This window comes from Chryseobacterium sp. KLBC 52 (assembly GCF_003347605.1).
Taxonomy (GTDB): domain Bacteria; phylum Bacteroidota; class Bacteroidia; order Flavobacteriales; family Weeksellaceae; genus Chryseobacterium.
In genome coordinates, this window is the sequence record NZ_QDFZ01000012.1 from 1 (window position 1) to 57,671 (window position 57,671).

General features: G+C 36.1%; 55 protein-coding genes (1 of these 55 running past the window's edge). 30 read left to right on the forward strand and 25 right to left on the reverse strand.

Annotation, left to right across the window (positions count from 1 at the left end):
* Positions 1 to 251 precede the first annotated feature (251 nt).
* Positions 252 to 491, reverse strand: coding sequence for an Ada metal-binding domain-containing protein (locus DDF69_RS13520; RefSeq protein ID WP_114821253.1), 240 nt, complete (start codon positions 489 to 491; stop codon positions 252 to 254).
* 18 nt (positions 492 to 509) lie between these two features.
* Positions 510 to 1,223 carry a 2OG-Fe(II) oxygenase gene (locus DDF69_RS13525; protein WP_114821254.1) on the reverse strand — a complete coding sequence of 238 codons (714 nt, stop codon included), beginning with the start codon at positions 1,221 to 1,223 and terminating at the stop codon, positions 510 to 512.
* A gap of 192 nt (positions 1,224 to 1,415) precedes the next feature.
* On the opposite strand from DDF69_RS13525, the gene DDF69_RS13530 reads away from it, so the two are divergent.
* Positions 1,416 to 1,862, forward strand: a complete 447-nt coding sequence (locus DDF69_RS13530; protein WP_114821255.1) for a GNAT family N-acetyltransferase — start codon at positions 1,416 to 1,418, stop codon at positions 1,860 to 1,862.
* 336 nt (positions 1,863 to 2,198) lie between these two features.
* Here DDF69_RS13530 and DDF69_RS13535 read toward each other — a convergent pair whose 3' ends face one another.
* Entirely contained in the window at positions 2,199 to 2,780 is a 582-nt protein-coding gene (locus DDF69_RS13535) for a hypothetical protein (RefSeq protein WP_034695632.1), read from the reverse strand.
* A gap of 335 nt (positions 2,781 to 3,115) precedes the next feature.
* On the opposite strand from DDF69_RS13535, the gene DDF69_RS13540 reads away from it, so the two are divergent.
* The 5 genes from DDF69_RS13540 (at position 3,116) to DDF69_RS13565 (ending at position 8,036) form a co-directional block, all read left to right on the forward strand.
* Positions 3,116 to 3,481 carry a BlaI/MecI/CopY family transcriptional regulator gene (locus tag DDF69_RS13540; protein WP_114821256.1) on the forward strand — a complete coding sequence of 122 codons (366 nt, stop codon included), beginning with the start codon at positions 3,116 to 3,118 and terminating at the stop codon, positions 3,479 to 3,481.
* Between the two features lie 5 nt (positions 3,482 to 3,486).
* Complete coding sequence (locus DDF69_RS13545) at positions 3,487 to 5,394, forward strand: M56 family metallopeptidase (protein WP_114821257.1); 1,908 nt, start codon at positions 3,487 to 3,489, stop codon at positions 5,392 to 5,394.
* Positions 5,395 to 5,450: 56 nt separating this feature from the next.
* Entirely contained in the window at positions 5,451 to 6,353 is a 903-nt protein-coding gene (locus DDF69_RS13550; RefSeq protein WP_114821258.1) for a GLPGLI family protein, read from the forward strand.
* A 236-nt stretch (positions 6,354 to 6,589) separates the two neighbouring features.
* The gene (locus DDF69_RS13560; protein WP_114821260.1) at positions 6,590 to 7,156 is read left to right on the forward strand and encodes a sugar O-acetyltransferase; all 567 of its coding nucleotides are present in this window, start codon (positions 6,590 to 6,592) and stop codon (positions 7,154 to 7,156) included.
* 19 nt (positions 7,157 to 7,175) lie between these two features.
* On the forward strand, positions 7,176 to 8,036 hold the full coding sequence (locus DDF69_RS13565) for a GLPGLI family protein (protein ID WP_114821261.1): 861 nt from the start codon (positions 7,176 to 7,178) through the stop codon (positions 8,034 to 8,036).
* Between the two features lie 72 nt (positions 8,037 to 8,108).
* Here DDF69_RS13565 and fsa read toward each other — a convergent pair whose 3' ends face one another.
* The gene (gene fsa / locus DDF69_RS13570; RefSeq protein ID WP_047094862.1) at positions 8,109 to 8,762 is read right to left on the reverse strand and encodes a fructose-6-phosphate aldolase; all 654 of its coding nucleotides are present in this window, start codon (positions 8,760 to 8,762) and stop codon (positions 8,109 to 8,111) included.
* 267 nt (positions 8,763 to 9,029) lie between these two features.
* Between fsa and DDF69_RS13575 the strand changes: the two genes are divergently transcribed.
* The gene (locus tag DDF69_RS13575) at positions 9,030 to 9,518 is read left to right on the forward strand and encodes a YdeI/OmpD-associated family protein (RefSeq protein ID WP_114821262.1); all 489 of its coding nucleotides are present in this window, start codon (positions 9,030 to 9,032) and stop codon (positions 9,516 to 9,518) included.
* A 224-nt stretch (positions 9,519 to 9,742) separates the two neighbouring features.
* On the opposite strand, the gene DDF69_RS13580 is transcribed toward DDF69_RS13575, so the two are convergent.
* The gene (locus tag DDF69_RS13580; protein ID WP_228411995.1) at positions 9,743 to 10,279 is read right to left on the reverse strand and encodes a tetratricopeptide repeat protein; all 537 of its coding nucleotides are present in this window, start codon (positions 10,277 to 10,279) and stop codon (positions 9,743 to 9,745) included.
* Positions 10,280 to 10,474: 195 nt separating this feature from the next.
* On the opposite strand from DDF69_RS13580, the gene pepE reads away from it, so the two are divergent.
* The 4 genes from pepE to DDF69_RS13600 all read left to right on the forward strand — a co-directional run bounded on the left by pepE (position 10,475) and on the right by DDF69_RS13600 (position 14,689).
* Positions 10,475 to 11,167: a dipeptidase PepE gene (gene pepE, locus DDF69_RS13585; protein WP_114821264.1), complete on the forward strand. Its 693-nt coding sequence runs from the start codon at positions 10,475 to 10,477 to the stop codon at positions 11,165 to 11,167.
* Positions 11,167 to 12,027, forward strand: a complete 861-nt coding sequence (locus DDF69_RS13590) for a hypothetical protein (protein WP_114821265.1) — start codon at positions 11,167 to 11,169, stop codon at positions 12,025 to 12,027. Before pepE ends, DDF69_RS13590 begins: the two co-directional genes overlap by 1 nt.
* 109 nt (positions 12,028 to 12,136) lie before the next feature.
* Positions 12,137 to 13,510, forward strand: coding sequence for a D-alanyl-D-alanine carboxypeptidase/D-alanyl-D-alanine-endopeptidase (gene dacB / locus DDF69_RS13595; protein ID WP_114821266.1), 1,374 nt, complete (start codon positions 12,137 to 12,139; stop codon positions 13,508 to 13,510).
* Positions 13,511 to 13,516: 6 nt separating this feature from the next.
* Complete coding sequence (locus DDF69_RS13600) at positions 13,517 to 14,689, forward strand: sensor histidine kinase (protein ID WP_114821267.1); 1,173 nt, start codon at positions 13,517 to 13,519, stop codon at positions 14,687 to 14,689.
* On the opposite strand, the gene DDF69_RS13605 is transcribed toward DDF69_RS13600, so the two are convergent.
* The 6 genes from DDF69_RS13605 to DDF69_RS13630 form a co-directional block, all read right to left on the reverse strand.
* Positions 14,681 to 14,893, reverse strand: coding sequence for a hypothetical protein (locus DDF69_RS13605; protein ID WP_114821268.1), 213 nt, complete (start codon positions 14,891 to 14,893; stop codon positions 14,681 to 14,683). The genes DDF69_RS13600 and DDF69_RS13605 overlap by 9 nt on opposite strands.
* 363 nt (positions 14,894 to 15,256) lie before the next feature.
* Entirely contained in the window at positions 15,257 to 17,113 is a 1,857-nt protein-coding gene (locus DDF69_RS13610; protein ID WP_114821269.1) for a PDZ domain-containing protein, read from the reverse strand.
* 134 nt (positions 17,114 to 17,247) lie between these two features.
* The gene (locus DDF69_RS13615) at positions 17,248 to 18,879 is read right to left on the reverse strand and encodes a M1 family metallopeptidase (protein WP_114821270.1); all 1,632 of its coding nucleotides are present in this window, start codon (positions 18,877 to 18,879) and stop codon (positions 17,248 to 17,250) included.
* A gap of 134 nt (positions 18,880 to 19,013) precedes the next feature.
* Positions 19,014 to 21,974, reverse strand: a complete 2,961-nt coding sequence (locus DDF69_RS13620; RefSeq protein WP_114821271.1) for a reprolysin-like metallopeptidase — start codon at positions 21,972 to 21,974, stop codon at positions 19,014 to 19,016.
* 228 nt (positions 21,975 to 22,202) lie between these two features.
* Positions 22,203 to 23,030 carry a twin-arginine translocase subunit TatC gene (tatC, locus tag DDF69_RS13625; protein WP_183037386.1) on the reverse strand — a complete coding sequence of 276 codons (828 nt, stop codon included), beginning with the start codon at positions 23,028 to 23,030 and terminating at the stop codon, positions 22,203 to 22,205.
* A gap of 135 nt (positions 23,031 to 23,165) precedes the next feature.
* Positions 23,166 to 24,125 carry an SIS domain-containing protein gene (locus DDF69_RS13630; RefSeq protein WP_114821272.1) on the reverse strand — a complete coding sequence of 320 codons (960 nt, stop codon included), beginning with the start codon at positions 24,123 to 24,125 and terminating at the stop codon, positions 23,166 to 23,168.
* Positions 24,126 to 24,283: 158 nt separating this feature from the next.
* On the opposite strand from DDF69_RS13630, the gene recQ reads away from it, so the two are divergent.
* From recQ to DDF69_RS13665, 7 genes are all read left to right on the forward strand, one after another.
* A complete protein-coding gene (gene recQ / locus DDF69_RS13635; RefSeq protein WP_114821273.1) occupies positions 24,284 to 26,488 on the forward strand; it encodes a DNA helicase RecQ in 2,205 nt (734 codons plus the stop codon).
* A 206-nt stretch (positions 26,489 to 26,694) separates the two neighbouring features.
* A complete protein-coding gene (locus DDF69_RS13640) occupies positions 26,695 to 27,777 on the forward strand; it encodes a glycosyltransferase (RefSeq protein ID WP_114821274.1) in 1,083 nt (360 codons plus the stop codon).
* A 78-nt stretch (positions 27,778 to 27,855) separates the two neighbouring features.
* Positions 27,856 to 28,200, forward strand: a complete 345-nt coding sequence (locus DDF69_RS13645; RefSeq protein WP_162800931.1) for a hypothetical protein — start codon at positions 27,856 to 27,858, stop codon at positions 28,198 to 28,200.
* 28 nt (positions 28,201 to 28,228) lie between these two features.
* Positions 28,229 to 28,615 (forward strand): cupin domain-containing protein, encoded by a 387-nt coding sequence (locus DDF69_RS13650; protein WP_114821276.1) that lies wholly within the window; start codon positions 28,229 to 28,231, stop codon positions 28,613 to 28,615.
* Positions 28,616 to 28,745: 130 nt separating this feature from the next.
* A complete protein-coding gene (gene lpdA, locus DDF69_RS13655) occupies positions 28,746 to 30,149 on the forward strand; it encodes a dihydrolipoyl dehydrogenase (protein WP_114821277.1) in 1,404 nt (467 codons plus the stop codon).
* 122 nt (positions 30,150 to 30,271) lie between these two features.
* Positions 30,272 to 31,138, forward strand: a complete 867-nt coding sequence (locus tag DDF69_RS13660; protein ID WP_114821278.1) for a DUF4476 domain-containing protein — start codon at positions 30,272 to 30,274, stop codon at positions 31,136 to 31,138.
* Positions 31,139 to 31,333: 195 nt separating this feature from the next.
* On the forward strand, positions 31,334 to 32,158 hold the full coding sequence (locus tag DDF69_RS13665) for a S1 RNA-binding domain-containing protein (RefSeq protein ID WP_114821279.1): 825 nt from the start codon (positions 31,334 to 31,336) through the stop codon (positions 32,156 to 32,158).
* Positions 32,159 to 32,194: 36 nt separating this feature from the next.
* Here DDF69_RS13665 and DDF69_RS13670 read toward each other — a convergent pair whose 3' ends face one another.
* Positions 32,195 to 35,395 (reverse strand): T9SS type B sorting domain-containing protein, encoded by a 3,201-nt coding sequence (locus tag DDF69_RS13670; protein ID WP_114821280.1) that lies wholly within the window; start codon positions 35,393 to 35,395, stop codon positions 32,195 to 32,197.
* Positions 35,396 to 35,603: 208 nt separating this feature from the next.
* On the opposite strand from DDF69_RS13670, the gene DDF69_RS13675 reads away from it, so the two are divergent.
* From DDF69_RS13675 to DDF69_RS13690, 4 genes are all read left to right on the forward strand, one after another.
* On the forward strand, positions 35,604 to 36,197 hold the full coding sequence (locus DDF69_RS13675) for a TetR/AcrR family transcriptional regulator (protein WP_114821281.1): 594 nt from the start codon (positions 35,604 to 35,606) through the stop codon (positions 36,195 to 36,197).
* Positions 36,198 to 36,285: 88 nt separating this feature from the next.
* Positions 36,286 to 37,638: a TolC family protein gene (locus tag DDF69_RS13680; RefSeq protein ID WP_114821282.1), complete on the forward strand. Its 1,353-nt coding sequence runs from the start codon at positions 36,286 to 36,288 to the stop codon at positions 37,636 to 37,638.
* 9 nt (positions 37,639 to 37,647) lie between these two features.
* A complete protein-coding gene (locus tag DDF69_RS13685) occupies positions 37,648 to 38,709 on the forward strand; it encodes an efflux RND transporter periplasmic adaptor subunit (protein ID WP_062675100.1) in 1,062 nt (353 codons plus the stop codon).
* 7 nt (positions 38,710 to 38,716) lie between these two features.
* The gene (locus tag DDF69_RS13690; RefSeq protein WP_114821283.1) at positions 38,717 to 41,905 is read left to right on the forward strand and encodes an efflux RND transporter permease subunit; all 3,189 of its coding nucleotides are present in this window, start codon (positions 38,717 to 38,719) and stop codon (positions 41,903 to 41,905) included.
* A gap of 311 nt (positions 41,906 to 42,216) precedes the next feature.
* On the opposite strand, the gene DDF69_RS13695 is transcribed toward DDF69_RS13690, so the two are convergent.
* The 12 genes from DDF69_RS13695 to DDF69_RS13750 form a co-directional block, all read right to left on the reverse strand.
* Complete coding sequence (locus DDF69_RS13695) at positions 42,217 to 42,663, reverse strand: KTSC domain-containing protein (RefSeq protein WP_047429652.1); 447 nt, start codon at positions 42,661 to 42,663, stop codon at positions 42,217 to 42,219.
* 149 nt (positions 42,664 to 42,812) lie between these two features.
* Complete coding sequence (locus tag DDF69_RS13700; protein WP_114821284.1) at positions 42,813 to 43,709, reverse strand: retropepsin-like aspartic protease; 897 nt, start codon at positions 43,707 to 43,709, stop codon at positions 42,813 to 42,815.
* A gap of 183 nt (positions 43,710 to 43,892) precedes the next feature.
* Complete coding sequence (locus tag DDF69_RS13705; RefSeq protein WP_228411996.1) at positions 43,893 to 44,663, reverse strand: hypothetical protein; 771 nt, start codon at positions 44,661 to 44,663, stop codon at positions 43,893 to 43,895.
* A gap of 203 nt (positions 44,664 to 44,866) precedes the next feature.
* Positions 44,867 to 45,247 carry a VOC family protein gene (locus DDF69_RS13710; RefSeq protein ID WP_114821286.1) on the reverse strand — a complete coding sequence of 127 codons (381 nt, stop codon included), beginning with the start codon at positions 45,245 to 45,247 and terminating at the stop codon, positions 44,867 to 44,869.
* Between the two features lie 269 nt (positions 45,248 to 45,516).
* Positions 45,517 to 46,260: a DUF2306 domain-containing protein gene (locus tag DDF69_RS13715; RefSeq protein ID WP_162800932.1), complete on the reverse strand. Its 744-nt coding sequence runs from the start codon at positions 46,258 to 46,260 to the stop codon at positions 45,517 to 45,519.
* Positions 46,208 to 46,666 carry a DUF2750 domain-containing protein gene (locus tag DDF69_RS13720; protein ID WP_114821288.1) on the reverse strand — a complete coding sequence of 153 codons (459 nt, stop codon included), beginning with the start codon at positions 46,664 to 46,666 and terminating at the stop codon, positions 46,208 to 46,210. The genes DDF69_RS13715 and DDF69_RS13720 overlap by 53 nt, the downstream gene beginning before the upstream one ends.
* Before the next feature lie 39 nt (positions 46,667 to 46,705).
* Positions 46,706 to 47,080 carry a hypothetical protein gene (locus DDF69_RS13725; protein ID WP_228411997.1) on the reverse strand — a complete coding sequence of 125 codons (375 nt, stop codon included), beginning with the start codon at positions 47,078 to 47,080 and terminating at the stop codon, positions 46,706 to 46,708.
* Between the two features lie 81 nt (positions 47,081 to 47,161).
* Positions 47,162 to 47,743 (reverse strand): GDP-mannose pyrophosphatase NudK, encoded by a 582-nt coding sequence (gene nudK / locus DDF69_RS13730; RefSeq protein WP_114821289.1) that lies wholly within the window; start codon positions 47,741 to 47,743, stop codon positions 47,162 to 47,164.
* Positions 47,744 to 47,804: 61 nt separating this feature from the next.
* The gene (locus DDF69_RS13735) at positions 47,805 to 48,710 is read right to left on the reverse strand and encodes a TIGR01777 family oxidoreductase (protein WP_114821290.1); all 906 of its coding nucleotides are present in this window, start codon (positions 48,708 to 48,710) and stop codon (positions 47,805 to 47,807) included.
* 23 nt (positions 48,711 to 48,733) lie between these two features.
* On the reverse strand, positions 48,734 to 49,078 hold the full coding sequence (locus DDF69_RS13740; protein WP_034695532.1) for a hypothetical protein: 345 nt from the start codon (positions 49,076 to 49,078) through the stop codon (positions 48,734 to 48,736).
* Positions 49,079 to 49,083: 5 nt separating this feature from the next.
* A complete protein-coding gene (locus DDF69_RS13745; RefSeq protein ID WP_114821291.1) occupies positions 49,084 to 49,677 on the reverse strand; it encodes an HPP family protein in 594 nt (197 codons plus the stop codon).
* Positions 49,678 to 50,583, reverse strand: a complete 906-nt coding sequence (locus DDF69_RS13750) for an arginase family protein (RefSeq protein WP_114821292.1) — start codon at positions 50,581 to 50,583, stop codon at positions 49,678 to 49,680.
* Between the two features lie 315 nt (positions 50,584 to 50,898).
* Between DDF69_RS13750 and DDF69_RS13755 the strand changes: the two genes are divergently transcribed.
* The 4 genes from DDF69_RS13755 to DDF69_RS13770 all read left to right on the forward strand — a co-directional run bounded on the left by DDF69_RS13755 (position 50,899) and on the right by DDF69_RS13770 (position 54,199).
* Complete coding sequence (locus DDF69_RS13755) at positions 50,899 to 51,690, forward strand: hypothetical protein (RefSeq protein WP_114821293.1); 792 nt, start codon at positions 50,899 to 50,901, stop codon at positions 51,688 to 51,690.
* A 118-nt stretch (positions 51,691 to 51,808) separates the two neighbouring features.
* Positions 51,809 to 52,834, forward strand: coding sequence for a methyltransferase (locus DDF69_RS13760; protein WP_162800933.1), 1,026 nt, complete (start codon positions 51,809 to 51,811; stop codon positions 52,832 to 52,834).
* Between the two features lie 587 nt (positions 52,835 to 53,421).
* Positions 53,422 to 53,913 carry a hypothetical protein gene (locus DDF69_RS13765; RefSeq protein WP_114821295.1) on the forward strand — a complete coding sequence of 164 codons (492 nt, stop codon included), beginning with the start codon at positions 53,422 to 53,424 and terminating at the stop codon, positions 53,911 to 53,913.
* On the forward strand, positions 53,858 to 54,199 hold the full coding sequence (locus DDF69_RS13770; protein ID WP_114821296.1) for a GLPGLI family protein: 342 nt from the start codon (positions 53,858 to 53,860) through the stop codon (positions 54,197 to 54,199). Before DDF69_RS13765 ends, DDF69_RS13770 begins: the two co-directional genes overlap by 56 nt.
* 59 nt (positions 54,200 to 54,258) lie before the next feature.
* On the opposite strand, the gene DDF69_RS13775 is transcribed toward DDF69_RS13770, so the two are convergent.
* Complete coding sequence (locus DDF69_RS13775; protein ID WP_228411998.1) at positions 54,259 to 54,633, reverse strand: helix-turn-helix domain-containing protein; 375 nt, start codon at positions 54,631 to 54,633, stop codon at positions 54,259 to 54,261.
* 350 nt (positions 54,634 to 54,983) lie between these two features.
* On the opposite strand from DDF69_RS13775, the gene DDF69_RS13780 reads away from it, so the two are divergent.
* The 4 genes from DDF69_RS13780 to DDF69_RS13795 form a co-directional block, all read left to right on the forward strand.
* A complete protein-coding gene (locus tag DDF69_RS13780) occupies positions 54,984 to 55,316 on the forward strand; it encodes a single-stranded DNA-binding protein (RefSeq protein WP_062675086.1) in 333 nt (110 codons plus the stop codon).
* Positions 55,317 to 55,332: 16 nt separating this feature from the next.
* Positions 55,333 to 55,788 carry an HRDC domain-containing protein gene (locus DDF69_RS13785; protein ID WP_228411999.1) on the forward strand — a complete coding sequence of 152 codons (456 nt, stop codon included), beginning with the start codon at positions 55,333 to 55,335 and terminating at the stop codon, positions 55,786 to 55,788.
* A gap of 123 nt (positions 55,789 to 55,911) precedes the next feature.
* Positions 55,912 to 57,282: a histidine--tRNA ligase gene (hisS, locus tag DDF69_RS13790; RefSeq protein ID WP_114821297.1), complete on the forward strand. Its 1,371-nt coding sequence runs from the start codon at positions 55,912 to 55,914 to the stop codon at positions 57,280 to 57,282.
* A gap of 99 nt (positions 57,283 to 57,381) precedes the next feature.
* A protein-coding gene (locus tag DDF69_RS13795; RefSeq protein ID WP_114821298.1) for a PH domain-containing protein crosses the window boundary here: on the forward strand, positions 57,382 to 57,671 show its start. The gene runs 559 nt beyond the window's last position; only the first 290 of its 849 coding nucleotides appear in the window; its start codon is at positions 57,382 to 57,384; its stop codon lies off the right edge, out of view.

Here is a 57,671-nt window from a genome sequence, read left to right on the forward strand (position 1 = left end):
GTAGGTAGCTCGTCGGGCTCATAACCCGAAGGTCATCGGTTCGAGTCCGGTTCCCGCTACTAAACGAAAGAGAAGCAATATGTATTGCTTCTCTTTTTTATTTATTATCCAGTCATTGCGAACAAAGTGAAGCAATCTTAGCTCGGAATACTGCGAAGAGACAAATTTTTATAACTGAATTTACATTTTGAGTAAGACCCAAAGATTTTATCTTCGGTAAAATAAATAGGGAAAAGGTTATATGGTAATTATTATTGGTTTTTCCACAGCTTATATGCCTCTTTCATACAATTCCCGCAGGGACGATAGCCATTTTTTAAAGCTTCTTTTTCGTCTGCAAAGAAGATCCTGTTTTCTTTCTTCATTCTTTTTCCTGAGTGGCAGCTGAGCAATCCATAGATTTTCAGTTTTTTATTCCCTCCAAAAGAAATGTCTCGGTGGTGGATTTTACTTCTAAGACTTTCGGCTGTGATCTGAGAATGCTGAATCATAGTTCATTTATTTAATAATTAGGTGGTTGCATCGTGGAAAATAATACCTAGCGCATAGCGGTTTCCTTCTCTCACTTCACTTACTCCATGTTTCATATTGACTCTGTAGTATCCTTTGGTTCCTTTTTCCGGTTTAAACTGAGTCGTAAAAATAAGGACATCTCCTTTTTTAGGTTTTAAAACAATGGCTTTTGACTGCGCTCTCGGAATCTGTTGGGTAAGGACAAACTCACCGCCTGTAAAATCTTTGTCGGGTTCGCTGAGCATAACAACAATTTGAATGGGAAAATAGATATCTCCATATAAATCCTGATGCAGCGTATTAAACCCACCTTTTCCATATTTCAAAATTAAAACCGTAGCTTTTTGCTGGCTGTTAAGATGGCACAGGTTCAGGAACTCCTGGTGCTCTAAAGGAAAATGAATGTCAATATCTAAAGCTTTAAACCACGTATTGGCAATAGAAGCCAGATAGGGATACATTGTTGTTCGTATAGTTTGAATGATTTCTGGTAATGGATAGGTAAAGTATTTATACTCACCCAATCCAAAACGGTGTCTGGCCATGACAACTGTTTTGCGGTAAAGAGAAGAATGATCGTAATCTGCTTTTAATAGTTCACCTTCTTCCCCAGACAACAGATCAGGAATGATGGCATACCCGTTTTGATGCATTTTTTCTGTAACGTTCTGCCAGTCTGTATTTTTGATTGTACGGACAATATCTTTCATTGGTTTGATTTTATTCTGCAAAAATCTATAGTTCCTCAGAACAATACAATCCGAAACATGTGGTATTCATTGCGTAGTTTAATAAAAGATCAGAGTAAGTCTGTCTGGACTATTGTTTTAATATGATTCTGGATGATATCACTGGTCCTGTTTAAAGCTATTTTTGCTCTGTTAATAAAAATAGATATAACGATGAATTACATGATTAAAAAGGCAAGTCTTGAGGATCTTGATGAAACGGCTGAATTGTTCAATCTTTACCGTATTTTTTACAGGCAGGAATCAGATGTAGAAAAAGGGAAGGCTTTTCTCAAAGAACGGTTTTTAAACAGTGAATCCGATATTTTTCTGGCAGTAGTGGACGGAAAAGCCGTAGGATTCGTGCAGCTTTACAAATTATTTCATTATACCAGATTACAAAAACAATGGCTGTTAAGTGATCTTTTTGTTCATCCTGATTATAGAGGAAAAGGACTTTCTGTGGCATTAATTGACCGTAGTAAACAATGGTGTGAAGAAACAGGAGCATGCGGGCTGATGCTTGAAACCGAAAAGACGAATGATATAGGAAACCAATTATATCCACGCTGTGGGTTTGAATATGACGGATTGCATAATTATTACCATTGGTGGAAATAGAATAAAGCCGCTAGAAGATGATCTTTTTTTGTGGTATTTTACTTCTATAATGATAAGTAGTATTAGTTCTACAGTTCTTAACACTTAATTCTACAGGTATTTTCAACCTGCAGAAGGGTATAATCCTATTTTTGTAAAGCTCTTACAGATCATGGGTAGGACAGTTGATCTGTAGAGCGTATGCAAAAAAATCTCTGCCTAATTTTCTACTTTTTCCCCACGGTTTTATGATTAGTACCACAAAACTGCTTTTTCCGGCGGAGATTTTTTGCTTTTGAATAAAAAAGAGAACGACGATGGTCATTCTCTTTTTTTATTCTTAAATATATTTAAATATTATTGAGCCAGTTGAGCGTAAGGAGTAAGCTTGTTGTCATCAGACATTGTCTGTCCTAAAAAGTCTCTTTTCTGATCCGCTTTCATTCTGCCGGCTGCATCATTTGCATTGAAATAAGCTTCGCTTAGTTTTGTAGCAATATCAGCAGGTTTGAATTCAAATTTTGTATCTCCCTCAACTCCTAAATATCCGTTCTTTCTTGTAAGGTTGGTAATATAATTGTTGTAATTGATCATTGTACCTCTCAACATATTGTTGTGATATTCCATACATTTCTTAGCTTTTTTGGAAGAATTGTTCAGGATACAGTTTTTCATATTGTTTCTGTATAAAAACCATTCAGATTCTAAAATACCATATTCTCTACCCAGAGCAATCTTCCCGTTATTCACAATATTATTATCTCCTTCTTTGGTAGAGATCGTCTGAAGATGCTGAATAACCAAAGGAACGGTAGCTTCAATTTTTGATTTTGTATCTTTTAATATGCTAAGATCGGCAGCAGGAGAACCCTTCTTTTGTGCTGTAGTAACGTTAAAAATAAGCAGTAATAGTACAATCAGTAAATTATATCTTTTCATGAGAAATTTTTAAAGCACTAAAATAAATATAATTTCCCGGTTAAAACAAATTCATTTTAATTTTATTTAATAAAAATTAACAAGTTTTAAGAATTTACCTCTGAAAAGCTTCTTTTTCTATCGATTAAGCAGGCTGTATTTTCACTCTCTTAAAAATTTAATATATTTTAACTATTTTTATTTCATTGATTATCAGATAATTAATATTACGTAGGTGTTTATCACTAAAAAAATAGTTGTTTGATTCGATTTTATTTCTACATTTGTATAACTAATTTCTTAGTGATAGTAATATCGAAAGGTTTATATCACTATAACTGATAAATGAACAGGATATGAAAATTCAGACTTTAACAAAAGCAGAAGAACAGGTAATGCAGTATTTATGGAAAATAGAAAAAGGATTTCTAAAGGATGTTCTTGATCTTTTTCCGGATCCCAAGCCCCATACCAATACAGTCTCTACCATTCTAAAAGTATTGAAGGACAAAGAATTTGTAGACTATCGTGTCCATGGAAGACAACATGAGTATTTTCCACTTGTTTCAAAAGAACAATACTCAGGGAAGACCATAAAAAGTCTTGTGAAGAACTATTTCAAAGGTTCTTACAAAAGTGCCGTTTCATTTTTGGTAGAAAAAAATGAAATGACAGTAGAAGATCTTGAGATGTTATTAGATGAACTCAAAAAGAAAGACTAAGACCTATGGAAGCCATACTTTTATACTTTGGGAAAACTATTTTATGTTCAGGTGTAACATTTTTGTATTATCAGTTGTCATTAAAAGACAAGACATTCCATCATTATAACAGATTTTATCTGCTGGGTGCGATTGTGATATCACTTTTGTTACCACTCATCAGAATAGATGATTTTACGATAGAGGTAAATAATGATATGTATATGCTTCTTGACAAGATTCAGAATTTTAACACAGAAAAAAACATAGACAATGGTAACCTTTATTTTAACATTATTTTTTCAGCTCTGGGACTGGTTTCTCTCTATTTTTTAGGGAAGCTGTTGTATGGGATTTTCAAAATCCAGCAGTTTAAAAACCAATTTCAGAAAGAAAGTTTTGACGGGATCAATTTTTACCGTACAGACCTTACCGAAGCTCCATTTTCTTATTTTAAAAACCTGTTCTGGAAGAATACAATTACCCTGCATTCTGATATCGGAAAACAGATTTTAAAGCATGAAATGGTACATATTGAGCAGAAACATTCCTTTGATAAGATCTTTATCGAGATGGTAACTTCTGTTTTCTGGTTCAATCCTTTCTTTCATCTCATTAAAAGAGAAATTAATTTAATCCATGAATATCTGGCTGATAAAAAAGCCGTAAAACAATCGGACACCAAAGCATTTGCGCAGATGCTTTTAGCAAGCCACTTTTCCGGAACACAGTTGCCTGTTACCAGTCCGTTTCTAAGTTCAAACCTTAAAAAAAGACTTAAGATGTTACAAAAACCAAAAACCAAGTTCGGATATGCGCGAAGAATTTTTGCCTTACCGGTAGTATTCTCTGTTGCTTTTGCTTATCTGGTAAATGCCAAAAACAGAGAAATTGAAGAAACAAACCTTTCTATTAAAAAAGCAGTTTCAGAAATAAAAAAAGATACCATCAGGCCTGAAAAATCGGCTCAGGGAAAAATTGCGGAACTGAAAACCGTATCGCCTGAAGACCAGACAAAAATTGCAGGGCTTGAAAAGAAAATAAAAGAAAAAGAGAAAGAGCTGAAAGGATTGGATCCCGAAAGTGATCTCTTCAGCGATAAAATAGAAGAAATAAGCAATCTGGCTTCAGAGATAGGAGAAATTGCTTCAAAAGTTGAAGTTGATAAATATTTCAATTCTGCTGAATGGAAAAATCAAATGAAGGAACTTGAAAATATGGATCCTCTTGATAAGAAAGAACTTCGCAAAATAAAAAGAGCAGCTAAAAAAGCGGGAAGAGAGGCTGCAAGAGCAGTAAAACACATCATTCCGCCCACACCGCCTAGTGCACCGGATGCACCTCTGGCGCCAATTGCTCCAGAAGCTCCACTAGCCCCAAAGGCTCCCAAAGTAGTTTACTTTAAAAATAATAACACCGTTTATTATAAGGATCTGAGTGCTAAAGAAAAAGAAGAAGTACGAAAAGCAATGGCAGAAGCCAGAGATGCGATGAAAGAAGCGGTAAAAGCCAGAGTGGAAGGTGAAACATCAAGAGCTGAAGGAGACAGAATCAGAGTGAAGGCTGAAAGAATCAGAATTGATGGGGAAAAAATCCGAAAACAAGTTGAAAAAGCCCGTGCAGAAGCAGAGAAAAGATCTGTCAGTTTTAGAAACGGAGCATTTATTAAATTTGACGGTAAACCTGATGTTATTGTAATGAATGCTGATTTTATCAAAAAGGATGGCAACGGAAATATTGCCATGAATGGGGTGAAAAATTTCAGAATAAGCGGTAATGATGATGTACAATACAAGTATTATATTGACGGAAGAGAAGTTTCTAAGGATGATGTAAACTCATTGGATACAGGCAATATATCGAAAGTTAATGTCAATACTCAGAAAAAAGGAGATGTTAAGCAGGGGGAAATAAGAATCGAAACAAAGAAATAAAGTTCCATCAGGCTTTGTCAGTTTCAGATTGGCAAAGTCTTTTTTAAACATACATTATGAAAAGTAAAATTCTATTTTTTTTATTTCTGGGTGTGCTTGCCAGTGCACAGGTTAACAGGTTTTTTTATGAATATAAGTTTATTCCGGATTCCAATAATAAGGAAGATGTAAAGACCGAAATGATGTTGCTCGATATCGATAAAGGCGGATCAAGCTATTACAGCCGAGATAAATTTGTATCAGATTCTATTGGAAAGGCAGAACTTGAAAAACAGTTAAAAGCCGGAGGCGGAAATATCAGTGTTAACAGACGGGAAAAGCCCGGGCAGGTTTCTTATAAAGTGACCAAACAATATCCTGATTTCAAAACCTATCTTTTCAGAAGCGTTTCCACTGATAAATATAAAATAAAAGAAGACCAGAAACCGGAATGGAAAATATTACCTGAGAAACAGAAAATAGAAGAGTATCAGACTCAGAAAGCCACTGCCAGCTTTGGAGGCAGGGAATGGATAGCCTGGTTTACGACAGATCTTCCTTTTCAGGATGGACCCTATGTTTTTTACGGACTTCCCGGCCTTATCGTAAAAATTGAGGACACTACCGGATCTCATATCATGACAATGAAAGGTAATAAAACGATTAATACTCCGGCCGGTGAATCGGAAATGCAGATGCCTGATCATGTAAAAGTATTGGGAATAGGCGGAAAAGAGCTGGAAGTAACGAAAGATCAATTTAAAAAAGTATGGAAGTCGTATGTAAATGATCCTGCTAAAAATATGAGAGAAATGATGATGAAAAATGGCGATGGCAATACCAAATTTAGTTTCAAGGTGAGAACAGGAGATGGCAAAGAAATCTCAGATCCCAATCAGGTACTTAGGGAAATAGAAAAAAATACTAAAGAAGCCCTAAAAAAAGATAACAATCCCATTGAACCGGATCTGGTAAATTAAAATTATATTTTCTAATATTTACAGGATGGCAAACGTGTCATCCTGTTTTTGTTTGACAAAAGTAGTCAAACAAAATGTGACAAATATCAATTCATGATGTTATATTATATTTTTTATCTTTCAATAAGCAATAAGCAATAAGCAATAAGCAATAAGCAATAAGCAATAAGCAATAAGCAATAAGCAATAAGCAATAAGCAATAAGCAATAAGCAATAATAATCAACGTTATATCTTATGACAGAAAAGGAAAAATGTGCAGCCGGGCTTTTATACAATGCCAATTATGATAAAGAACTGATTCAGGAACGTATTGCCTGCAAAGATCTTTGCCAGGAATATAACGGTCTGAAAAACTCAGATACAGAAAACAGAGACAGACTGCTCAGAAAGATTATTGGCAGTAGTAAAGAAAATATCTGTATAGAACCCAATTTCTGGTGCGATTACGGATATAATATAAAAGCAGGAGAGAATTTCTATGCCAATCATAACCTTGTTATTCTGGATTGCGCTACAGTAGAATTTGGTGATAATGTCTTTATTGGTCCCAACTGCAGCTTTTATACAGCGGGTCATCCGCTTGATGTACAGCAAAGGAATGAGGGACTGGAATATGCACATCCGATCAGAGTAGGTGATAATGTATGGCTGGGGGGAAATGTGGTGGTACTTCCGGGTGTTTCTATCGGAAATAATTCGGTGATTGGAGCGGGAAGTATTGTTACAAAGGATATTCCGGATAATGCAGTAGCCGTGGGCAATCCATGTAAGGTTGTTAAACTTATAACAGAAAAAAACTAAAAACTATAGTAAACTAACCATGAAAAAAATGATCACTCTATTCAGCCTTATACTGGCTGTAATGACTAGTGCACAGAATCAAAGATTTATCTACGAGTACAAATTTATCACTGACTCTACCGCGAGAGATAAAGAGCTAAGTGAAACCATGTACCTGGAAGTAGCCTCCAAAGGATCCAAATTTTACAGCAAAGATTACTTCCAGTCCGACTCCACGATGAGGGCTATTACTGAAAAAGATACTGAAAGCTTACATATTAACCTCGGAAATTTTAAGTTTAAAGGCAAAATACGCTACAACATTGAAAAAATGTATCCTGAATATTCCACCAACTTCTTTACTACTCTGGGTTCTGATGAATACCAGGTAGAGGAAAAGAGAAAGCAGAACTGGACAATTCTTCCCGAAAAAGAAAAAATAGGAGAATTTAGTGCACAGAAAGCTGTTTGTGATTTTGCCGGCAGAAAATGGACGGCATGGTTCACTACAGATCTTCCCATTCAGGACGGACCGTACAAGTTTTATGGACTTCCGGGATTGATTGTAAAAGTGGAAGATAATACCCATTCTCATTCATTCGAATTAAAAGGCAGCCAGAAACTTCCGGCTGGATATGAATGGAAGAGTACCAAAGATAAACAGCGTTATCATACCCTTATCACACTCAACGAAGCTAAATTTAAAAAAGCGTTTAATGATTACCGCCAGGATCCTATGAAGAGTCAAAAACAAATGCTGGCACAGGGCACCATCATTGAGATGAGAGACAGTACAGGAAAGATACTGGACCCGGTACAGGCAAGCAGAGATCAGGAAGCTGTGGCGAAAGCCAATATTAAAAAACAGAATAATATTCTTGAACTGGATCTGCTGAAATAAACTTACAATATAGAAAAATAAAATCCCGGAACAGCGTTCCGGGATTTTTTATATCTGAATAAGATCAGTGATTTATGCTAATTTCTGAGAATCTGCAATAAACTGAGCCAGTCCGCTGTCTGTTAATGGGTGCTTCAATAAGCTCAAGATCGGAGGAAGTGGAGATGTGATAACATCTGCTCCGATTTTAGCACAGTCGATGATGTGCATAGAGTGACGGATAGAAGCTGCTAAGATTTCAGTTTCGAACATATAGTTATCGAAAATCAATCTGATTTCCTGAATAAGGTTCAAGCCGTCTGTAGAAATATCATCTAATCTTCCTAAGAAAGGAGAAACATAAGTTGCTCCCGCTTTAGCCGCCAAAAGAGCCTGTCCTGGAGAGAAGATCAATGTACAGTTTGTTTTGATACCTTTATCAGAAAAATATTTTAAAGCTTTGATTCCGTCTTTGATCATCGGAATTTTAACAACGATATTCGGGTGAATAGCAGCCAATTCGTCTCCTTCCTTAATCATTTCTTCATACGTTGTAGAAAGAACTTCTGCAGAAATATCTCCGTCTACAAGTTCGCAGATCGTTTTATAATGGTTTTTGATCGCTTCAGCTCCCTGAATTCCTTCTTTTGCCATTAATGAAGGATTGGTAGTTACCCCATCTAAGATCCCAAGATCTCTTGCTTCCTTGATTTGCTCTAAATTAGCTGTGTCAATAAAAAATTTCATTTTGATAAATAGATTTATTGATACAAAGATAGGGAATTAATTGGGTTCTGAGGTATGAATTTTGAGTTACAGAGTTAAGAGTAAGAGAGTTTGAGTTACAGAGTTAAGAGTAAGAGAGTTTGAGTGTAGGAGAGTTTGAGAGTGAGAGAGTTTGAGTAATTGAAAAAAATAATTGTATGTTGATCTTAAATCAAATAGTTATTTTTGCTTCTGGCTTCTGGCTTCTAGCTTCCAGCTTCCAGCCTGACTAGTTTAAATTTATCATCCATGAAAAACAACAGTTTTACCGCTACATTGGAAATTATAGGAATTAATCCTTTTGTTTTTATTCCTGAAGAAATTCTGGAAGAGATTTTTAATGAATCAGGGAGAAATAAAAGTCCCATCGCTGTAAAAGGGACGGTAAATGGAAAAGAATTTAAGCAGAACCTGATGAAATATCTGGGAGAATGGAGGCTGTATGTGAATCTGACAATGCTGAAAAACTCTCCGAAAAGAATCGGAGAAACTATTGAGGTTGTTCTGGAGTTTGATGATTCTGACAGAAGTATTTCTATCCACCCGCAATTGGAAAAAGCAATTAAAGAAAGTACTCTGGCAACAGCAAATTTTGAAAACCTGATTCCTTCAAGAAGACATGAGCTGATCCGGTATATCAATAATTTAAAAACAGAAGCCAGTATTCAGAGAAATATTGAGAAAATTATCAGACATCTGCATGGGGAAACAGATTTTTTCGGAAAGATGATTGAGTAGGATCATAGCAAGACAAAATTTCAAATAATACAATGTCGCTGATGAAGCTTTATGATATCCATGCGCTTAGAAAGAATCAATTTCATTGATTCCATCCTTTGCTTCCTCAAAAATTTAACAACATTTACTCGATCTTTGCGTTAAATTTAGATCATGATTTTTGATATTAAAACATATATAACTAAACAAAAAGACCGGAAAATTTTTCCGGTCTTTTTTATTTACTAAGAATTTAATGTTTTGCTAAGCTTTACAGCATCCTCATTGGTTGGGTCATACTGTATCGATTTTGCAATGTGTTCTTTTGCTTTATTAGGATCAGTTTGCTGTTCTGTAAAGGCAAGATAGAAATAAGCGTATGCAAGATTTTTCTTATTTTGCTCTACTTCTTCAGGTTTTACTGTTGCAATATACTTTTCGTAAGCAATTTTTGCATTGGCATCATCTTTTGCAGACTGATAGGCGTAGGCCTGGCTGTAATAAGATGGGGCCCAGTCTGGTAATAAAACAGACACTTTCTTCCAGGTATCAATGGCATTGGGCCAGTCTGAAGCTTCCTGGTAGGCATTAGCCAGTTTTGCTAATGACTCTGCATCTTTTGGATTGGCTGCGATCTGTTTTTTAAGACCTTCAATAGTTGGGTTTGCTGATTGGCTTGTGGAAGCCGACGTTTCCGGCTGCGTTGTTTGTGCGTTTACAAAACTTACACTTCCCGCTAGTATTAAACCTAAAAATAGACTTCTACTATTAATTTTACTCATTTTCATAATCTTATATTTTAAATTCAAAATCTAAAATTCAATAATAATTCCACAAAATCTTAAATTTTAGAGGCTTTAAGTTTTTTTAGAAAATATTAACGGGAAATAGTATTTTTTTAGTTTAATTTTTGATTCGTTCATCTTTGAACCTATCTTTGTGATTCATTTTTTTATTAATATTTATAATTTCGCCATATGAACATTATATTAGCCTCGACATCCACACTTTTTGGTGGAGAATATCTGGAATACTTAAGAGAAGAATTAATCCAATTATACAAGGGAATTGACGAAATTGTATTTATCCCTTTCGCAAGACCAGGCGGGATTTCCCACGATGATTATACTGCCAAAGCACGTTCTTTCTTTGAAACCATCCATATAAAAGTAAAAGGACTTCATGAATTTGAAGATAAAAAAGAAGCCATTCATCAGGCAAAAGGGTTCTTTACCGGAGGCGGAAACACTTTTTTATTGGTTAAAACATTACACGAGGAAGGACTGATGTCTGTCCTGAAAGAAAATGTATCAGGAGGAAAAGCTTATCTTGGATGCAGTGCAGGCAGCAATATCGGAGGTCAGAATATGAAAACGACAAATGATATGCCCATTGTATATCCGCCAAGTTTCGACTGTATGGGATTGGTTCCTTTCAATATCAATCCGCACTATCTTGATCCTAATCCGGATTTGAAACATAATGGAGAAACCAGAGAAACCCGTATTCAGGAATTCCTTACCCAAAATGATATCAAAGTGGTAGGACTTAGAGAAGGGAACTGGATCAGAAGAACAAATGATTCTATTACTGTGGAAGGAAGTGAGCTGACAAGGATTTTTGAAAAAGGGAAAGAGCCTTACGAAATAGAAGCAGGAAGCAGACTTTAATGAACAAAGAAGAAATTGACCTTTTTATAGAACGTAATCTGACTAATTTTTCAGTAAACAGTACAGGGTGGAATGACCTGATCCGCAACTTGCTGCATGAATTTGCTGTTGCAGGCTGGAATAGGGATCATCGTGTCTTTGGAAAAGAAAAGTTTGGTGAATTGAGGTGCTATACCTATTCTGAAGATGAAACGCTCAATGACAAACTTAAAAAAATCAAAAGTAAATATTCGGAACTGTCTGTCAGGACGTGTGAGATCTGTGGAGAAGAAAGTAAGATGAGAACAATCGGTTCATGGCAGACCACATTGTGCCTGAATCACTTTCTGGAACAGCAGCCCGTTATTGAAATTGATGACAACCAGAATGTCAAAAGAGGCAATGAGACTGTTCTGAATATTCAGAATATTGTTAAAGCTGAGGTAGAATATGATCTTCAGAGATTGTGTCTTTACACGGGACAGATTGATTGGGAAGGAAAGAAATATTTTTCATGGCAGGAGCCTAACTACTATCTGCTTTTAAAAACAATTCCTTTATCATTATTTCCAAAAGACAGACAGCAGGAAATTTCTACCTTGTTTCAAAGCTTGAATGGTTGTGAAATATGCGGTTATAAAGCTGTGCACCAAAGAAATTGTCTGCGCTGTCATCATGAACCCTGGAATGATTCCGGATATTTTGTTCAGGATTATGGTGATAAATCAAATTATATCAAAGAATGCCAGATGGATATTTTCATAGATGAAGACGATTATGAGAAATATTTTAAACATGATCGTTCATTTGAAAAATCTCCTGACCATCAGATTCTTTTCACTTCCGATGATCTCACTGAGTATAAAAAGCTTTTATTTTAACTATATTTGATTAGAATTAAATAGTGCAAAAGGTTCAGTTACCGACCAGCATCAATAGTCTTGCGAACTGTATCTGATACCTGCTTGCTTAGATCCAAACAACAATGCAATGAAAAAAACACTTGCTGTTCTTGTGCTTTCTGTACAGATAGTTGCTGCACAGAATATAGCCCAAAAATTAGATAAAGTAACAAAGGATCTTATGGATTCTTCAGGAGCAGTATCCTCCGGTTTATCTTTTTATGTTTCCGATGAAAATGGCAATTTTATATATGAATATCAAGGAAATAAGGGGCTTTCTACTGCTTCTACACAAAAGATTTTCACGGCAGGAGCAGCACTTGAAACATTAGGAAAAAACTATACTTTCACCACCACTTCAAGCTATTCCGGAAATATCTCCGGAGGAACGCTGAACGGTAATCTTTTCATCAGCTCCAATGGTGATCCTACATTAGGAAGCTGGAGGTATGATGGCTATAAACCCGAAAATTTTAAAAAGAAACTGATTGACGCTATTAAAAATTCAGGAATCTCAAAAATATCCGGTGATCTGGTGATTGACGATTCTTATTTTGACCATCAGACGATTCCGGGAGGCTGGCCATGGGACGATCTTGGCAATTACTACGGAGCTGGAGTTTGGGGAGTCAACTGGAAAGAAAACCAGTTTGATATCAATATCAACGGAACCGATTTTAAAAGCTTTTCTTATCCGCTGGAAGGTGTGAAGTGGCTCAATGATCTTAAAACAGGCGGAAGCTCCGATCAAAGTCTGATTTTTACCGCTCCTCATTCTGATGTTGCTTTGATTAATGGAATGCTTCCGGCGGGAAAAACAGTAACCGTTTCCGGTTCTACTCCTAATCCGCCCCTCCAATTAGCCACAGAAGTAAAACAATGGCTGAAAGAATCCGGAATTGAATTGTCAGGAAAAGCAGTCACGAATTCTCAACTTGAAATAGAAGGAAAACAGGCTTTAGCAGCTCCGAAAAATAATATAATCCTCACTTATCAGTCTCCAACGCTGGATAAAATTGTCTATTGGTTTTTAAGAAAAAGTATCAATCTTTACGGAGAAACGCTGATTAAAACTTTAGGAAAAGAGAAAAAAGGAAATTCAGGTTTCAAAAGCGGCGTTTCTTATCTGAAAGAATTCTGGAAATCAAAGGGAATTAATTCTAATATGATCAATTTTGCTGACGGAAGCGGGCTTTCTCCACAGAATTATGTGTCCGCAAAAGCTGAAGTTCAGGCTCTTTTATATGCTAAAAAACAATCGTGGTTTGAAGCGTACTATGATGGATTTCCGGTTCAGGATAATGGAATGAAGATGAAAAGCGGAACGATGAGAGACACCAAATCTTTCGCAGGATACCACACCGCAAAAGATGGGAAAAAATATGTATTTTCGATTATCATCAACAATTATCAGGGAAGTGGAAATACAGAGCTGCAGAAAATCCTGAATGTTTTAAAATAAAATTTAATGAAAAATCGTCCGCTTCTGTCAAGAATCAATAATTTTTTCGTTTTTGCATTGCTTACATTGGTGGTTGTAGCATTAATTGTTTCATCTAATTTTCTTATTAAAAACTTAAGAGAAAAAGAGGCTGAAAGAATAAAAGTTTTTGCTACAGCAATAAGAATTCTACAGGATAATCAACAAAAAAGTTCAGAAACTCAGGAGCTTCTCTTTGCAATTCTTACGGAGAATGATCAGATTCCGTCAATACTTACAGACGAAAATAAACAACCATTTTTGTTTGAGGGAAGCTCACGAAATATTGCTAAGGAGATTTTGGCTGATCCTAATGAACTGAACAATCTGATTACTAAAATGGAAAGTCATTATAATCCTTTTGAAATTGAAGTTGCAAATGGAGATAAACAACTTGTTTTCTATGATAACTCAGAACTGCTTAATAATTTAAGATATTACCCCTATTTTTTAGGATTATTCATATTAGCTTATCTGTTATTTTCATTTTGGTTTTTAAGAACGATAAAGAAAACAGATGAAGGGTATCTTTGGGCAGGTTTGGCTAAGGAAACGGCTCATCAGATTGGGACTCCTCTGTCTTCTATGATTGGGTGGATAGAAATTATGAAGCTTGATAATCCGGATTCAGATGGCGTACATGAGATTGAAAAAGATATTGAAAGACTGAGAACGATTTCAGAACGATTTTCAAAGATAGGCTCTATTCCTGAGTTAAATGACAGAAATTTTAGTGAAACTATTCAGGAGAATTATGATTATTTAAAAACAAGAATCTCCAGAAAAATCAATTTTACACTTAATTTACCTACTTATACTGTGCTGGTTCCTCATAACAAAATTCTGATGAGCTGGGTGATTGAAAATCTGGTGAAAAACGCCGTGGATGCGATGAAAGGAGAAGGCGCTATCACCATGTCTGTTTTTGAAAGAAATAAAAATATTCTCATTGAAGTAAAAGACAATGGAAGCGGGATGACAAAGCAGCAGTCTATAAATGCTTTTAAACCAGGTTATTCTACTAAGAAAAGAGGTTGGGGGTTAGGATTGTCTTTAGCGAAAAGAGTAATTCACGAATATCATAATGGTGATATTAAAATTGCCCAAACCGACGTGGGTAAGGGCACTACTTTTAGAATTATTTTAAGGAAATTAGTTTGATGAATAAACTGGGTTTCCAATAACATTAAAATAGGTAACAGAACCATCAGACCATTCAATTGCATAGTATTTACTATATATCATTTGGCCACCAGGAGTACCGGAACAATATCCATAAAACATTGTTGTTTTAACTTTATACTTTTCTCCATCTAAAAGTCCTCCATAAAAATTAAGCATTTGTTTTCTTGTTAGATTTTTCATAATTAAGTGTTTAATGTTAGTGTTTTAAATATAATATTTTTATGGTTCAAATCTTAAATTCATAACTTTTTATAATTAATTTATATTCTTTATGTGTATTATTTTTAAAATCATCCTATTAGTTTATACAACATGAACATTTGACTTTAAAAAGGTGAATAATTTGTTGGGTGCAGAATAAGTATTTGATAAATAATATGACAAAATAGATGAAAACTACATTTAAGTAAAAAAACATTTTACAAATAAGAAACCTAACAGGTTTTCAAAACCTGTTAGGTTTGCATCAAGTCATCTTAGACTTGTTTAAAATGCTCAACTTGAAGAAAATAAAAAGCGGGGAAAATTTCCCCGCTTTTCTCTTTATTTTTTACCAGTAAGCCACTGGGTTTGTAGTTTCAGTTCTTCCGGAGTCGGATTTGCCTTGAATATAGGCGTTTCCATGGTCATCTTATCCAGAACGGCCTTTCCTTTTAAGGTCATTTTCTCTTTCTTACCGGCATTATCTCTTAAAATAGTTACCGTAACTTCCTGTCCTTCTTTGATGGTTCTGGTATAACCAATAAAGTCCTGTACCTTTTTGATATCTACCGTTCTTCCGTCTAAAGCAAGTACCTGGTCAGTGATTTTAAATCCGATACTTTTTGCAAATGGAGATAATGCAGAATGATCGTCAAAAGCAAAAGCATTGGTCTTTTCATCAAAACCAGTCTGGTTGGGATCTTTGATAAACCAGAAAAGAGGCTGGCTTTCCTGTTTTTTAATATCTACGCCCACCATGCTCAGATATTGTGCATAAGGGGTTGGCTGGTTTCCTGCAATATATTTGTTATAGAAGTCTTTTACCTGAGGATATCCGGTTACTGTTACCAGTTCGTCAATCAGCTTATCATCTTTGAAAGGTTTGTTTTCACCAAATCTTTGAGACAATTTTCTGATCATATCACGATATCCCATTTCTCCGTTGGACAATTTTCTAAGCTCGATGTCTAAACACATGGCTAAAAGAGCTCCTTTCTCATATACATTTCTGTACTGATCTTTATAAGGCTCTACCAATACATTTTTACTCATTACCGTAAATGGCATTGTATCATCATAGCTCTTGGAGTTGGCAATTTTTTCACCGATTCTTTCAAGGAACTGATCTTTGTTGATCAATCCTTCCTGAATCTGGAATAGGTTGGCAAAATATTCCGTTCCGCCTTCGTACATCCATAAGTGCTGAGACATTTTTGGATCTGCATAGTCGAAATAGTGAATCTCTTCAGAGTGGGTCTTCAAAGGGTTTACAGTATGGAAAAACTCGTGGGAAACCACATCTGTAATGGTATTGTCAATAGCATCTTTCGGCATAGCTTCAGGAAGAACCACACTTGTAGACTCGTGATGTTCCAACGCTCCGAAACCCTTTACTGTAGGGCCGTCACCACCGGAAAGATACAGCATGATGGCATACTTTTTATTCGTGTTCATATCCCCCAGGAATTTCTTCTGGGCAACAACCATTTTTTCAAGATTGTCTTTAAAATCTGCGGCTTTGTATTTTCCTGTCGGAGAATATACACCCAGTACAAGATCCATTCCTCCGGCATTGAAGGTAATATAATCCGGTTTGGTGTACATTAACGGAGAATCTGTTACTTTAGCATAGTTGGCGAGAGTATAGGTATCCGTATTATCTGATTTATCCTGATCTACCAATGCTGTGGTTCCATAGAAATCAGTTGGTTTCTGAACCACCAGCTGATAAGGAACATCCTGCATATTCTCAATGTATCCTATGAATCCATGAGTATTGATCATGTATACTTTTCCTTCTTCAATATCAGTACCTGAAGGAGAAAATACAGCTTTATGCTTTGATGTATCCAATTCATCATCAAAACTATCATTCACAAGATATGAGATTTTGGAAAGTGCCTGAGCATTTTTCAATGAATAGGTATTGTCGTTTACTTTAGTATAAGTAAGTTCTTTTCCTTTATTATCGTAAAATTTGATTCCTTCAATGAATCTTCCGTAGTCGTCTACAGAATATGTACCTGGAACCGTTTTGGGGAAATGAAATTTAATATCACCGGATTTCATTTTCGGGAATTCCATGGTAACGGCTACTTTATCATCTTTTACATTAACAAGGTCAATGGTGGTTTTTATAGACTGAGCATTTGCTAAAAAAGCAGCAAAAATACCAAGGCTAAGTACTGTTTTTCTCATTAGGTTTAAATTAATAGTTAAATAGTTGCTTTTTTTCTGAGTTTGTTACGGAAAAAGTATTAAACTTTTCTTAAAGTTTTGATATCAAAAAGCGAAAAGGCAAATTTGCGGGTGTGCAAATCTGCCTTTTTTCTTTATTGAGTATTCTTATAATTGATGTAATAGTTCGGGTTTAACTCAACAGGAATGTTCTTTTTAAGCTTTACGGTCTGCCATTCTTCTGTTGGATTTATGGTCTGATCTCCATTGATGATGATAGGTAATTTCAGATTCTTTACCACATCTGTATATCGGAATTTTAAAGTGTCACCATCCTGAGTATACTCCAGGGTTGGTATTTTAATGGTTCTCAGATACTGATCAAAGACCGTTGAAAAATCAATTCCTGATTTTGAGGAAATATAATTTTCTACCTGTTGCGTGGTAACCGTCTGATGATAAAAATCTTTATTTAAACCTCTTAAAATCTGTCTGAATTTTTCATCATTATTGATCACCTGTCTTATCGTGTGAAGCATATTGGCTCCTTTCGGGTACATATCTCCGCTGCCTTCATTTCTTACCCCGTACTGGCCAATAACAGGAATGTCATTGTCTATCAATTTCCTGATCCCCTGAACATAGATGTCAGCAGATTTTTTGTCCATATATTTTTCTGTGAAAAGAGTCTCGGAGTAGTTGGTGAAACTTTCATGAATCCACATATCAGCCTGGTCTTTTGCTGTAATGTTGTTGGCGAACCATTCATGGCCGCTTTCATGAATAATAATGAAATCCCAGTTTAACCCAACTCCTGTCCCGGAGAGATCTCTGCCAAGATATCCGTTCTGATATTTATTTCCATAGGCTACATTACTCTGATGTTCCATGCCAAGGTGAGGAGATTCTACAAGTTTGTATGAATCTTCATAAAACGGGTACGGACCAAACCAGTATTCAAAAGCTGATAGCATAGGTTTTACCTGTTCAAACTGTTTTTTTGCCTTGTCCAGATTATAGTCAATTACCCAATAATCCAGATCCAGTTTTCCTTTTTCACCCTCAAATGTATCTTTGAAGTTTACATATTTTCCTATACTCGGGATAATGGAGTAGGCATTGATAGGATTTTTAACCTCCCAGGTATAAGTGGTTTTACTGCCGGTTGTTTTTTTATCAGTGAGTCTGCCGTTCCCCACACCCACCAGATCATTAGGCGTTATAATTTTCATAATGATCCCGTTATCAGGCTCATCACTCCATATGTCTTTGGTAGGAAGCCAGATTGAAGCTCCTATTCCTTCGTCAGCAGCAGTCATCCATGGATTTCCTTTTTCGTCTTTCGTGAAAACCCAGCCGCCATCCCACGGTGCTTTTTTGGCTATGGTAGGCTTTCCGGAATAGGTGACGTTAATGGTATATTTTTCGCCTTTTTTGAATTTCTTATTCGTTGTAATGAAGATAAAGTCTCCATCCTGCTTATAATTGGCAATAGGAAAATTCCCTTCCACCTTATCCGCTTTCATCGGCTGTTGAAGATCAATCTGAAAAACAGGATTGGTAACATCTTTTATAATCTCAAAGCTGATTTTATTATTTCCTTTGATACTTTTCTGCTCAAAATCCGGTTCTACGGAAAGATCATATTTTTTGACATCCCAAAAATTTCTGAATTCAGTATTGGAACCTTTTAAAGTATCCTGTTTGGTGAAAACCTTATCCTTTTCAAAGAACTGTCCGAAAACCAGCCCTGACGCAAATAAGAGTGTATATGACAATTTTTTCATTTAAACGTATATTAAATCTTTTCAAAAGTATAAAATTAAATTAATAGCACATGCCGGAAATCAAATTAAATACAGATTTTAAGAAGACATAAAAAAAGCCCGGTCATTGCCGGGCTGTAAAAACTGGTTAGGTTTTATTTTTTGATGAATTTCAGGTTTGAAGTCGTTCCTTTATCTTCAATTGAAATAATATAAGCTCCTGTACTTAGTTTTGATACGGAGATTTTATTGTCATTGATCTGGCCGTTCATTACTTTCTGACCCGCCATATTCGTAATGATAAACTGAGCTTTAGGTGAAATCTGAGTTACATTCAATACATCACTTGCCGGGTTAGGGTAGATCTGGATTGAGTTCTTATCTTTCACCGTCTCACTGGTAGAAAGCTGTTGCTGAATCAATACCGGATAATCCTCAACTTCACCATATTGCTGGTTGCTGCATCCGCTGTTTGGCTGGCTTTCATATCCTAATACAACTCTCATAATTACGTTTCCTCCCGTATAAGCATCTGCCGGTACGGAGAATGTTCCGGAAACAGGTGATATGGTACTAGCTGCGCTGGTGTAGATGACTTCAGAAGAAGAGAATACTCCGTCTCTGTTAAAATCTATCCATGCTGTTACTCCGTCATTGTACTGAGCACTTGTCCATCCTTTGGTTATGCTTACATTATTCCCTGTAGATCCTGACATAAGGGTAATAAGTTTCGATGGGTCTGTGGTATAGTCTGTGTAAGGTGTATTGCTGCTATTGTTTGAAACAGGGCTCATTCCGGCACCGGTTACTGTAACATTGGAAATATACTCGTCAGCAGCATTTGTTCCTGTGATTGAACACTTCGCAAATGGAGACGTTGTAAAATTCGTTGATGCTGAATAAGCACCAACCGAAGCACTACAAACATTGGCTACCTGTACTTCATATTGAGTAGCTTCTGTAAGCCCTGAAATAGTATAAGAATTTGTTGAAACAGGAACAGTAGTCCATGTTGCTGTCCCTACTTTTCTATACATTACAGAGTATGTTGCTCCTACTAACGCTGTCCAGTTTACAGATGCTGAAGTTCTTGTAATACCGGTTACTGTAATTCCTGTTGGAGCAGATGTTGTACAAGCACTTGCAGAGGCAGATACGGTAGCATTTCCAACAGCGTAGAATACATTATCAATGGCGCTTACTCTTATTTTTACGCTGGCACCTGTTGCCAGAGAAGAGAAAGAAAACGGCTCAGATCCGTCATTAGCTGTAGATGGGCTGATAACTGTCCATGTCGTTCCATTGTCTGTAGTATAATCTATTTTAACGTTTTGAACATTATATGGAGCATTATTGGTATTTACCACATCCCAGGTAATCGCTCCAGGTGTATTATTGTAAACCGTAGTTGAAGTTACTTTGAAAGGACCTTCATTTCCTATGTCCACCTTCATCAGGCTGCTCTGTGTCTGTTGTTGTGCAGCATCCGGATTATTATCCCTCACGGTTACTTTGAAATTCATCGTTCTTGGGATATTGGATACAGTTTCCCAGTCTACTGCACTGGTAAGAGTACCGTTAAGAACATTGGTGAATTTAGGGAAGTAACGAGTAGGCGAGGTTGTAGGCATCAATGATCTGAAATTTGCCCCATTATTTCTGGTTGCACTCACGGGTCCAAAAGCAGATGTAGCCAGATCATATTGTTCCCAGGTATAAGTCATAGGGTCATTTTGTGTATCTGTTGCAGAAGCTGTTAGCACAAAAGGTGTTCCTTTAGGGATCATTTTATTAGCCATTGGCTGTATAGAAGGAGGTGTATTGGCCACATTAGTAATAACTCCACAGTCCTGAGCATTGACATATGCACCTACTTCTTCAATATTTTTAGTATGAAAATAAGCATCAGAATGCATCTGAACATTATAGTTGGTAATACCGGCATATCCCATAATTGAAGATCCCGATCCCGGCTCCATGTGGGCTCCATGTAAAGCAATAGACATCGTGTGTGCTGCACCGAATTGGTGTCCGATTTCATGAGCTACAAAATCGATATCATAATTATCTCCAAAAGGCTGATCCGGAGTAGAAGGAGAAGTTATTCCTGCTCCTTTAGAAGTAGCATCATTGTTGTTTGCAGGATTTCTGCAGACATTTCCTACATCTCCGGCACTTCCGCCGCCACCTCTGTGGCCAAAGAAATGTCCTATATCATAGGCGGCATTCCCTACACCGGCAGTATTGGTAAGCGTTTGCTGAAGCTGCAGGTTCCAGGCGCCAGGCGCGCTATAGGTTCCGTTTGAATTGGTGATTACATTTGAATAAGGGTCTGTAGCGGGATCTGCAAATATAAGTTGGGGAAGATCCTGTACAATCATATGGATTCCAAAATCTTTTTCAAAAACACCATTTACACGGTTCATGGTAGCATTAATACGGGCTGCAGCCAAAGGCACACTTCCGGCAAGTTGCGTATATTCACCATTTACGGAGATGGCAATTCTGTAGGTTCTGTATTTTTGTTCATTACTTTTATTAGCGTTCCCTAAACCCTTTAAAACGTTTTTTGTTTTAAGCAGCTTATTCATTTCTTTCTTTGCCTTCTCAGGCTCAGCAGTTCTGCATTCGAAAGGATCTTCATGAGATTTGTTGGATTTGAAAAAGACTCCATACACATCCTTTTCTTTATTGATGGGTTCTATGAATTCGTATTTTCCTGTATCTGTATTGAATGTCATAGACTGAAAATCGTTGGGTGCTGTACTGAACCGGATTTGTTTATGCGGATTATCCAGCCCGATACCTGCATATGCTCCCAATTCATATCGGTCCGCCATAGACTTTTCTACTACCGGCGAACTGTACACTGAAAACCTTTCAATTCTTCCATCTGCCGTAGGGATAGAAACAATTACGGCGTTTCCTCCTTTTCCTGCTTCAGGAGCATTTTTTAGTTGATTTCTTAATGCAGAAAGATCAAATTTGTAGGCATATTCTACCTTTACTTCTTTTCTTACCTGCATAACTTTCTCTGAGACCGGTTCCCAGCGTTGTGCCTGCAGACCACCCAGACTTAAAGCCAATGCAAAGACGAAAATAATTCTCTTTTTCATATTTTTTTATTGATTGTTATTTAGGTTTTAAAGATAGTTTATTTTTTTAAATCTTTAGTTAGTGATACATTGTTAATTTCTCTAAACTTTATAATTTTAGTTAAACTTTATCGTTGTTTTTAATTATATTAAGAATAAATATAATTAATGTTGATTTTTTTAATAAAAAAAGCGCTACCATTCAATTGAATAGTAGCGCTTAAGCTTTTATTTAGTAAAAAATACCGTTTATTTCTGTACTGCAGGAAGATTTCCGTTGCTCTTCTGGACTTTTTTATAAGTGAAGGTACACATCATAATACTGAACTCATATAATATAAGCAGCGGGAACGCAGCCATCAGCATACTCAAAACATCTGCCGGAGTAATGATTGCTGCTACCACCATAATCAAAACGATAGCATGACGACGGTAGGTCTTCATAAATGTAGGGGTAAGAATTCCAATGCTTGTAAGGAAGTAAATCAAAATAGGGAAAAGGAAAATAACGCCCATACCCAAAACCACCTGTAAAAATAAAGTGGTATAATCACTTAAATCATAAAGCGGAACGATAATGTCTGAGATTTTAAAAATAACCCCGAAATTAACGGCAAACGGCAGAATCAGGAAATAACCGCATAATACTCCGGTCATGAAAAGAATCCATACCGCATTAATAATATAAATAGAATTCTTTCTTTCTCTTGGATGCAAAGCAGGACCAATAAAACGCCACAGTTCCCATACGATATACGGAAATGCAGCCACCATTCCACCAAAAATTGAAACAGCCATCATTACATTGAACTGCTGATACAATCTCTGTACACGAACCGGGAAGTCCTTTGGAAGATGAATACTGTCTTCTCCTAAAATCATTCTTGAAAAATGATTAACAACTCTGAAGGTCGGGAAATCATTTCTGGTGGGCCCAAAAAAGATATGGTCCATTATCCAGTTGATATTAAAACCAACCACAAAAGCCGCAATTATGATAGCAATAATCGAACGGATCAGATGCCCTCTTAATTCTCCTATATGTCCAAGGAAGGACATGTCTTTACCATCACTCACAGAATACAATTTTTAAAGCGCAAATTTATAAAAAAAATGACAGAAGCAAGAGTCTGCAGGTTATTAGTTAAATTTTACTTTTAATCTGCCAATTATCTTTTATTTATTAACCTCCAACTTCTGAATTTTTATCTTCTAATTAATTCCTTCATCCAGCAGTTTATGCAGGTCTATAATCCCGAAATATTTTCCGTTTTCTGTTACTACCAGCTGGCCGATATTATTTTCTTTCAGAACTTTCATGGCTTCTTTTGCCAGAGCTTCTTTTTCGATAGTTCTTGGACGGGCAGACATAATATCTTTAGCCGATACCTTACTGATATCTTCTCCTTTCATCAGCATTCTTCTTAAATCTCCATCCGTGATCACCCCAATAATCTGATCTTCATTGGTTACTACAGTGATTCCGTGGCTTGAAGCACTGATGGAAATGATGACATCTCTTATGGAAGAATTTTCTGTTACCTCAGGTTTTTGGGAAGATAAAAACTGTTCTACTTTAGAAGTAAGATTCTTTCCTAAGCTTCCTCCGGGGTGAAATTTAGCAAAATCATTAGCTTTGAAATCATTCAGTTCCATTAAAGCAACAGCTAAAGCATCTCCCAAAGCCATCTGTATAGTTGTAGAACTTGTAGGAGCCAGTTTATTCGGACAAGCTTCAACGTCCACATGAGTATCCAGAATAACTTCTGAAAATTCAGCCAGTTTACTGGTTTTATTTCCTGTCATTCCTATTAAAGCCGAAGAATAATCCTTTAAATAAGGGACAAGATTGGCAATTTCAGGAGAGTTTCCGGAATTCGAGATGCATAAAACAACATCCTGTTTCTGAATGACTCCAAGATCTCCATGAATAGCTTCCGAAGCATGCAAAAACTGAGAAGGCGTACCCGTAGAATTCAGGGTAGCAACAATTTTGTTACCCACGTGGGCAGATTTTCCTATTCCTACCACAATCAGCTTCCCTTTCGCTGAGTGAATAATCTCCACAGCCCGCGCAAATGGGTCATCAATTCTGTTTTTTAATTTTTCTAGTTCAGAAATTTCTATTTCTAAAGTGCTCTTTGCAATTGATATAATGTTGGTTCTATCCATTTTACGATGATAAGGTATACAAAAAAGTTCCTAAAAAACGTTATATTTTAAAAAGAATATTTAATATAAATTTTATTTTTTATAAATTCGTTCGCTTTTATTTTAAGCAGAATTTTTATAACTTTGGGTGTGATGCAAATTTAGCAATAGAAAATTAGATGAGCGCAAAAAAAGCCAATTTATCAGGCGAATTGAAAAAGTATTTTGGGTTTTCTACATTTAAGGGCCAGCAGGAACAAATTATAGACAACCTATTGAATGGGAAGGATATATTTGTTTTAATGCCTACAGGTGGCGGAAAATCATTATGTTACCAGCTTCCGGCTCTTATTTCGGAAGGGACAGCAATCGTAGTTTCGCCCTTAATAGCGTTGATGAAAAATCAGGTAGATGCCGTGAACGGCCTTTCATCCGATGATGGAGTAGCCCACGTGCTGAATTCATCATTAAACAAAACGCAGACCAAACAGGTTTTTGACGATATCAAAAGCGGCAAAACCAAACTTCTGTATGTAGCTCCTGAATCATTAATTAAAGATGATTACCTGGATTTTTTGAAAGAAGTGAAAATTTCCTTCTTTGCTATCGACGAGGCTCACTGTATTTCAGAGTGGGGACATGATTTCAGACCGGAATACAGGAATCTGAAACAGATTATTGACAAAATCGCCAATGTACCGGTGATTGCTTTAACGGCTACGGCAACTCCTAAGGTTCAGGATGATATCCAGAAAACTTTAGGAATGACCAATGCATTGGTCTTTAAAGAAAGCTTCAACCGTCCTAATCTATATTATGAAGTATGTCCTAAAATTAATGTAGATAAGGAAATCGTAAAATTTATCAATCAGCATAAAGGAAAATCAGGAATTGTTTATTGTCTGAGCCGTAGAAAAGTGGAAGAATTTGCCCAGCTTCTGCAGGTAAACGGGATCAACGCCCTTCCTTATCATGCTGGACTGGATCAGAAAGTGAGAGTGGCAAATCAGGATAAATTCCTGATGGAAGAAGTAGATGTAATTGTGGCTACCATTGCCTTCGGGATGGGAATTGATAAACCGGACGTACGTTTTGTAATTCATTACGACTTCCCAAAATCACTGGAGAGCTATTACCAGGAAACCGGTAGAGCAGGAAGAGATGGAGGCGAAGGTCATTGTCTCGCATTCTATGATCCGAAAGACATTGAAAAACTCGAGAAATTCCTGGCTCAGAAACCCGTTTCAGAAAGAGAAATCGGATTACAGCTTCTGAATGAAGTGGTAGGCTATGCCGAAACTTCCATGAGCAGAAGACAATACATTCTGTACTATTTTGGAGAAAGTTTCGATCCGGTAAACGGAGACGGAGCCAAGATGTGTGACAATTCATCCAACCCGCCAAAATTAAAGGATGCTACAGCAGATTTAAAAAAGGCGCTGGAGCTGATCAGTGATACAGGAGAAAAGTTCAAGTCTAAAGATCTGATCTCAGTTATTGTAGGGAAAGAAAATGCGGTAACAAAATCTTATAAGCTGGAACAAAGTTCTCATTTTGGTTTTGGAAAAGACGAAAAAGATAATTACTGGAAAACAATTTTAAGACAGGCTACTGTTCAGAATTTTTTACAGAAAGATATTGAAACCTATGGGGTTTTAAAAATTACAGAAAAAGGAAAAAGTGTCCTGAATGGCCAATCTAAAGACCACTTTTTAATTGCTGAGGACAGAGAATTTGATCTTACCCAGGCAAAAGCAGAGAGTGATCAGGTACAGCAGCAGGCTGGAGGAGGACTGGATCAGAACCTTTTCAACCTGTTGAAAGAATTAAGAAAGAAAGTAGCCAAAAAACATGGAATTCCACCATACACCGTATTTATGGATCCAAGTTTGGAGGATATGACGGTTCAGTACCCAATAAGTGTAGATGAGATCACCAAAATCTATGGTGTAGGGGAAGGAAAAGCCAAAAAATACGGTAAAGAATTCGCAGATTACATCAAAACATACGTAGAAGATAACAATATCGAACGTACTCAGGATATGGTATTGAAGCAGGTGGCCAATAAATCCAGCCATAAAGTTTTCATTATCCAGAGCACTGATAAAAAGATTGACCTTGAAGATATAGCAAGAGCTAAGAACCTTTCTATGGATGAACTTCTGAAAGAAATGGAAAGGATCGTTTATCAGGGAACAAAGCTGAATATCGACTATTATATTGAAGATAATTTTGATGAAGACATTGTAGACGGATTCATGGAATTCATGAACGAATCTGAAAGCGACAGTATGAAAGTATTGCTGGATGAATTCGGGGATGAATTATCTGATGAAGAAGTAAGAATGCTGAGAATTAAATTTATCAGTGACGTTGCCAACTAAAAGGATAATATATTTTAGAATATAAATTATATAAGTAAGTTTTTCAATAGAAGAACTTACTTTTTTTATGATGTATTAGCTCTATAGTAAATAATAGTCAAATTGAATTTAAAGCTTAGTTAATTTCTGTTAATTACCATGAAAACGGCTATCTTCACCCTTACAATATTTGAAAGATAACTAAACTTTTTAGTAACTTTGATAGGATGAAAAAAATATCTGTCATATTTATTCTGCCGGACTTAGAAACCGGGGGCGCAGAAAGGATTGTTACCACAATAGCGAATCATCTTTCCAGAGATCGGTTTGAGCCTAAGATTTTGCTGTTACGTAAACAAGGCGGATATTTGAATTTTCTGAAAAAAGATGTCGAAATTATCGATATCAATACCGAAAGAATAAGACATTCTTTAAAACCCATTTTAGGAGAAATCTATAGAAGAAAGCCAGATATTGTATTCTCCGGTTTTGGTGAAGTCAATGCTTATTTGTCCCTGTTCATAAAACTTTTTCCGCGAACAAAATTCATTGCAAGGGAAACCAATGTTGTCACACAGCATGTAACGCGTAAAGAGATTAAATTTTTCTATAATTTTTACAATAACTATCAGAAAATCATCGCTCAAAGTGATGATATGATGAAGGATCTTGTGGATAATTTTAATATTAAAAAGAAAAAAATTGTCAAGATCAATAATCCTGTAGACTTTGACTTTATTGAAGATAAAATGTCTATGTCTTTAAAACCGGAATGTTTCAAATACAATTATAAAAATGTAGTGGCCATTGGAAATCTGTCTTCCAGAAAAGGATTTGATAACCTGCTGAAAGTTTTTTCAAGGCTGAAGAATGAAAACATTATGCTTCATATTTTAGGAGATGGAAAAGACAAAGATCTTCTGCTTCAGACAAAAGAGCTTTTAGGATTAAAAAAAGTGATTTTCCATGGGAGACAGGAAAATCCCTACCAATATTTGAAATATGCAGATTTATTTGTGCTTTCTTCAAGATATGAAGGATTCCCCAACGTTCTTCTGGAAGCAGGAGCGTGTGGAACTTATTCTTTAGCCAACAACTGTCCCGGAGGAATCAATGAGATCATCCAGCATAATGTAAACGGTGAAGTTGCCAATATTGAAAACTATGATGGCTTTGCCCAACAGATTGTGAACGTTCTTCAGAATAACTATAACAGAGACGCCATAAAAAACTCTATTAAATCAAGGTTCTCTAAGAATATTATTATGGATAAATATGAAAAGGTTTTACTGGATTTGATCAAACCTTGATAGCCCCATTTGTTTTGTAGGGTGTTAATTTCTTACTTTTGGAGCTATAAATTTTATCTGAAAACCAATTTTTCATCCATGAATAAAATCCAGAAATTAGGATGCGCCTGTGAGAAACCGAACTCCAGTTATACCGAATATAGAAGCTCAGCATTAGGAATTGATCATACCAACGGAAGATATGGAGAAGTAACGATTCAACAGTGCAAGTTGTGCCAGAGAATATGGATTCATTATTTTGTGGAATATGAGCATTATTCCAAGTCAGGAAGATGGTACAAAGGAATTGTTTCAAAAAAAGATCGTCCTCACATTACTCCTGAAAATGCAGTAGAATTTCTGGAAAGCCTTGAATGGTATGTGTATGGCGGTTCGTTTTTTGAAAGTACAGGCGAATTCGGACAGGGAAAATTGAATGTGTAGTATTTGACTGATTTATAATATCAAACCTATGAAACCATTTATCATTGTTATTTTGATGCTGAATGCTGTTGTAATGACGGCTCAGCAGAAGTCCATCTCCAGAAAAGAATTGTTAAAAACAGCTCTTGATCAGAAAGTGAAATCTACAGAGATTCAGGAAATAACAATGGCGGCCGGACAAGGAGCACCTGAACATCTGCATCCCTGTCCCGTTTTGGGAATCATCAATTCCGGTGAAGCTGTTTTTCAGATCGAAGGACAAGAGAAAGTAGTACTTCATGAAGGCGATGCTTTTTACGAACCTAAAAATGTGAAAATCCTTCATTTTGACAATGCATCATCTGAAAAACCCCTTGTCTTTACCGCAATCTACCTGAAGAAAGGGAATGAGGAAAATATAAAGTTCATAAAATAATACTTTTCATCAAACTAAAGCATATAATTATCATTTTTAAAATTGATAAAACTCACTTTGGTGCTTGGTAATTTATATGTAAATTTGTGAGAATTAAGATAGATAATAATAAACAAATTCATAGAATAACATGAGTCAATTCGATGTTACCGTAATAGGTTCTGGTCCCGGTGGTTATGTTGCTGCTATCCGTGCAGCACAATTAGGTTTCAAAACAGCAATTATTGAAAAATATTCAACTTTAGGCGGAACTTGTCTTAACGTTGGATGTATTCCGTCAAAAGCGCTTCTTGACAGCTCTGAGCATTTCGAAAATGCAAAACACAATTTTGCAGGTCACGGAATCATCATCAATGAGCCGCAAGCGGATATTGCAAGAATGATCGAGCGTAAAAACGAAGTGATCAAGCAGAATACAGACGGAATCAGCTATCTGATGAATAAAAATCAGATTACTGTTTTTGAAGGAGTAGGAAGCTTCGAATCTGCTACTCAGATTAAAGTAACAAAAAACGACGGTTCTTCTGAAACAATCGAGTCTAAATATACCATCATTGCAACAGGTTCTAAACCATCTACACTGCCTTTCATCTCTTTAGATAAAGAAAGAGTGATTACTTCTACGGAAGCTTTAAACCTTAAAGAAATTCCAAAGCATTTAGTAGTAATCGGAGGTGGAGTGATCGGTCTTGAGCTAGGGTCTGTGTACCTAAGATTAGGAGCTCAGGTGACTGTTGTTGAATTTATGGATAAAATCATCCCTGGAATGGATGGAGCTTTAAGCAAAGAATTGACTAAAGTTCTTAAAAAACAAGGAATGAAGTTTATGCTTTCTACTGCGGTTTCTGCGGTTGAAAGAAACGGAGATACTGTAAAGATCACTGCTAAAGATAAAAAAGGAGCAGAAGTAGTAGTAGAAGGAGATTACTGTTTAGTTTCTGTAGGTAGAAAACCTTACACAGACGGTCTTGGACTTGAAAAAGCAGGTGTAGAGCTTGATGAAAGAGGAAGAGTAAAAGTAAACGATCACTTACAAACCAATGTTGCTAATATCTATGCAATCGGTGACGTTATCAAAGGTGCGATGTTGGCTCACAAAGCTGAAGAAGAAGGAGTTTTCGTTGCTGAAACATTGGCAGGACAAAAGCCTCACATCAACTATAACCTGATTCCTGGTGTTGTTTATACATGGCCGGAAGTTGCAGGAGTGGGTAAAACTGAAGAGCAGTTAAAAGAAGAAGGTGTAGCTTACAAAGTAGGGTCTTTCCCAATGAGAGCTTTAGGTAGAAGCCGTGCAAGTGGTGATATCGATGGTCTTGTGAAGATTATTGCAGATGAAAAAACTGATGAGGTTTTAGGAATGCACATCGTAGGAGCAAGAGCTGCTGACCTTATTGCTGAAGGGGTAATTGCTATGGAATTCCGTGCAAGTGCTGAAGACATTGCAAGAAGTTCTCACGCTCACCCAACCTATGCAGAAGCGATCAAAGAAGCTGCATTGGATGCTACGGCAAAAAGACCTATTCATATGTAATATTTGATTAAAAGATTTAATCATTTAAAATAGTATAAATTAAAGGCTGTTTCCTTATGGAAGCAGCCTTTTTGGTGGTGCTTTTGGCATGAAAATGGACATGGTTTTGCAAAATTTCATGTATGAAAAAGATTTTTATCAGTGGGATGCTTTTGGCGGGAATCAGTTCATGGGCACAGGAAGCAGGAAAGGCAGGAGAATTATTAAAAAATGAGGCTTCTACTACAGAAATGAGAACCTCTAAAAGTCCTGATGAAAGAAATAAAACGTTTGATCAGCCGGGATCTGAAAATACTCCAATTCCTCAGAGAAGAGGAAATGAAAATAGAATAAAAAATCCTAATTATCAGTGGAATAAAAACTACGGTTATGCAGAAGTTTTTCTGAGAATTCCCGAGCAGGGATTTTTCACTGTGGAAGTTGGCGATCAGATGATGGCAAACGGTTCCGGAAAGTACAGATTCTTTGATCTGTCATCAGTGAGAATGCCCATTTCAATCTATGAGAATGGTTTTCTGATCTACAGAACAACATTGATGCTTCGAAATAACAACAGAATGGTTCTGGATTTCTTTACCAACGAAGGTCTCTATCTCCTGGATTCTTATCCTGTGCAAAATCAATATGGATTTAATGACTGGAACGATATCTGGAACAATCCTTACGGAAATCATTCCGGAGACTGGTCTCTTCAGGGAAATGTGATGGATAAACATTCTTTCGGTCAGTTTTTTGATATGATGATGAACAATGAGAGTTTTGATGAAGGGAAAATTAAGATGATCAATCAGCAGATGCGTACCTCTATGTTCACCTCCGTGCAAATAAGAGATCTGGTGAAAGCACTCGGTTTTGATAATAAGAAATTGGCCCTTGCCAAATCGATGTACCGTAATTGTGCAGATAAAGACCGTTATTTCTTGGTTTATGATGCTTTTGATTTTGAAAGCAGCAAGCGTGAACTGATGGACTATATTTCGAACTTATAATATTCAATAGAAACGGGCTTTAGCCCGTTTATTTTATACAATCAATCCACTGGCTTCAGCCAAAACATATTTTCTAAAACATAACGTTTTTCATAGTCTCATAACTTTTTATAAAGCCCTTAAAAGAATTATAATTATATAGACTAGGATCGCATCTTCAAATTTCCGTACCTTTGTCAGCTAATTTTATCATCAATGCAACTCGGAAAAACTCAAACTTTAACAATTTCAGAAAAAATTAATTCAGGATGGATCCTTGTGGATGAATCCGGTGAAAAGGCTTTTCTACCTAAAATCTTTATTCAGGATGAAAAAGAAACAGGTGAGGAGGTTGAAGTTTTTGTGTATCAGGATGACGATAAATTAAAAGCAACTACTGAGATCCCATTGGCAGAAGTAGGTGAATTTGCGGTAATGAGCTGTGTACAAAGTCTTCCAAGCGGAGCTTTTATGGATTGGGGAATCATTAAAGATTTATTTATCCCTTACAAACAGCAGAAAACGAAAATCATTGAAGGGAAAAGATACCTGGTCTATATTTACGTAGACGAAGATATGGAACTGATTACCGGTACTACGAAATTCAAGAGAAATCCTCAGTATGATGAGCTTCCATTCAAAAAAGGAGACAAGGTAGACCTGATCATGATGAATGAAAGTGAACTGGGCTGGAATGTGATCATCAACAAACAATACATTGGTTTGATCTATGCTTCCGATGTTTTCAAAAAACTATATCCGTTGTCAGAAGAAACAGGATTTATCAAAGCGATCCGTGAAGACGGTAAAATAGATGTTTCTTTACAGCCGGAAGGATTTGAAAATATTGACGAGTTTAAACAAAAGATTCTGAACAAACTGGAAGAAAACTACGGACTTCTGTATGTATCCGATAAATCTTCACCTGAAGAGATTAAGGATGAACTTCAGATGAGTAAGAAAAATTTCAAGAAAGCAATCGGAGGACTTTATAAAGATAAAATCATCGATATCTCAGACGATAAGATCAAATTATTATAAAAACAAAAACGAGCAGAAATTTCTGCTCGTTTTTGTTTATCTGTTTTTAATCAGAAGCCATCCGTTGTAGATTCTCCCATCAGAAACTTTGATCGTATACCAATAATTTCCTGTAGAAATAGGATGGGATTCATATCTTCCGTCCCACTGGAAAGGTTTATTTCTGATAATCTCTTTGTAGATTACAGCACCTCTTCTGTCATATAAACTTACCTCTGTTCCCGGATAATTTTCCAGGCCTGCAATTCTCCATGTATCATTGATACCATCACCGTTGGGACTGATTGCATTGGGTATATTGAAAATCGAGAAGTTCTTCTGCCCGATAATACATCCGGATTTTGTTCTCACATACACTGTATATTCTCCCATATTTAAATTAGTAAATATATTAGAATCCTGCCATGTGAGATTATCTAAAGAAAACTCATAATTTCCGTTCTGAGAAAGAATTACAGTTGCTGTATTGTTTGTAATATTCACAGAAACAATATGAGCCAAAACAGAATAACTCACCTGGGTAGAGCTTGTACTTTCACATCCGAAAACGTTGGTTACTTTCACAGTGTATGTTCCCGGAGTAGATGCTGTAATGGTTTGAGTTGTTGCTCCCGTATTCCATTCATAAGACTTAAATCCCGGACCCGGATCTAAAACAACTGATTTTCCTTCACAGAAATCAAGGGTATCAGGAAGCAGAACAATAGGTTTTGGATTAAGAGTAAGATTTAATCTCACCACTTTAAAACATCCGTCCGGAGTTGAAACCCTTACATGGATAAGAGTTGTCCCGACATTTAAAACATAAGCTGAAGGATTTGAAATAGGGTTTCCTGCAGTATCAGTATACGTGAAAATATAATTCCCCGGATTAGTAATAATACTAGCTTCATAAGAGTGAAGATTAACAACCATAGAATTGGCAGTAGTCGTATTACATTGTACCTGTGTAATATCTTTTGCCGGTACATTATCTGTGGATAGGGTTACAGCAATAGCTAGTTTTTCAGATTCACAGTTGTTTACTGTTTGGGTTACAAAATACGTCTGTCCGTTTACTAAGGGAGCTGTCAAAGGAATTACATTTCCTGCCGAATCATAGAATTTAAGAGATGTTCCAGTTACAACTATCTTTTCTAGTGTTGGGTTTGCAGCAGCACAGAAATCCTGATTAACATTTGCTGTCGGCTTAGGAGTTGTATTTACTGTTATCTGAACTGCTGTTTTATTACTTTCACATCCGTTAATAGTCTGAGAAGCATAATAATTTTGTCCATTAACAAGAGCAGTTGTTGCAGCTAAAATATTTCCCGCTGCATCATACCATTTTATATTCTGTCCAGCGATCTGAATATCAGAAATTTTTGGATTATTGGTAGCACAGAAGGTTTGATTTAAGCCAGCAACAGGCGATTGGGTTGCAGTGATGACCACTGTTTGATTTTGTGTTACAATATTTCCATTCCCATCATCATAGGTCCAAAAGATTGTGTAGGTTCCCGGAACCGAATACGTAAGAGGAGCGGGAGTGGTTGCTGTAACTGTCCCTGCGCAATTGTCTGTGGCTGTAGGAAAAGACGTGATAACAGTATTGCAGTCTCCCGTTATTGCCGGAAGTTGTGCTACATTAGGAACAGGTGGTGTATTATCCCCTACAACAACATGTATTGAAAAATTACCGTCGCACCCGTTTGTTGTTCCTGAAATATGACAGGTATATATCCCGGAATGAACAGTTGAAGAATTAGGAATTAAAGGATTTTGCTGGTCGGATGAGAATCCATTAGGCCCCGTCCAGTTGTATACAGTTCCTCCTGAGGCGTTGAGTTGAATATCAGATCCGATACAGATGTTTTGACTAGAGTTTTGTGGAATATTGTTGCATTTTTCCATTTTTAGTAAATAGCCATCCATGTTTAATTGGTTGCCATTGATAGCATGGAGAAAATACTGATTAGGAGATGGGTCGAAATCACAATGCCAGTCAAAAGTTCCAATATAATAATAATCATTACTCTTGTTTACTGTTTGGTATATTCGTGAGACGGAATTGGGGAAATTATAGGTATCCGACCCGATTTTAAAAGAATTTTTGTATTGTCTGTTTGTATCAAAGGAAATCGTACAGCCTTCTATATATCCATTTCCCTTAGTGATCATATTGGTGGCAATGTCTGGATTGGCATCAAAACTTTTATCAAAGGTTCCGCTTACGTGAATTTCGTTATTATCATCACAGTCTAATCCAAAAATTACAAGTGGGAAATGTTGTCCTGTATTTATATATTTTTTTACATCCAGCAGAGTATTACTGGTGTCGAACCATAATAAATAAACACTTAAATAAGTATTTGATGAGAGCAGATACTGATTGCCAGAGGGATCTACGTCAATCGGAAGAAACTGGGCCTGCCAGTGCCCTGAAACAATCAGTTTATCATTTTTATCAATGGTAATCCTGGAAAAACTCTGGTCCTGTAATTCGCCAGACCAAATCAGGTTCCCCACAGAAGAGTATCTCTTTAATACATATCCTCCCGGACCATATAGAGTGTTCATGGCAAAATAAACATCATTATTGGAGTTTAAAGCTATTTGGCCTTCTATACCTCCTGTTATTTTTTTTAACCATTCAACCTGTAGGTTGGGCTGAAGTTTCATGATATAGGTGGCCGCTGAAGAATTTGTATCATTAAATGGAGTATTTGAAGCTTGTGAAAATATAAGATTGGAAAAAGCAAATGTACTTATGTATATATTGCCGTTATCATCTACAGAGAAAGATTGAGGCGTAGAGTTGGTAATTTCAGTTTCATTAATAAGCGTTCCGTTGGTATTTAAGATTGTTACAGTAGTATATCCATTGATAAACATACCTTGTTGTGAGGACTTACTTGTTAATGCATATACTTTTCCATTTTTTACTTTAAGATCATAATCATAATCATTATGCATATTGCTGATTTTATGACTCCATAAGTAATTCCCATTACTATCAAGTTTGATAATAAAAGTAGTTCCATAGGTACCGGAACTTGAGTAATTGGTTGGAACTATGAGTTGTACATTAGGCCCCGGATCAGCATCAATTCCGCTGAATCCAAGTGTTCTGCCTAACAGATAGATATTACCTTCATCATCTTTATCAATTTTGGTAATAAAATCATCATAATCAGTATAGCTTTTAAATTGTTTTACCCAGGAAAAATTTTGTGAAAATAGAAGTATCGTGCTCAAAAAAGAGAACAGCGAAAGAATTTTCTACATCGGTTAGTAATTTTTGCGGCAAAGATATAAAAATAGGTTTCTTATTGAATAATAAGTAATCGTAAACTTTCATTCATAAACATGATCGATGTCATGACATTTTTGTTTAATTTTTTTGTTTAACAATTTTGTCAAAAATATTTTTTACTATAAATTTGCACAAATTTGTTTAACAAAAATGTCAAATCAAGCAAAAAAAGACCAAACACAGGAATTGATCAAGGAGACAGCGAAGAATTTATTCTTTGTGAAAGGAAAATTTGATGCTACTACGCAGGAGATTGCAGATGCAGCCGGAGTGAACAGAACCCTTATTAATTACTATTTCCGTTCAAGAGATAAGCTTATCCAGATCATCTTTGATGAAGCACAAAGAGTAGAACAGGAAAAATCGAAGATCATTCAGAATTCTGATCTGCCTTTTAAAGAAAAGATCAGTCAGTTCATAGAAAGCAGTCTTTCTACCAGTCTTCAGTATCCGTATCTGGAAACGTATATCGTGTCCCAGATCAATAAAGGAACCTGTCATCAGAGAGAAATTGAAGAAGATATCCTGAACGATATGTACAAGGATATTGAAAAAGAAATGGAATTGGGAAATATTGAGAAAATGGCACCGGTTCAGTTTATTCTGAATATGGTTGCGCTATTGGTGTTCCCAAGTGCAATAAGACCATTATTTATGGAAAATCTTTTAATTAATGATGAAGAATATGATAAGATTATTTCTGAAAGAAAAGAGATTATTATCAATATGTTGTTCAAAAACTAAAAAAACTAAAGTATTTCTGAAAATGATTCGTCAAATAGAAATAAATAATGACTGAAAATTAAATAAAAAATAAACGAAGTATAAAATTATGAATAGAAAACGTATAACTGCTACAAAGCTAAAAATTGGGATAGCTTCAGCATTTATGATTTTCGGCTCAACACTGATGTCTGCCCAGCAGCAGGTTTCCCTGCAGGAAGCAATAAAACAGGCACTCCAGAATAAAGCAGAAGCTAAAAAAGCTGCTTTACAGATCAAAAAAGCCGAATACAAGATTGATGAAGCCAGAGCCGGCGCCCTTCCACAGGTGAGTGCAACGGCAGGTTTAACCTATAATCCGATTATTCAGGAATCTTTACTGGAATTTGGAGGAGAAAAAATCAGAGCTCAGTTTGGGCAGCCCTGGGGTTCAACAGCTTCTGTGCAGCTTCAGCAGGCGATTTTTGATCAAAGAGTATTTACAGGATTGAAAGCAGCAAAATCAACAAGAGAATTTTATGTGCTGAATGCTCAGTTAACCAATGAACAGATTATTGAAAATGTAGCAACAGCTTATTATCAGGTGTTCGTACAGGAAGAAAATCTTAAAACGGTAACTGCCAGCTATGCCAATACTGAAAAAGTAAGAAATGTTATTAAGAGTCTGGTTGATAATGGTTTGGCAAAATCGATTGATTTAGACAGAACCAATGTTCAGCTTACCAATATTGGTTCCAATAAGCAGGCCTTAATCAACTCTGTGGAACTTTCAAAGAATGCACTGAAGTTTTATATGGGAATCCCCATTTCTACAGATATCGAGCTTGAAGAAAAACAAATCGAGCCAAAGCCAGAGCTGATTGCGAGCAGCGTAAATCTTAATAATCGTACAGAGATTAAGGTTTTAAATAAAAACAGGGAACTTTTGGTTTTCAATAAAAAAGCCACTGAAGCTTATCTTTATCCATCAGTAAATCTTACGGCAAACTACGGATGGGGAGCAAACGGAGCAAAATTTCCGTTGACCAATGGTCTTAGTAACGGCGTTCTTTGGAGTGATTATTCAGCAATTGGCTTGAATGTAAATATTCCTATTTTCACGGGAGGAGCTACAAAAGCGAAGATCAACCAGGCAGAAATTGATATTCAGGATATAGATCAGGATATTCAGAAGACTCAGCTGAGCTTAGATCTTGATTATAAAAATGCAGTCACCAATATGGAAAATGCACTGATTAATATCGAAAGCATGAAAGATAATGTAGGATTGGCAGAAAGAGTTCAGAAAAATACTCAGTCGAACTATCAGTATGGCCTGGCAACGCTTACAGAAGTACTGGATTCTGAAAATGCTTTAACAGAGGCAAAACAGAACTATTCCAATGCATTGTTAGATTACAAGCAGGCAGAGATCAAGCTGATAAAAGCTAAGGGTGAACTAAACACACTACAAAACTTATAATAAACTAAAATGAAAAAAACTTTAATATATATCATCGTAGCAGCTGTACTGGTAGGGTTAGCCGCTTACAAGATTGCCGGTAACAAAGAAAAGCAGACGCAGGAAGTAAAAGAAGTTGCCAAGCAGGTAGATAAAATCAATGTTAATATTGTAACCGTTACAAGAGAAAATATTGATACAGACTATTCAGCCAACGGTACCTTTATTCCAAAACAGGAAATGAACCAGTCTTCTGAAATCTCAGGACGTATCGTAAGCGTTTTGGTGAAAGAGGGTTCAAGGGTAGGAGCAGGACAGGTTTTAGCAACGATCAAAAAAGATGCTATCGAAGTGGATGTTACCCAGGCTCAGAACAATCTGCAGAATGCTATTATTGATAACCAGCGTTATGAAAACGCATATAAAACAGGCGGAGTTACCAAACAGCAGCTTGATAATTCAAGACTACAGCTGAAAAATGCTCAGGCTGCAGTAAGAGCACAAGGTGTAAAAGTAAATGATACAAGCATCCGTGCGGGAATCAGCGGTACCATCAACAAGAAAATGGTTGAACCTGGAACAGTAGTCTCCCCTGGAACGTCAATGTTTGAAATCGTAAATATCAACAGCCTTAAACTTTCTGTTTTAGTAGATGAAAGCCAGATCGGAAAAATCCAGTTAGGCCAGGAGGTTCCGATTAAAGTAAATGTTTTACCTGAAGATTCTTTTGTAGGGAGAATTACTTTCATCGCTCCTAAAAGTGATGCTTCTCTGAATTTCCCTGTAGAAATTGAAGTACAGAACAGAGGAAACCTGAAAGCAGGTATGTATGCAACTGCTAAATTCAGTACAAACAATGGTGCGGAAACTCAGAACATGCTGACCGTTCCTGCAGAAGCGTTTGTAAATGGAGTAAGCTCAGGACAATTATTCGTTGTTCAGAATGGAGTTGCTAAACTGATCAAAGTAACCATCGGAAAAGTTTACGGAGATAAAGTTCAGATTTTAAGCGGCTTGAATGGAGGAGAACAGGTAGTAACCAGTGGACAGATCAATTTGGACAACGGATCTAAAGTGAATATTATAAAGTAGCAGATCTATGAAGTTAGCAGAAATATCGATCAAAAGACCCTCGCTGGTAATTGTATTATTTACAATTCTGACGTTGGGAGGTATCCTGAGTTATACGCTCATGGGATACGAATTGATTCCGAAGTTTGAAACCAACATGGTAACCATTTCTACGGTCTATCCGGGAGCTTCACCTGCAGAGGTGGAGACCTCCGTGACCCGAAAGATTGAAGATGCCGTAGGTTCTTTGGAAAACGTTAAAAAGGTAGAATCTTCTTCATACGAAAGCTTATCCGTAATCATGGTTCAGCTGAATGATGGAGCCGATGTAGACTACGCTTTGAATGATGCACAGAGAAAGGTAAATGCTATTCTGGCAGACCTTCCGGAAGATGTAAAAGCACCGTCTCTGAATAAATTCTCCTTAGATGATTTACCGATTATCACGATGAGTATTTCATCGGATAAACTGAACAGTAAGGACCTTTATGATCTATTGGATAAAAAGATTGAACCTATTTTCTCCCGTGTAAACGGTGTGGCTCAGGTGGACCTTGTAGGTGGACAGGAGAGAGAAATTCAGGTAAATCTTGATGAGAAAAAGTTACAGGGGTATGGACTTTCAATCGGAGACGTACAACAGGCCATTCTTTCATCAAACTTAGATTTCCCTACAGGAAGTTTGAAGACGAGAACTACAAAATCTACGATCAGACTTTCAGGAAAATATAAATCTACTGAAGAAATGAACAACCTTGTTGTTTCCAATAAGAATGGAGCACAGGTACGTTTATCTGATATCGCAACGGTGTTTGACTCTCAGAAGGATGTTGAAAAAGTAGCGAGATTCAATCAGTTTCCTACTATTTTGATGCAGGTTAAAAAACAATCTGATGCGAATGCGGTAGCAGTATCTGAAAGTGTTCAGAAGACCATTAAAACAGTAGAAGAAGCTTATAAAGTTCAGGGAGTAAAAGTAAAAATCGTAAACGATACTACAGAATTTACCCTAGAATCAGCCAACCACGTTATTTTCGACTTATTCTTAGCGATTATCCTCGTGGCAATTGTAATGTTATTATTCCTTCACAGTATCAGAAACGCATTCATCGTAATGGTTTCTATCCCGGCTTCATTGGTGGCAGCGTTCATCGGAATGAACCTGATGGGATATACTTTGAACTTAATGAGTTTACTGGGACTATCCCTTGTGGTAGGGATCCTAGTGGATGATGCGATTGTAGTTCTGGAAAACATTTACCGTCACATGGAGATGGGTAAAAGTAAGATCAGAGCAGCGTATGACGGAGCTTCAGAGATCGGATTTACCGTTGCTGCGATTACTTTGGTAATTGTGGTGGTATTCTTACCAATCGCAATGAGTTCAGGTCTTGTAGCCAATATCCTGGCACAGTTCTGCGTCACGGTAGTTATTGCCACTTTGTTATCATTGTTGGCTTCATTTACCATCATTCCTTGGTTATCATCAAGATTCGGTAAGCTGGAGCATTTAACAGGTAAGAACTGGTTTGAGAAATTCATTCTTTGGTTTGAAGGATTAATTGACAAATTCACACACTGGATCACAGGAATACTTGAATGGTGTCTGAAAACGACCTTAAGAAGAATTTCAACCGTAGTGATTACATTCATTGTTTTAATCAGTTCATTCATGCTGGTAGTATTTGGATTCATTGGAGGTGAGTTCTTCCCGCCAATTGACCGTGGCCAGTTCCTGGTACAAATGGAATTGTCAAAAGATGCAACCGTTGAGAAGACAAACCAGTTAACATTAGAGGTTGAGAAATTCTTAAGAAATGATAAAGATGTTGTAGATCTTATTACAACTGTTGGACAGCAGTCTACAGGTTTTGGTGGAGCTCAGGCAACCACATACCAGTCTGAGGTTCAGGTGAACTTAACAGATAAGTCTGAACGTACTGAAAGTACCAACATCAAAGCTGCAAAAATTAAAAGACAGCTGGAAGAGAAATTCACAGGAGTTGAGTTTAAAACAGCTCCGATCGGTATCATGGGTGCTGAAAACGCTCCAATTGAAATGGTTGTAACCGCTCCGGATAACGCTACGGCAGTAAAAGAAGCAACAAGAATCCTTGAACTATTGAAAAAAGTTCCTGGGGCAGTAGATGCAGAATTGTCAACAGATACAGGTAGCCCTGAAGTTCAGGTAAGTATCGACAGAGATAAAATGTCTGCTTTAGGTTTAAACCTTTCAAGTGTAGGACAGACGATGCAGACTGCATTCAACGGAAATACTGACGGAAAATTCAGAGCCGGAGAATATGAATATGATATCAATATCCGTTTCGGGGATGTGAACAGACAGTCTATTGATGACGTTAAAAACCTTATGTTTACAAACCCTCAGGGGCAGCAGGTTCGTTTAAGCCAGTTTGCTAATGTAGAAATGGGTTCAGGACCAAGTTTGCTTGAACGTAGAGATAAATCTCCATCTGTAAAAGTAAGAGCTAAAGCAGTAGGTAGACCAGTAGGAGATGTTGCTAATGAGTGGGCGAATCAGTTCATGAACAGCACCAAAAAACCTGTAGGTGTAGATTACATCTGGAGTGGAGATATGGAAAACCAACAGGAAGGTTTTGGTACGTTAGGAATTGCGTTATTGGCAGCTATCGTATTGGTTTACCTGGTAATGGTTTCCCTATATGACAGTTTCGTATATCCTTTCGTGGTATTGTTCTCAATCCCGTTAGCGATGATCGGGGTAATGGTAATTCTTGCCTTAACGGCCAACTCACTGAACATCTTCACGATGTTAGGGATGATCATGTTGATTGGTCTGGTAGCGAAGAATGCGATCCTTATCGTTGACTTTACGAATGCAAGAAAAGCAGCCGGAGCAAACACTCACGATGCCTTGGTACAAGCTAACCACGCCCGTCTTCGTCCGATCCTGATGACCACCATTGCGATGATCTTCGGTATGTTACCGATCGCATTGGCAACAGGGGCCGGAGCTGAGATGAACAAAGGTCTTGCATGGGTAGTAATTGGTGGTTTGACATCATCACTATTCCTTACATTGATCATTGTACCGGTAGTATACTCTCTATTTGACTCTGTTCTAAGAAGAATGGGTAAAGATACTAAAGTAGACTACGAAGCTGAAATGAAAGCAGATTATGTACACAGAGAACTAAATGAAGACGGATTTACTCCTAAGCATTTAGACAAATAAATTAAACCTTTAATTAACCGAAAGCGCTTCAGATTTTCTGAGGCGCTTTTTTGTTGATATTTGATGATTTAAAATTGGATTATATAGGTTTGGGCTAAAGCCGTTGGATGGTTTTTATTATTGTAAATGGGCTAAAGCCCATTTCTATTGATGATTATTGCGAATTAAGAAAATATTCAATATGAGCGGGCTTTAGCCCGCTTAAATTTATAACAGCCAATATTGGCTTTAGCCAAAACATAACATCCGGTTTTGGCAACAAAAAAGCTCCCGGTAAAACCGAAAGCTCTTCTATATTGTGGTAGAAAAAATTAATCTGCCATAGCCTCTCCGGACTTTCTGTAAACGAAGTTTCCGTAGATATGTCTTCTTGCAAAACGGCTTGGCGAATCAGCGTTGATCATTTTGATGTATGTGTTTCTAGGAACACCCATATATTCATACATATTTCCGTTCAGGTGCTGAACCGTTAAAATTGATTTCTCCAGATAGAAATCCTGAATATTAGATTTTGTAATGGTTTCAGTATATTCTTCTTTATATTTTTCCTGTGTTTCCGGATTAATACTTACCAAAAAGTGGTAGGCTTCAATCACAGACTTGCTTTTTTCTTCAGCTTCCTGCTTTCCTGCTTCATCATTAATGAATTTATCAGGATGGGTATCTTTCATCACATTTCTGTAAATCGTCTTTAATTCTCTTAACGTAACGTTTTTATCAACTCCAAGAAGGGTTCTGTGTTCACCAATTTTTTTCATATCTCTAATCCTTATTTTCGGGGTGCAAAATTACGGATTTTAATCTGATAAACCATAACTTATTCATTATTAATTTATTTGAATATTTTTGAACTTGGAAATTTATGATAGATAGGGGTAGGTGAAGATCGTAAAATTAACTTCCACAGCTAATTAAATGCTGAATACAAATTTTTATTCAGTTTAAAATAAATGAATCCATTTTTGAAATCAATCACCGTATTGAACCTTTTTAAAAACTGATTGCCAAAAAATCCCGCCATTTTTTCTGTGGAATCAATTCCTTCTGTAGAACCGGAAAGGGTAATCGGAAGGTTATAAAGATATTTCTGAGCGAATTGAACAGCCGGACAAAGAACAACAGGCATTTCATATACAGATCCGTCAGAACCTTGCGCTGTGGCTTTACCTATTGTTTTCATGGTTGTTACCAGAACATTTTTTTTTGCAAAAGGAGAAGCAATCGTAAGCACATCATCGGCACCGCTGTCGAGCCCGAAGAATCCTGAATATACTTTATCATTCACAATAATACTGCTTTCTACGGCAGGGTAGTTGTCGATCATATGGAGTTTTACCTTTTCATAACCTGTTAAATCCACAGACAGGTCATCTTCTTCATAAAACCGGATTTCATTTCTATGATAATCTATTTCAATGAGTTTTCCTTTCATCAGATCCGTTCCGAAAACCCCATCAAAATAGGCAGATTCATAAGGAATAAGAGTAAATTGTATTTCTTTTTTCTCGAAATCTCCAAACTGTACTGTATTATGACTGCTGTAATCTACAGTATTCAGTCCGTTAGAACCTTTGTTCTCGGACTTTCCATCAATTTTCAGCGGGATCTTTTTCTTTGAATTGCTGTTAATGACGGAGCCATCCGCACCGGTATCAAAAAGGAATTTAATACTGTCGGTTTTATTCACTTTACCATACACATACACGGAATTGTTTTCCAGAGCAAAGGGAAGGATAGTAGGTGTTTTTTGAGCTGGTACTGTTATGGACAATACCAAGGTCAGGAGAATAACAATTGACTTCATGGAGTAGTTTTAAAGGCGAAAATAGAGCGAATGATCACTTTCACAAAGAAATAACAAGCCATTAACCCTCTTTTAACCGTTCCTTAACCGTTCCCTGCAAACTTTACCAAAAAAAACAGCACCCGATCTGAGTGCTGCTATTCTATTTTTTTATGATTAAGTCTTTCAATCTTTTTAATGAGTCTACGGCTGATCACAAGTTCTCTTCAGCTTGGTGAAAATCTTATCAAACTCCTTGTAAGAGGTCTCTTCATTATCACGCTTTTGTCTGAAACTGCTGTTGGCACAGTTGTGAAAACCCAGACCAATCATATCGATTAATGCATAATCTTCTTTTTGAGGATCATTCATTTTGGCATCAAATCTTGCCATTACCCCCTTTGGATCAGCATTATTTCTGCTTTTAAGTTCAGTGTATGTTCTCCATGCTGCAAACATCTTTTCTCTGTCGGGAGAGGATATAGCATCAATCTGTTCTCTGCAGGTATCGTAATATTTACTGTTTTTCAATGTGAAAGGATCAGAATACGCAAGGATTTCCTCCTTATTGAGCTGGTATTCATTTTCAAAGGAATCAATGGTTTCTTCCATTAATTTTTTCCATTGGGGAAGATCAATTACTTTAAGGCTGTACAATTCCTTTTTCTTTTCTTCATACTGCTTTTCCAGCTCCTGTAGATAAGTTTCTCTGTTTTTACGGATTTCTTCCAGCTGGGCAATTTTAAAAACAGGCTGCGTATCAAATACAACGCCATTGAACTGATACAAAAGTTTATTGATCCCGTCTATTTCTTCTTTTTTATATTTGGCCGGGTCAAAATACCCTTTATTGTCACAGTTAAAAGTCTGATAGCTGTAAGGGGTCAGATTGTTTGCCTTTGCAGGAGTTTTTTGCCCCCAGATAGTAATGGATAAGGCCAAAGCAAGCCCAATCATCATTTTGTTCATGTACATAACCTGTTGAAAGAATCCGGATTTTTTGAATTTCTATGCAAAATTAAGGCTTTAAATTCGAAATATGAAGGATTAAATAGATTTTCTCAATGGTTTTTGCAAATTTTATATGAATTTTATACTGACAATTTTATGTTTTAGAAATTCAGGAACCTTAAATTCTAAAAAATGGATAGTAATAAACTGATACAGAGTTGTTTTTGTTAATAATAATTACTTACTTCAACAAGATTATAATCCGGATCACGGAAGTAAACCGATTTGATTTTTCCTACCGCTCCGGTTCTGTCTACAATCCCTTCAATGATTTCTATATTCTTCTGTCGGAGTTCTTCCATTACCTGATGAACATCTGTCTCTGCAATGAAACAAAGATCAGCAGAACCACAGGTTGGAGTCTTTGCTTTAGGTTCAAATTCATGCCCTTTCTGATGCAGATTAATCTTTTGATTTCCAAAAATGAGTGCTTTTCTGTTGTCTCCAAAAGTAACGACTTCAAATCCCATAACATGAGTATAAAATTCAATAGTCTTTTCAATATTTGCCACCGTTAAAACAAGATGGTCGAGATTTTTAATTTTCATACATTAATTTTTAGATAATAACGCTGATCAAAATTAAGTCTATTCAGAAGGTTATTGTCCTTTAATTGATTGTTTTTTTAGATTTAAAATAATAGATTTACAGACATTAACATGAAGCCATGATTTATTATTTTTTTCTTCTTTTTATTATTGCCGTTTTGGGAGGAATCTCTTATCTGATAATGCGTTTTTTCAAAAGATGGACCCGGAATAACAAATATGGATTGATTTTCGACTGTTTACTATTTCTTGCGGCATTTTTTCTGGTGTCATTCCTCAGTCTTTGTATTTTCTTTTCTACGGTTGATTTTTCGAGGTAATAAAGTTTCTTTTCTGAAGATTAAATAAGCAATAAAAAGATTGATTATAAGAGCTGCCCATACATTCAAACCATAAAAAAGTTGGTAGTCATGACGGGTTTCATGATAAAACAGATTTTTAATAATTCTGAAGGTAATGGCTGTGGTGGTGACTGCATAACTTAAGATCATATACATTCTGTGTGCGTTCACATTCCCATTTTTGATACAAAGTATGGCGGCAACAGTGAAATAAGCCCAAAGGACATCCTGGATCAGAAATCCTGTAATTCCGATAATGCCGCCATTGGAAAAAAGTCCCAATACAAAGCATGCCGGAACATTGATGATTAGAATATTATAAACATATATTTTCCCAATTATCTTATGAAGGTTTTTGTTTTCAGTCAAAAACCGATTTGAAAACTGGGTAAGACCCGCCAGAAGACAAAGCGTTATGGAAAAGATATGGATATAGAAAAAAGTCATCCAGTACGGATTGTTCACTACCTGCTGCTTAAAAGCCAGAAATCCTATGTTTTTTTCAAGAGAAGTATACTGGGAAATGGTTTTCAGCATCAGAATACTGAAAAGAAGGACCAAAAATAAAGCACTTACTTTAATGATCTTTATTCCCAAAGGCTTCATAGGGTATAAACGATTAATCTTCCAGTACGGCTCTGATCTGTTTTTCCAGATCTTCCATGTTTTCAAATTTTCTCAATTCCAGTGACTTTCCTGAAGATCTGAGCTCTGCAATAATATCAAGGATTAATTCTAAAGGCTCGGCTTCGTAGCCAAAAAGATGACTGTCGAAATTAGTTCCTACCAATAACCCGTCACTATTCATTCCCAGACACCAGTTTTCTACAAACTCGTTGAGAGGAATAGAAGAAGTTTCAAAATGATTCCACTCGTTTTGTATGCATGATTTTGCTCTGGCAGCATCAGACCAGAAACAAATGATCTGTACCTCTTCGCCGTCTTCAAATTCTGACTCGTTGGAATAGGTGGTTGCATAGCCATTGCCATCTCTTAGAGCATATACTGTTTCTGTCTCAGTAATTTTTTTAATGAAGTCTTTATGACGGTTCTCTATCGTAATATGATCTTGAAGCATTTTTTTGAATTATAAATTATAAGTGATGAATAGCAGGTCTTATGAAATTTCACTTCTGTTGATATGAATAATTTCGGGATTTTGACCATCAGAATCTCTTTTAGATCTACCATAAAGCCCTATTTCAAGATCATTCGGAGAATCACTGTCCAGTTCGGAAGGATGTACATATGTATACATACCATATCCATGCCCCGAAACCAGCCAGCCTTCAGTAAGGCTTAAATGAATTACATTGAAATCGCCGGCAGGACCTCCGGCATAAACCGGACCGAATTCTTTCATCAATTGTAATGCTTCTTCTTTCACATCCTTAATGATACTGATATCATCAAAAATAATATAAGTGCCATTTTCAAAAAGGACCCAATCCTGAAATTTGGGATTAATAGCAAGCTTCACATGTTCAATCATCTGTTAATAGTTTAAATATGAGTGATAAGTTAATGTTTTTATTTAAATATGAGGTTTTCAAATATCAATCATCATTGATTGCTACATGATTCCTTTGATCCTCAAATGTTGCAGAAGCATAATGGTTTTTGCATCTTTGATTTCTCCGGTATCAATCATTTTCAGACTTTCTTCAAATGATAATTCCAGAACCTCAATATTTTCACCTTCTTCTTCCAATCCGCCTCCATCATTGATTTTCATTTCATTTGAATACGCTGCAATGAAAAAATAAAGAATTTCCGTTACAGATCCGGGCGACATATAGGCTTCAAATACCTTTTCAACTTTGGAAATTTTATACCCGGTTTCTTCTTCAGTTTCTCTTTTGATACAGTCTTCCGGATTATCATTATCCAAGAGTCCGGCACAGGCTTCAATGAGCATTCCTGTAGAATTTCCGTTGATATAAGTAGGTAACCTGAATTGGCGGGTAAGAATAACGGTTTTTGAATCTGTATTGTAAAGAAGAATTACAGCTCCGTTTCCGCGGTCATACGCTTCTCTGCTCTGGGTTTCTGTTGTTCCGTCCTTTTTTAAAACAGAGTAAGTAACCTTGTTTAAAGTATACCAGTTGTCTGAAAGGATTTCCGTGTTTAATAGAGTTATATTCGGGTTTTTCATGAGAATATTTTCTGTGTTATAATAAATGGTATTAGAGTTTTTTAATTAATTTTTTTTGAATTTACTTCTTTAATAAGTCTTTTAAAGCGTTCTCCAGATCCGGAAATTTGAAATGGAAACCTGCATCCTGAAGTTTCTTTGAGGAAGCTCTTGAACCTTCCAATATAGCAGTAGCCAGCTCTCCGAATAAGAGTTTCAGGACAAATCCGGGAACATTAGGCATAAATAATGGTTTTTCAAGTACCTGGGCAATTTTCTTTGTAAGCTCTTTATTGGTGGCATGCTGCGGAGATACAGCATTAAAAGCGCCATCTGTTGCTGAGTTTTTTAAAGCAAATTCATAAATAGAACAGATGTCTTCAAGATGAATCCATGGCATGTATTGCTGCCCGCTTCCCAATGGAGATCCGATATAATATTGAATGGGAGGGATCATTTTCTTTAAAGCTCCGTCTTTTTCAGAAAGCACTACAGCAGTGCGTATTTTGACCACTCTTTCTGCCAGATCCTGTTCCTTAAAATCGTCAGCGGCTCTTTCCCATAAAACAACCACTTCACTTAGAAAATCGTTGCCTGGTGGATCGGTTTCGGTATAAATTTTTTCTGAAGTTTTTGTACCGTAAAAATTAATACCCGAAGCTGAAATAAAAGACTTTAGCTTAATCTTGTTTTTTCTTAAAGTTGTTCGCAGTAGTTCGGCGGAATCTACACGGCTGGAAATCAATTCCCTTTTTCTTTCCGGTGTCCAGCGCTTTTCCGAAATATTGGCACCCGCAAGATGAATAATGTGGGAAACATTGTCAAAGGCAGTTTCATCTATAGTTTTTTTTTGGACATCCCATTCATAGTCATGATCATGCACTTTTTTTCGGGTCAGAAACCTGATTTCGTATTCCTTGCCTATTTTTTTTGCCAGTTCTTTGGCAATCATACCGCTGGCACCGGTAATCAGAACAACTTCTTTCATAGTATTATCTTTGTGGTGGGTAGTTATGCCTGATTTTTTACAATCAGTACAAAATCATCTTCCAGAAGTTTATATCCGTAATCATAAATGAATTTGTATTCAGAGCCGTTTTTATAAACTTTCAGGTTGGTAAAATAATCGAAATCAAAACCTAAGCCATCCAGTCTGGATTTTGGGACTTTTGTTTTACCATCGGTATTTATTTCCATCAGGATACGGTAATTCTTGCGAAGTTTGTTATTAACATTCCGCATCAGATTACTGGAATCCTTATTCTGTTTATTGTTATAGGCGTTCCGGCAGGCATCGTTGCAGAATTTTTTATCTGATCTTCCGATGATTTTCTCGCCACATTCCAGACAATTCATGATTTTTATTTTAAGTGATGTTTGTGTCTTTTTTTCAGCAGTTTTTTGAACATGCTGTGGGTAGGGTAGCTTCTGTTGGGTGTAATATTATTAAAAAATAAGGCTACAATCAAAAGAATAATGCATCCTGAAAGAACAGGGGAGAGAACATACCAATATCCTAATTCCGGAATTTTTCCTGTAGAACTTACCGCAATCAAAGCAGTAGCTCCACCTGGCGGATGCAACGTTTTTGTATACTGCATCAAAACAATGGAAAATGCGACAGCCAAAGGGGCTGAAAGCCAGATGATATCCGGAACAAACTGATATACAGTAACTCCTACCAATGCCGACAGAACATGTCCGCCGATAAGATTTCTCGGTTGTGCCAGTGGACTCTGTATCGCTCCATAAATAAGAACACTCGATGCCCCAAAAGAACCGATCAGGAATATATTCTCCGTTTCTGCCAGCGAATGAGACTGGATAAATGCAATGATCCCGATCCCAAAAAATGCGCCTAAAAATGACCAGAAATGCTCCTTGTAATCAACAAGCGTCTCTTTATAGATCACATATTTTGAAACTCTGAATGTTCTTTTGATGGTCTTCTTCATTTACTCTTCTTTATTTTTTATAATTTGAATTAAATTGTCTGCAAACGGATGGGTGTACGTTCCGTTTTCATCGTAATCGGGATCTAAAATGGTGATCTCTATTCCAAAGCACAAAGGGTTTTCGAATAAAGGCTCCAGCATTTCTCTGAGATCATCATAACTGATTCCGTCTTCCATTCTGCTGTCTACGGCGGGCATGAGTTCATCTTTCAGAATATCTACATCAAAATGAATGAAAAATCCGTCCAGGCCTTTGTTATTTACCATTGTCAGAAAGTCTTCAGCCGTTTTTCTGAAACCATTTTCTCTGAGGTGATAAAGGTCAAAATAATGAATATTGGAATTGATAATCTGATCAACATATTCTTTATCATCAGTTTCTGCATTTCCACAGCAGAATATGTTTTCCTCGGAAAGGTAAGGCTTTAAACCGTCAATATTAGTCAGTTTCTGATGTCCGGTACCAGTAATAATGGCGAGATCCATTCCTGCCGCTCCTCCGGTTTCAGAAAGTTCCGGCGGGATAAAATCTGTATGCCCGTCAAGATAAAAAAGTCCGAAATTTCCGAGTTTTTTCAGAGCGATGGCATTTCCTATGAGAATGCTGCAGTCGCCTCCAAGAATAATATTGAATGTATTCTTTTCGTAATGATGGAGAATACAGTCAGCCTGTTGTTTAGCATATTCAATAACCTGATCTGCATTTCGCACTTTTGATTCCTCATCAAAGTCCATAGAATATTCAGGAGCTTCCAGTCTGAAAACGTTGGCAGGATTAATTCTGCTATGAAAACCAAATTTTCTGAGCCATTCCGGAAGTTTTCGAACTCCGGGTTCCGTCTCATGTTCCTTTTTGGTAAGTCCCAAATTGAGAGGAAACTCAAAAATATTGATGCTCCTTTTCATAGATGAATTTTCACAAAGATAAGGAATTATCCGTTTGTAAATGGATAATTGAAAAAACACTGATCAGGGGTTCGGTATATTTTATGAAAACAAAATAATTATTTATTAGATAAATTTTTAGAACTTTTAAGCCTGTTTTTTTATTTCCATATGTTTCGAAAAATTCAATATTCATCAATGTTTTTGCGTAAATATTTATTCATAAAGCTATATTGTTATGTATAACTATCTTGTTTTTATATAAATAAATGTAATTTTTATTTCACTGTATTGTGTTTTTTTGTAATTTTGATATCAACATTCAAAAAACAAACCATGAAAAAATCCAATTTATTACTCAGTTTTCTGTGTTCTTCATTTATTTTTGGACAGGTAGGGATCAACACCACATCTCCGCAAGGAGTTTTAGATGTTACCTCAGCTAATTCAGCAGTTGTACTCTCCAGAAATGCCAATCCTCCTGCCAATGTAACCACACCTACTGCGGGAATGATCATCTACGATTCCACCAATAAGACCTTAAGGTATTATAATGGCACCCAATGGAGTACCGTAATTTCTTCGCAAACATTAACAACAGCCAATGAAGGAGTGGTTAAGTTAAATAGTGGAGCAGGTGTGAAACCCTTCTTTGCCTTCAAATCTTCAGGAGGAGTTCCTTTAATGACGTATCAGAATGTTGTTTATCAGACACCGATGAACATTGTGACAGATTTTGCTGCACCACCTACCACCACATGGCCTGAAAATATTACCAGTCCGGTACCCGGAGATATATACAACCCTACTTCAGGACAGTTTTTGGAAAACCCTATTGCAGGTCAGGTTCATATGTGGAGGGTTATTGTAAGCTATGCCAATAAGAATAATGGTTCTGTAGCATTTGTGACAGTAAACCTTTCCAATCCACTTCCTCCTTCAACATTTTCCATAGATCAGACTGCTGTTGCTCCCAACGGGGTAACATCCGGAAATCTTGTTTTTTATCTGGTGAGTGTTGCCGATCCTTTATCTATAGGTACCGGGTATCTTATTAAAATAAAATCTGATACAACATTAGATGCTACTATTGATAGTGTAACAAGGATTTCTCAAGCCAAAGATTAATCTCATTATTAAAGCTTATTTTCAAACTTGACAAAAGTCAGACAAGAACAAACTCATCAGGTTTGTTCTTGTTTTCATGCTCAGTAATTATAACTATCAGATTAAACCAATACTTATTATGGAAAAACAAGCCGTTAAACCTGAGTTTACTTTTAAAATGTATGAAATATTAGGAGGCTTATGGTTAACCGGATGCGTAAAAACAGCTGCTGAGCTCAATATCGCAGATTGGCTGGCCTCTGGTCCGAAAACAATTTCCTTCCTTGCAAAGGAAACACAATCACATGAAGCCCAACTGTACCGGGTAATGAGAGCGTTGTGTGGCGCAGGAATCTTTGAAGAATCAGAAAACAAAACTTTTACTTTGAATGATTTTGGAGCTGCCTTGCAAACTGACGTGCCAGGAACAGCAAAAAACTTTGTATTAACCATTATGAATGAACACTTTCCTGGTTATGGAGACCTGACATATGCAGTTCAGAAAGGGAAAATACCATTTGAACATATTCATGGGAAAGATCTTTGGGGTTTTTATAAAGAATTTCCTGAAATAGGGGAAAACTTTGGTAAAGGAATGACAGGAATGTCCGGCATGGAACTGAAAGGGATTATAGAAAACTATGATTTTAAACCTTATAAAAAAATTGTCGATATAGGAGGTGGTAACGGAGTAATGATCCATGCCATTCTGAATAATGCTCCGGAAAGCTCCGGGATTATCTTTGATGAAGCCAATGTGATTGAAAAAACAATTAAGATGATTCCTGAAAACCTGAAAGAAAGATGTTCTGTAGCTACAGGAAGTTTTTTTAATGAAGTTCCTCAGGGAGCAGATTTATATACCATGAAATGGATTATGCATGACTGGAGTGATGATGAATGCGTACAGATTCTTAAAAACTGTTATAATGCAATGGCTAAAGGGGCAAAACTACTAATCATAGATGCCGTTATCCCGGATGATTCCTTAAATAAACGCCATATGGCCAAACTTCTGGATATTGTTATGCTGGCTTGCCTTACCGGAAAAGAAAGAACTTTAAACGAGTTTAAAATGATCATTGAAAAAGCAGGTCTTCAGTATAAGCAGCTTATTCATATTGGAACAGAAGCAAAAAGCATTGTGGAATGTGAAAAAATATAAATTTCAAATTTTAGTTGCATGATTAAGTAGGAAGGGTGCTCAATAATTTTGTTGAGTGCCTTTTTTGTTGGATTTTTTTAGATGAAAGCCAGAACAGAAAATTTTCCATATAATTTAAAATTTATATTCTTATTTAATTATAATGAGAAATTATATTTTACAGATAGTATATAACATTGTAATTTTTAAATGTGAATGTTTTTTTGTTATTTAAATTTCTGTTTTTTTAGATATTTAACGTAATAAAATAATTCACATAACATTTGATTTATTTTATAATTTTATAGAGCTTTTTAAATTTATTATGAATCATTTAAAAAAACAAATTATAAAAAAACAATTTTATTAGGTGCTATTTTATTAGCTGGTGTAGATCCGGTTTCCCTTTCAGAACCTCTTGCGGTACTGTTGTAAATGTTACGCAGACAGAGGGATATACAATGGAGCAAATAACAAACTTTTTACAATTTGTTAATTATAATGAGTGTGGTACCAAGCCCAAAGGAATAACGCTCTATATTCATTAATTACTCTAATTCAGATTTTCTGGCAAAGCATAAATATGTTTTGTTTGTATTATTTAAACTATGAAAATTTATTACAGCCTATTTTTCTTTTTCTTTATAATCATTATTAAATCTCAAGGAGGATTTAATGTTTTATATGAAGCTGATTATAAATTGGTTTATAAAAATCAAACTAAAAATGCGATTATTCAGGATGCTGCGTTTGCTCTTTTAATGAACGAAAAAGAATCTTATTATAAAAATATGAATCAATATGTTGGGGATTCCCTTCGTTTTGAAAAAAAGTTTCATGAAAACAGCCCGATTGAAGAACAAATGAAATACACTTCTGACTTTCCGGAAAATATAGGAACAACAACAGGAAAGATTTATGTAACTTTTAAAACATCTAATGAATACTTTAAATATGAAGAAACAAATACTATCAATTGGCAACTTATAAATGAATTCAAAACAATTGGAAAGTATAAATGTCAAAAAGCTATAACAAAGAAATATGGCAGAACCTGCCTTTTTTACCAAAGAAATACCCTTTTCCTTTGGTCCATATAAATTAAGTAAATTACCAGGGTTGATTATAGAAGTATTTGATGACAAAGATGATTATCATTTTATGATGTATAATTTCAGAAAAAGGAAGTATTATTGTAATTCTGCCAATTTACATCCTAATGCTAAACTAGTAAAAAAAGAAAAAATATTTGATTATCGACGAAAAGAATTAACAGATCCTACACTTTATAATAAATTCATTGAAGATACTGAAGAACGTCGTTCTCTCCTTAAAAAGGCTGGTGAAAGAGCAAAAAATTACAATCCAATTGAATTAAATATATAATAAAAAAACATCTGTCAAAGATGTTTTTTTTATTAAAAGACTTAATTTGATCTGCCAATTTATTTTTTAAGTCTTTCGATTTCTTCCTTAAGCAGACCAATATATTCCTGCATCGTCTTGATGATTTCTATGCTTAATTCATTTGTGATATATCCCATATTATTGGCTGAAAAACCACTATTTCCAACGTTTGATCCTGGGCTATCATTAAAAACAGGGTTTTCAATGATAATTTTAGCATCCTCTTCTTCGTAGATTTCTTCTACAGGAACCTCTAAAAATTGAGCAAGCTTATTCCATTCTGTCTGTGTTATAGATACAGTACCGCTTTCTTTTCTGCTATAATTGGAAACGTCAGTGGGAATCACCTCAGCCATTTGCTGTTGAGTGAAACCTTTCATCTTTCTTACTGTACGGAGTTTTTCTTTTTGCATATCAGACATTTTTACAAATTTGCAAAAAAAAATTAAATTAAAAAGAAAAAAAATCCTTGTCATACATCTATTTTCCAATGTTTTTTGAAAGAAGAATTTTATTTTAGGATAGGGCATTTCAACATTTAATTTTTACTTTAAAACTGACAATTATTGCTTTTTAAGCTTGATAAATATTGTTTTATACATAATTATATTTATTCTGTTATTCGTTTACAAACGACTACAAACGGATTTAAATAGTTTATAACCGACTGTGATATCGGAGCATCGCCATCTTTGCCACAGAGATTTGAGAAAGCAGTGAACGTCTCTTATCTGAATTTATTAATCTTTAAAATATAAAAGCTATGTCACTAAGAAACAAAGTAACATTAATTGGTTACACAGGAAAAGAAGTTGAAATGGTAAACTTCGACAACGGAAACGTAAAAGCAAGTGTATCCTTAGCCACCAGTGATCATTACACGAATGCGAAAGGAGAAAAGGTAGAAGAAACACAATGGCACAATTTGATTGCCTTTGGGAAAACAGCAGAAATCTTTGAAAAGTATGTTACCAAAGGAAAAGAAATCGCTGTTGAAGGAAAGCTTACCTACAGATCTTATGATGATAAGGATGGGGTGAAGCGGTATATCACGGAAATTCGTGTAGATGAAATCCTGTTGCTGGGAGGAAAATAATTCTAAAAAAACACAAATGATGAAAGTAAAAGTTTTTAAAATCAGGCTGCCTGAAGAATTTCTCTACAAAGACCAGAAAATGCTGGATGATTTTCTGGAAGGTAATGAGATTATGAAAGTAGAAACAGCCTTTGTGAGTGAAGAAAAATACTGGTCTGTAATATTGTATTTTGAAGATTTAAAACTGACAAAAAATACAGTAAAAGAACCAAAGGCAGTAAAATATTCTGCAGAAAATGATCTTTTGAATACAGATGAAGAAAAAATTCTGGATGCTCTGAAACTCTGGAGATCAGAAAAAGCCAGAGAACAAAATCTACCCACGTATTTCATCGCGAGTAATAAAGAACTGATATCTGTTGCTAAGTATAAACCTGCTAAGAAAGAAGAGTTGCTTGAAATCAAAGGGTTCGGAAAGCATAAGATTGAAAATTATGGTGAAGAGATCCTTGAAATCCTGGAAAGCGTATGATTTTTTGGAATAATTGATAGTATTAAAGGAAAAGCTGAGGGAAGTCTTTCTTCAGCTTTTTTATACTATGTAAAATTCCTTTCAATTCCTTACTTTTGCATTTATCAAAATGACATACAACAAATGAAGCCAAGTTTAGCAAAAGGGACGAGAGATTTTACGGCACAGGAAGTTTCAAGAAGAAAATATATCATCAATATTTTACAGAATAATTTTGAATTATTCGGTTTTCAGCCTTTGGAAACACCAAGTTTTGAAAACCTTTCTACATTGACAGGAAAATACGGAGAAGAAGGTGACCGCTTGATTTTTAAAATTTTAAATTCAAGTATCAATGAGGCAAAAGAAGAGAAAAAGAATCAGATGCTTCATGACTTTCAAAAAGCATTAGAAAAGCCATTCAGTGCAGAAAGTCTTACCGATAAAGCCCTTCGTTATGACCTTACTGTACCTTTTGCAAGATTTGTAGCGATGAATCATGGTAAACTGACGTTTCCGTTCAAACGTTCTCAGATCCAGCCGGTTTGGAGAGCAGACAGACCTCAGAAAGGAAGATTCAGAGAGTTTTATCAGTGTGATGCTGATGTAGTAGGAAGTGAGAGTTTATTACAGGAAGTAGAGCTGGTTCAGTTGTATCTGAAGTCTTTTGCCGATCTGAAAGTTCCCGTAACCATTCATATGAACAACAGAAAGATTCTTTCCGGATTGGCAGAATATGCAGGAATTACAGATAAACTGATTGATTTCACTGTAGCATTGGATAAACTGGATAAAATTGGAAAAGATGGAGTTGTAAAAGAATTATTAGAAAGAGAAATCTCTCAGGAATCTATTGATAAACTGGATTTCTTATTCAGCCAGTCAGACGATGCGCTGGAAAATCTTCTTCAGCTGAAAGAAAAATTTGCAGGAAATGAAATCGGTCTGAAAGGAGTAGAAGAACTTGAATTTGTTCTTACACAATCCCTGAACCTTGGTGTTGATATTCAAAACCTGGTCTTCAATATTACCTTGGCAAGAGGCCTGGACTATTACACCGGAGCGATCTTCGAAGTGAAAGCAGATGAAGTTGCTATGGGATCCATCGGAGGAGGAGGTAGATATGATAACCTGACTGAAGTTTTTGGAGTGAAAAACATTCCGGGAATTGGAATTTCATTCGGGTTAGACAGAATTTATCTGGTCATGGAAGAATTGAATCTTTTCCCTGAAGAAGCATCCGCCAAAATTGAATATCTGTTTGCCAACTTTGGAGGTGAAGGAATCACTGATGCCTTAAAGCTGATCATGAAGCTAAGATCCAAAGGAATTTCAGCTGAATTATATCCTGAAAATGCAAAGATCAACAAGCAGTTTACCTACGCTGAAAAGAAAGGTATAAAAAATCTTGTTTTTCTGGGTGAAGAAGAAATTAAAAATAATACCGTTACTTTTAAAGATCTTGAAGCTGGAGAACAGAAAACTGTTTCTTTAGAGGAGTTTTTAGGAGAATAATTTTTAATATTTAAAAAACAGAACAACTGCAAAATTACTTTTGTGGTTGTTTTTTTTTGATGGATGTTGAGAATTTAAATACTTTTGAATAAAAAAGGAATGACTAATAATTGTGCATTGTGTAATACAGAACTAACATCCATGGATACGCTTCTGGGAGCGAATACGCTTTCGGATGGTAATGTTTTATGCAATAAATGTTTGAATAAAGTGAGCGATATCAATGAAGAATTGCTTTACAATCTTAATAAATTCAGCATTAAGGATATCAATAAAATGATGAGTGCAGAAAAAGCTGAAGAAATTCAGGCAGTTACAATGGCAACACAGAACCTTCCTGCAGCCATAAATTCCGGATCTCATCAAATCTCAAAAGAGGTTTATAAGCG

Excerpts from the sequence above, each read along its gene's own strand:
- DDF69_RS13590 (WP_114821265.1), top strand. The coding sequence starts at position 11,167 with ATGAACAAAGAAGAAATTGACCTTTTTATAGAACGTAATCTGACTAAT.
- DDF69_RS13650 (WP_114821276.1), top strand. The coding sequence starts at position 28,229 with ATGAAACCATTTATCATTGTTATTTTGATGCTGAATGCTGTTGTAATG.
- DDF69_RS13760 (WP_162800933.1), top strand. The coding sequence starts at position 51,809 with ATGGAAAAACAAGCCGTTAAACCTGAGTTTACTTTTAAAATGTATGAA.
- DDF69_RS13675 (WP_114821281.1), top strand. The coding sequence starts at position 35,604 with ATGTCAAATCAAGCAAAAAAAGACCAAACACAGGAATTGATCAAGGAG.
- DDF69_RS13740 (WP_034695532.1), bottom strand. The coding sequence starts at position 49,078 with ATGAATTGTCTGGAATGTGGCGAGAAAATCATCGGAAGATCAGATAAA.
- DDF69_RS13765 (WP_114821295.1), top strand. The coding sequence starts at position 53,422 with ATGAAAATTTATTACAGCCTATTTTTCTTTTTCTTTATAATCATTATT.
- fsa (WP_047094862.1), bottom strand. The coding sequence starts at position 8,762 with ATGAAATTTTTTATTGACACAGCTAATTTAGAGCAAATCAAGGAAGCA.
- DDF69_RS13575 (WP_114821262.1), top strand. The coding sequence starts at position 9,030 with ATGAAAAACAACAGTTTTACCGCTACATTGGAAATTATAGGAATTAAT.
- DDF69_RS13785 (WP_228411999.1), top strand. The coding sequence starts at position 55,333 with ATGATGAAAGTAAAAGTTTTTAAAATCAGGCTGCCTGAAGAATTTCTC.
- DDF69_RS13680 (WP_114821282.1), top strand. The coding sequence starts at position 36,286 with ATGAATAGAAAACGTATAACTGCTACAAAGCTAAAAATTGGGATAGCT.
- DDF69_RS13725 (WP_228411997.1), bottom strand. The coding sequence starts at position 47,080 with ATGATTGAACATGTGAAGCTTGCTATTAATCCCAAATTTCAGGATTGG.
- DDF69_RS13780 (WP_062675086.1), top strand. The coding sequence starts at position 54,984 with ATGTCACTAAGAAACAAAGTAACATTAATTGGTTACACAGGAAAAGAA.
- DDF69_RS13720 (WP_114821288.1), bottom strand. The coding sequence starts at position 46,666 with ATGCTTCAAGATCATATTACGATAGAGAACCGTCATAAAGACTTCATT.
- DDF69_RS13690 (WP_114821283.1), top strand. The coding sequence starts at position 38,717 with ATGAAGTTAGCAGAAATATCGATCAAAAGACCCTCGCTGGTAATTGTA.
- DDF69_RS13605 (WP_114821268.1), bottom strand. The coding sequence starts at position 14,893 with ATGAAAAATCTAACAAGAAAACAAATGCTTAATTTTTATGGAGGACTT.
- DDF69_RS13640 (WP_114821274.1), top strand. The coding sequence starts at position 26,695 with ATGAAAAAAATATCTGTCATATTTATTCTGCCGGACTTAGAAACCGGG.
- DDF69_RS13665 (WP_114821279.1), top strand. The coding sequence starts at position 31,334 with ATGCAACTCGGAAAAACTCAAACTTTAACAATTTCAGAAAAAATTAAT.
- DDF69_RS13745 (WP_114821291.1), bottom strand. The coding sequence starts at position 49,677 with ATGAAGAAGACCATCAAAAGAACATTCAGAGTTTCAAAATATGTGATC.
- DDF69_RS13560 (WP_114821260.1), top strand. The coding sequence starts at position 6,590 with ATGACAGAAAAGGAAAAATGTGCAGCCGGGCTTTTATACAATGCCAAT.
- DDF69_RS13645 (WP_162800931.1), top strand. The coding sequence starts at position 27,856 with ATGAATAAAATCCAGAAATTAGGATGCGCCTGTGAGAAACCGAACTCC.
- DDF69_RS13530 (WP_114821255.1), top strand. The coding sequence starts at position 1,416 with ATGAATTACATGATTAAAAAGGCAAGTCTTGAGGATCTTGATGAAACG.
- DDF69_RS13610 (WP_114821269.1), bottom strand. The coding sequence starts at position 17,113 with ATGAGAAAAACAGTACTTAGCCTTGGTATTTTTGCTGCTTTTTTAGCA.
- DDF69_RS13580 (WP_228411995.1), bottom strand. The coding sequence starts at position 10,279 with ATGAGTAAAATTAATAGTAGAAGTCTATTTTTAGGTTTAATACTAGCG.
- DDF69_RS13535 (WP_034695632.1), bottom strand. The coding sequence starts at position 2,780 with ATGAAAAGATATAATTTACTGATTGTACTATTACTGCTTATTTTTAAC.
- DDF69_RS13525 (WP_114821254.1), bottom strand. The coding sequence starts at position 1,223 with ATGAAAGATATTGTCCGTACAATCAAAAATACAGACTGGCAGAACGTT.
- DDF69_RS13660 (WP_114821278.1), top strand. The coding sequence starts at position 30,272 with ATGAAAAAGATTTTTATCAGTGGGATGCTTTTGGCGGGAATCAGTTCA.
- DDF69_RS13540 (WP_114821256.1), top strand. The coding sequence starts at position 3,116 with ATGAAAATTCAGACTTTAACAAAAGCAGAAGAACAGGTAATGCAGTAT.
- hisS (WP_114821297.1), top strand. The coding sequence starts at position 55,912 with ATGAAGCCAAGTTTAGCAAAAGGGACGAGAGATTTTACGGCACAGGAA.
- recQ (WP_114821273.1), top strand. The coding sequence starts at position 24,284 with ATGAGCGCAAAAAAAGCCAATTTATCAGGCGAATTGAAAAAGTATTTT.
- DDF69_RS13770 (WP_114821296.1), top strand. The coding sequence starts at position 53,858 with ATGGCAGAACCTGCCTTTTTTACCAAAGAAATACCCTTTTCCTTTGGT.
- DDF69_RS13620 (WP_114821271.1), bottom strand. The coding sequence starts at position 21,974 with ATGAAAAAGAGAATTATTTTCGTCTTTGCATTGGCTTTAAGTCTGGGT.
- DDF69_RS13750 (WP_114821292.1), bottom strand. The coding sequence starts at position 50,583 with ATGAAAAGGAGCATCAATATTTTTGAGTTTCCTCTCAATTTGGGACTT.
- DDF69_RS13685 (WP_062675100.1), top strand. The coding sequence starts at position 37,648 with ATGAAAAAAACTTTAATATATATCATCGTAGCAGCTGTACTGGTAGGG.
- pepE (WP_114821264.1), top strand. The coding sequence starts at position 10,475 with ATGAACATTATATTAGCCTCGACATCCACACTTTTTGGTGGAGAATAT.
- DDF69_RS13700 (WP_114821284.1), bottom strand. The coding sequence starts at position 43,709 with ATGAAGTCAATTGTTATTCTCCTGACCTTGGTATTGTCCATAACAGTA.
- DDF69_RS13735 (WP_114821290.1), bottom strand. The coding sequence starts at position 48,710 with ATGAAAGAAGTTGTTCTGATTACCGGTGCCAGCGGTATGATTGCCAAA.
- DDF69_RS13600 (WP_114821267.1), top strand. The coding sequence starts at position 13,517 with ATGAAAAATCGTCCGCTTCTGTCAAGAATCAATAATTTTTTCGTTTTT.
- DDF69_RS13710 (WP_114821286.1), bottom strand. The coding sequence starts at position 45,247 with ATGAAAATTAAAAATCTCGACCATCTTGTTTTAACGGTGGCAAATATT.
- DDF69_RS13550 (WP_114821258.1), top strand. The coding sequence starts at position 5,451 with ATGAAAAGTAAAATTCTATTTTTTTTATTTCTGGGTGTGCTTGCCAGT.
- lpdA (WP_114821277.1), top strand. The coding sequence starts at position 28,746 with ATGAGTCAATTCGATGTTACCGTAATAGGTTCTGGTCCCGGTGGTTAT.
- DDF69_RS13520 (WP_114821253.1), bottom strand. The coding sequence starts at position 491 with ATGATTCAGCATTCTCAGATCACAGCCGAAAGTCTTAGAAGTAAAATC.
- DDF69_RS13775 (WP_228411998.1), bottom strand. The coding sequence starts at position 54,633 with ATGCAAAAAGAAAAACTCCGTACAGTAAGAAAGATGAAAGGTTTCACT.
- DDF69_RS13705 (WP_228411996.1), bottom strand. The coding sequence starts at position 44,663 with ATGTACATGAACAAAATGATGATTGGGCTTGCTTTGGCCTTATCCATT.
- DDF69_RS13545 (WP_114821257.1), top strand. The coding sequence starts at position 3,487 with ATGGAAGCCATACTTTTATACTTTGGGAAAACTATTTTATGTTCAGGT.
- nudK (WP_114821289.1), bottom strand. The coding sequence starts at position 47,743 with ATGAAAAACCCGAATATAACTCTATTAAACACGGAAATCCTTTCAGAC.
- DDF69_RS13695 (WP_047429652.1), bottom strand. The coding sequence starts at position 42,663 with ATGAAAAAAATTGGTGAACACAGAACCCTTCTTGGAGTTGATAAAAAC.
- DDF69_RS13630 (WP_114821272.1), bottom strand. The coding sequence starts at position 24,125 with ATGGATAGAACCAACATTATATCAATTGCAAAGAGCACTTTAGAAATA.
- dacB (WP_114821266.1), top strand. The coding sequence starts at position 12,137 with ATGAAAAAAACACTTGCTGTTCTTGTGCTTTCTGTACAGATAGTTGCT.
- DDF69_RS13755 (WP_114821293.1), top strand. The coding sequence starts at position 50,899 with ATGAAAAAATCCAATTTATTACTCAGTTTTCTGTGTTCTTCATTTATT.
- DDF69_RS13615 (WP_114821270.1), bottom strand. The coding sequence starts at position 18,879 with ATGAAAAAATTGTCATATACACTCTTATTTGCGTCAGGGCTGGTTTTC.
- DDF69_RS13565 (WP_114821261.1), top strand. The coding sequence starts at position 7,176 with ATGAAAAAAATGATCACTCTATTCAGCCTTATACTGGCTGTAATGACT.